The 57,671-nt window shown below is 69.4% G+C and carries 54 protein-coding genes and 1 pseudogene (2 of these 55 only partly in view); 42 read left to right on the top strand and 13 right to left on the bottom strand.

Annotated elements, in window-relative coordinates; genetic code table 11:
* Positions 1-44, bottom strand: partial view of a potassium channel family protein gene (locus tag ACIBW9_RS36520; RefSeq protein WP_398961400.1) — the 5' portion only. Its footprint begins 613 nt before the window's first position; 44 of the gene's 657 nt are visible here — the first part of the coding sequence; it begins with the start codon at positions 42-44; the stop codon falls past the left edge of the window.
* Positions 45-111: 67 nt separating this feature from the next.
* Here ACIBW9_RS36520 and ACIBW9_RS36515 point away from each other — a divergent pair, with 67 nt between their 5' ends.
* Positions 112-672 carry an HIT family protein gene (locus ACIBW9_RS36515; protein ID WP_398961399.1) on the top strand — a complete coding sequence of 187 codons (561 nt, stop codon included), beginning with the start codon at positions 112-114 and terminating at the stop codon, positions 670-672.
* Positions 673-693: 21 nt separating this feature from the next.
* On the opposite strand, the gene ACIBW9_RS36510 is transcribed toward ACIBW9_RS36515, so the two are convergent.
* Positions 694-2,355 (bottom strand): hypothetical protein, encoded by a 1,662-nt coding sequence (locus tag ACIBW9_RS36510; protein WP_398961397.1) that lies wholly within the window; start codon positions 2,353-2,355, stop codon positions 694-696.
* 214 nt (positions 2,356-2,569) lie between these two features.
* Positions 2,570-4,768, bottom strand: a complete 2,199-nt coding sequence (locus tag ACIBW9_RS36505) for an elongation factor G-like protein EF-G2 (protein WP_398961395.1) — start codon at positions 4,766-4,768, stop codon at positions 2,570-2,572.
* A 279-nt stretch (positions 4,769-5,047) separates the two neighbouring features.
* Between ACIBW9_RS36505 and pgsA the strand changes: the two genes are divergently transcribed.
* From pgsA to ACIBW9_RS36430, 15 genes are all read left to right on the top strand, one after another.
* A complete protein-coding gene (pgsA, locus tag ACIBW9_RS36500) occupies positions 5,048-5,728 on the top strand; it encodes a phosphatidylinositol phosphate synthase (protein ID WP_389075201.1) in 681 nt (226 codons plus the stop codon).
* A complete protein-coding gene (locus ACIBW9_RS36495) occupies positions 5,725-6,654 on the top strand; it encodes a phosphatidylinositol mannoside acyltransferase (RefSeq protein WP_398961393.1) in 930 nt (309 codons plus the stop codon). The genes pgsA and ACIBW9_RS36495 overlap by 4 nt, the downstream gene beginning before the upstream one ends.
* Positions 6,651-7,820: a glycosyltransferase family 4 protein gene (locus ACIBW9_RS36490; RefSeq protein WP_398961391.1), complete on the top strand. Its 1,170-nt coding sequence runs from the start codon at positions 6,651-6,653 to the stop codon at positions 7,818-7,820. Before ACIBW9_RS36495 ends, ACIBW9_RS36490 begins: the two co-directional genes overlap by 4 nt.
* 164 nt (positions 7,821-7,984) lie before the next feature.
* Positions 7,985-8,527 (top strand): hypothetical protein, encoded by a 543-nt coding sequence (locus tag ACIBW9_RS36485; protein ID WP_398961389.1) that lies wholly within the window; start codon positions 7,985-7,987, stop codon positions 8,525-8,527.
* A gap of 12 nt (positions 8,528-8,539) precedes the next feature.
* Positions 8,540-8,878 carry a DUF6210 family protein gene (locus ACIBW9_RS36480; RefSeq protein ID WP_398961387.1) on the top strand — a complete coding sequence of 113 codons (339 nt, stop codon included), beginning with the start codon at positions 8,540-8,542 and terminating at the stop codon, positions 8,876-8,878.
* 129 nt (positions 8,879-9,007) lie between these two features.
* A complete protein-coding gene (gene pdxS / locus ACIBW9_RS36475; RefSeq protein WP_398961385.1) occupies positions 9,008-9,919 on the top strand; it encodes a pyridoxal 5'-phosphate synthase lyase subunit PdxS in 912 nt (303 codons plus the stop codon).
* Positions 9,920-9,932: 13 nt separating this feature from the next.
* Positions 9,933-10,532 (top strand): pyridoxal 5'-phosphate synthase glutaminase subunit PdxT, encoded by a 600-nt coding sequence (pdxT, locus tag ACIBW9_RS36470; protein WP_398961383.1) that lies wholly within the window; start codon positions 9,933-9,935, stop codon positions 10,530-10,532.
* A 65-nt stretch (positions 10,533-10,597) separates the two neighbouring features.
* The gene (locus ACIBW9_RS36465; protein ID WP_398961381.1) at positions 10,598-11,350 is read left to right on the top strand and encodes a YebC/PmpR family DNA-binding transcriptional regulator; all 753 of its coding nucleotides are present in this window, start codon (positions 10,598-10,600) and stop codon (positions 11,348-11,350) included.
* Between the two features lie 123 nt (positions 11,351-11,473).
* Positions 11,474-12,013 (top strand): crossover junction endodeoxyribonuclease RuvC, encoded by a 540-nt coding sequence (gene ruvC / locus ACIBW9_RS36460; protein WP_099927474.1) that lies wholly within the window; start codon positions 11,474-11,476, stop codon positions 12,011-12,013.
* Entirely contained in the window at positions 12,010-12,615 is a 606-nt protein-coding gene (gene ruvA, locus ACIBW9_RS36455) for a Holliday junction branch migration protein RuvA (protein ID WP_115909326.1), read from the top strand. Before ruvC ends, ruvA begins: the two co-directional genes overlap by 4 nt.
* Positions 12,616-12,649: 34 nt before the next feature.
* Positions 12,650-13,720 carry a Holliday junction branch migration DNA helicase RuvB gene (gene ruvB / locus ACIBW9_RS36450; RefSeq protein ID WP_115909327.1) on the top strand — a complete coding sequence of 357 codons (1,071 nt, stop codon included), beginning with the start codon at positions 12,650-12,652 and terminating at the stop codon, positions 13,718-13,720.
* A 187-nt stretch (positions 13,721-13,907) separates the two neighbouring features.
* Positions 13,908-14,399, top strand: a complete 492-nt coding sequence (yajC, locus tag ACIBW9_RS36445) for a preprotein translocase subunit YajC (RefSeq protein ID WP_398961433.1) — start codon at positions 13,908-13,910, stop codon at positions 14,397-14,399.
* Positions 14,400-14,533: 134 nt separating this feature from the next.
* Positions 14,534-16,309 (top strand): protein translocase subunit SecD, encoded by a 1,776-nt coding sequence (gene secD / locus ACIBW9_RS36440; protein ID WP_398961378.1) that lies wholly within the window; start codon positions 14,534-14,536, stop codon positions 16,307-16,309.
* Between the two features lies 1 nt (position 16,310).
* Positions 16,311-17,426 carry a protein translocase subunit SecF gene (gene secF, locus ACIBW9_RS36435; protein WP_398961377.1) on the top strand — a complete coding sequence of 372 codons (1,116 nt, stop codon included), beginning with the start codon at positions 16,311-16,313 and terminating at the stop codon, positions 17,424-17,426.
* Positions 17,423-17,962 (top strand): adenine phosphoribosyltransferase, encoded by a 540-nt coding sequence (locus tag ACIBW9_RS36430; protein WP_398961375.1) that lies wholly within the window; start codon positions 17,423-17,425, stop codon positions 17,960-17,962. The genes secF and ACIBW9_RS36430 overlap by 4 nt, the downstream gene beginning before the upstream one ends.
* Positions 17,963-18,068: 106 nt before the next feature.
* Here the strand turns inward: ACIBW9_RS36430 and ACIBW9_RS36425 are convergent, their stop codons facing one another.
* On the bottom strand, positions 18,069-18,395 hold the full coding sequence (locus ACIBW9_RS36425) for a hypothetical protein (RefSeq protein ID WP_398961373.1): 327 nt from the start codon (positions 18,393-18,395) through the stop codon (positions 18,069-18,071).
* Between the two features lie 335 nt (positions 18,396-18,730).
* On the opposite strand from ACIBW9_RS36425, the gene ACIBW9_RS36420 reads away from it, so the two are divergent.
* Complete coding sequence (locus tag ACIBW9_RS36420; protein ID WP_398961371.1) at positions 18,731-21,265, top strand: RelA/SpoT family protein; 2,535 nt, start codon at positions 18,731-18,733, stop codon at positions 21,263-21,265.
* Between the two features lie 72 nt (positions 21,266-21,337).
* Here the strand turns inward: ACIBW9_RS36420 and ACIBW9_RS36415 are convergent, their stop codons facing one another.
* On the bottom strand, positions 21,338-22,567 hold the full coding sequence (locus ACIBW9_RS36415) for a DUF349 domain-containing protein (protein WP_398961369.1): 1,230 nt from the start codon (positions 22,565-22,567) through the stop codon (positions 21,338-21,340).
* 135 nt (positions 22,568-22,702) lie between these two features.
* Complete coding sequence (locus ACIBW9_RS36410) at positions 22,703-23,554, bottom strand: peptidylprolyl isomerase (protein WP_398961367.1); 852 nt, start codon at positions 23,552-23,554, stop codon at positions 22,703-22,705.
* Between the two features lie 170 nt (positions 23,555-23,724).
* Between ACIBW9_RS36410 and ACIBW9_RS36405 the strand changes: the two genes are divergently transcribed.
* Both ACIBW9_RS36405 and hisS read left to right on the top strand, forming a co-directional pair.
* Complete coding sequence (locus ACIBW9_RS36405; RefSeq protein WP_390696763.1) at positions 23,725-24,432, top strand: MBL fold metallo-hydrolase; 708 nt, start codon at positions 23,725-23,727, stop codon at positions 24,430-24,432.
* 11 nt (positions 24,433-24,443) lie between these two features.
* Positions 24,444-25,706, top strand: a complete 1,263-nt coding sequence (gene hisS / locus ACIBW9_RS36400; RefSeq protein WP_398961364.1) for a histidine--tRNA ligase — start codon at positions 24,444-24,446, stop codon at positions 25,704-25,706.
* A 136-nt stretch (positions 25,707-25,842) separates the two neighbouring features.
* On the opposite strand, the gene ACIBW9_RS36395 is transcribed toward hisS, so the two are convergent.
* The 4 genes from ACIBW9_RS36395 to ACIBW9_RS36380 are packed head-to-tail and all read right to left on the bottom strand — an operon-like array spanning position 25,843 to position 29,391.
* A complete protein-coding gene (locus ACIBW9_RS36395) occupies positions 25,843-26,466 on the bottom strand; it encodes a response regulator (protein WP_398961362.1) in 624 nt (207 codons plus the stop codon).
* Positions 26,463-27,686, bottom strand: coding sequence for a sensor histidine kinase (locus ACIBW9_RS36390; protein ID WP_398961431.1), 1,224 nt, complete (start codon positions 27,684-27,686; stop codon positions 26,463-26,465). The genes ACIBW9_RS36395 and ACIBW9_RS36390 overlap by 4 nt, the downstream gene beginning before the upstream one ends.
* Positions 27,683-28,528, bottom strand: coding sequence for an ABC transporter permease (locus ACIBW9_RS36385; protein WP_398961360.1), 846 nt, complete (start codon positions 28,526-28,528; stop codon positions 27,683-27,685). The genes ACIBW9_RS36390 and ACIBW9_RS36385 overlap by 4 nt, the downstream gene beginning before the upstream one ends.
* Positions 28,525-29,391 carry an ABC transporter ATP-binding protein gene (locus ACIBW9_RS36380; RefSeq protein WP_398961358.1) on the bottom strand — a complete coding sequence of 289 codons (867 nt, stop codon included), beginning with the start codon at positions 29,389-29,391 and terminating at the stop codon, positions 28,525-28,527. The genes ACIBW9_RS36385 and ACIBW9_RS36380 overlap by 4 nt, the downstream gene beginning before the upstream one ends.
* A 146-nt stretch (positions 29,392-29,537) precedes the next feature.
* Here ACIBW9_RS36380 and ACIBW9_RS36375 point away from each other — a divergent pair, with 146 nt between their 5' ends.
* The 3 genes from ACIBW9_RS36375 (at position 29,538) to rpsD (ending at position 32,545) form a co-directional block, all read left to right on the top strand.
* On the top strand, positions 29,538-30,200 hold the full coding sequence (locus ACIBW9_RS36375) for a vitamin K epoxide reductase family protein (protein WP_398961356.1): 663 nt from the start codon (positions 29,538-29,540) through the stop codon (positions 30,198-30,200).
* 71 nt (positions 30,201-30,271) lie between these two features.
* Positions 30,272-31,627, top strand: a complete 1,356-nt coding sequence (locus tag ACIBW9_RS36370; RefSeq protein WP_398961354.1) for a replication-associated recombination protein A — start codon at positions 30,272-30,274, stop codon at positions 31,625-31,627.
* Between the two features lie 303 nt (positions 31,628-31,930).
* On the top strand, positions 31,931-32,545 hold the full coding sequence (gene rpsD / locus ACIBW9_RS36365) for a 30S ribosomal protein S4 (RefSeq protein ID WP_015661793.1): 615 nt from the start codon (positions 31,931-31,933) through the stop codon (positions 32,543-32,545).
* Here the strand turns inward: rpsD and ACIBW9_RS36360 are convergent.
* Both ACIBW9_RS36360 and ACIBW9_RS36355 read right to left on the bottom strand, forming a co-directional pair.
* Positions 32,533-32,886, bottom strand: coding sequence for a hypothetical protein (locus ACIBW9_RS36360; protein ID WP_398961435.1), 354 nt, complete (start codon positions 32,884-32,886; stop codon positions 32,533-32,535). The two genes, rpsD and ACIBW9_RS36360, sit on opposite strands and share 13 nt — an antisense overlap.
* 28 nt (positions 32,887-32,914) lie before the next feature.
* Positions 32,915-33,548, bottom strand: a pseudogene (locus ACIBW9_RS36355) (AAA family ATPase); the annotation flags it as partial.
* A gap of 152 nt (positions 33,549-33,700) precedes the next feature.
* On the opposite strand from ACIBW9_RS36355, the gene ACIBW9_RS36350 reads away from it, so the two are divergent.
* The 14 genes from ACIBW9_RS36350 to nusB all read left to right on the top strand — a co-directional run bounded on the left by ACIBW9_RS36350 (position 33,701) and on the right by nusB (position 49,563).
* Positions 33,701-34,156, top strand: a complete 456-nt coding sequence (locus ACIBW9_RS36350; RefSeq protein WP_398961352.1) for a DUF948 domain-containing protein — start codon at positions 33,701-33,703, stop codon at positions 34,154-34,156.
* Positions 34,157-34,164: 8 nt separating this feature from the next.
* A complete protein-coding gene (locus tag ACIBW9_RS36345) occupies positions 34,165-34,527 on the top strand; it encodes a hypothetical protein (protein WP_115909344.1) in 363 nt (120 codons plus the stop codon).
* A complete protein-coding gene (alaS, locus tag ACIBW9_RS36340) occupies positions 34,527-37,199 on the top strand; it encodes an alanine--tRNA ligase (RefSeq protein WP_398961350.1) in 2,673 nt (890 codons plus the stop codon). The genes ACIBW9_RS36345 and alaS overlap by 1 nt, the downstream gene beginning before the upstream one ends.
* Positions 37,200-37,201: 2 nt before the next feature.
* Positions 37,202-37,666, top strand: coding sequence for a Holliday junction resolvase RuvX (ruvX, locus tag ACIBW9_RS36335; RefSeq protein ID WP_398961429.1), 465 nt, complete (start codon positions 37,202-37,204; stop codon positions 37,664-37,666).
* Positions 37,667-37,827: 161 nt separating this feature from the next.
* A complete protein-coding gene (gene iscB / locus ACIBW9_RS36330; RefSeq protein WP_398961348.1) occupies positions 37,828-39,678 on the top strand; it encodes an RNA-guided endonuclease IscB in 1,851 nt (616 codons plus the stop codon).
* The gene (gene mltG, locus ACIBW9_RS36325) at positions 39,671-41,311 is read left to right on the top strand and encodes an endolytic transglycosylase MltG (RefSeq protein WP_398961346.1); all 1,641 of its coding nucleotides are present in this window, start codon (positions 39,671-39,673) and stop codon (positions 41,309-41,311) included. Before iscB ends, mltG begins: the two co-directional genes overlap by 8 nt.
* Positions 41,292-42,131, top strand: coding sequence for a shikimate dehydrogenase (locus ACIBW9_RS36320; protein WP_398961344.1), 840 nt, complete (start codon positions 41,292-41,294; stop codon positions 42,129-42,131). The genes mltG and ACIBW9_RS36320 overlap by 20 nt, the downstream gene beginning before the upstream one ends.
* 955 nt (positions 42,132-43,086) lie before the next feature.
* A complete protein-coding gene (gene aroC / locus ACIBW9_RS36315) occupies positions 43,087-44,271 on the top strand; it encodes a chorismate synthase (protein ID WP_398961342.1) in 1,185 nt (394 codons plus the stop codon).
* Between the two features lie 29 nt (positions 44,272-44,300).
* Positions 44,301-44,822, top strand: coding sequence for a shikimate kinase (locus tag ACIBW9_RS36310; RefSeq protein ID WP_398961427.1), 522 nt, complete (start codon positions 44,301-44,303; stop codon positions 44,820-44,822).
* Positions 44,819-45,910: a 3-dehydroquinate synthase gene (aroB, locus tag ACIBW9_RS36305; RefSeq protein ID WP_398961340.1), complete on the top strand. Its 1,092-nt coding sequence runs from the start codon at positions 44,819-44,821 to the stop codon at positions 45,908-45,910. Before ACIBW9_RS36310 ends, aroB begins: the two co-directional genes overlap by 4 nt.
* 286 nt (positions 45,911-46,196) lie before the next feature.
* A complete protein-coding gene (locus ACIBW9_RS36300; protein WP_398961338.1) occupies positions 46,197-47,063 on the top strand; it encodes a Pro-rich N-terminal domain-containing protein in 867 nt (288 codons plus the stop codon).
* 176 nt (positions 47,064-47,239) lie between these two features.
* Positions 47,240-48,346, top strand: coding sequence for an aminopeptidase P family protein (locus tag ACIBW9_RS36295; protein ID WP_398961337.1), 1,107 nt, complete (start codon positions 47,240-47,242; stop codon positions 48,344-48,346).
* 213 nt (positions 48,347-48,559) lie between these two features.
* On the top strand, positions 48,560-49,126 hold the full coding sequence (gene efp / locus ACIBW9_RS36290) for an elongation factor P (protein WP_208781694.1): 567 nt from the start codon (positions 48,560-48,562) through the stop codon (positions 49,124-49,126).
* Between the two features lie 2 nt (positions 49,127-49,128).
* Positions 49,129-49,563: a transcription antitermination factor NusB gene (gene nusB / locus ACIBW9_RS36285; protein WP_030946863.1), complete on the top strand. Its 435-nt coding sequence runs from the start codon at positions 49,129-49,131 to the stop codon at positions 49,561-49,563.
* A 379-nt stretch (positions 49,564-49,942) separates the two neighbouring features.
* Here the strand turns inward: nusB and bldD are convergent, their stop codons facing one another.
* Positions 49,943-50,443 carry a transcriptional regulator BldD gene (bldD, locus tag ACIBW9_RS36280; RefSeq protein WP_099927449.1) on the bottom strand — a complete coding sequence of 167 codons (501 nt, stop codon included), beginning with the start codon at positions 50,441-50,443 and terminating at the stop codon, positions 49,943-49,945.
* Between the two features lie 253 nt (positions 50,444-50,696).
* On the opposite strand from bldD, the gene pyrR reads away from it, so the two are divergent.
* From pyrR to carB, 6 genes are all read left to right on the top strand, one after another.
* Entirely contained in the window at positions 50,697-51,287 is a 591-nt protein-coding gene (gene pyrR / locus ACIBW9_RS36275; RefSeq protein WP_398961334.1) for a bifunctional pyr operon transcriptional regulator/uracil phosphoribosyltransferase PyrR, read from the top strand.
* Between the two features lie 135 nt (positions 51,288-51,422).
* The gene (locus ACIBW9_RS36270; RefSeq protein WP_398961332.1) at positions 51,423-52,409 is read left to right on the top strand and encodes an aspartate carbamoyltransferase catalytic subunit; all 987 of its coding nucleotides are present in this window, start codon (positions 51,423-51,425) and stop codon (positions 52,407-52,409) included.
* Between the two features lie 5 nt (positions 52,410-52,414).
* Positions 52,415-53,701: a dihydroorotase gene (locus ACIBW9_RS36265; RefSeq protein ID WP_398961330.1), complete on the top strand. Its 1,287-nt coding sequence runs from the start codon at positions 52,415-52,417 to the stop codon at positions 53,699-53,701.
* Positions 53,698-54,267, top strand: coding sequence for a hypothetical protein (locus ACIBW9_RS36260; protein WP_398961329.1), 570 nt, complete (start codon positions 53,698-53,700; stop codon positions 54,265-54,267). Before ACIBW9_RS36265 ends, ACIBW9_RS36260 begins: the two co-directional genes overlap by 4 nt.
* Positions 54,264-55,421: a glutamine-hydrolyzing carbamoyl-phosphate synthase small subunit gene (carA, locus tag ACIBW9_RS36255; protein WP_398961327.1), complete on the top strand. Its 1,158-nt coding sequence runs from the start codon at positions 54,264-54,266 to the stop codon at positions 55,419-55,421. The genes ACIBW9_RS36260 and carA overlap by 4 nt, the downstream gene beginning before the upstream one ends.
* A protein-coding gene (gene carB / locus ACIBW9_RS36250) for a carbamoyl-phosphate synthase large subunit (RefSeq protein ID WP_398961326.1) crosses the window boundary here: on the top strand, positions 55,414-57,671 show its 5' portion. 1,051 nt of this gene lie beyond the right edge of the window; only the first 2,258 of its 3,309 coding nucleotides appear in the window; the start codon lies at positions 55,414-55,416; its stop codon lies beyond the right edge, outside the window. Before carA ends, carB begins: the two co-directional genes overlap by 8 nt.

Here is a 57,671-nt window from a genome sequence, read left to right as displayed (position 1 = left end):
TCCGTGCGCTGCTCCCAGCGGGTGCTGCGACTGTCATCGTCCACCGGCCCAGCTTGGCCCGGCGGGCTTCTGCCGCAACCCCGCCGACACGCCGCGAACGGGCGACGCCATATGCTGCATGGCATGACGAGTGAGCCGGAGCAGCAGTTGGGAGTAGGGGTCCAGGACGCGTTCCAGCGCCTGTGGACGCCCCACCGGATGGCCTACATCCAGGGTGAGAACAAGCCGACCGGCCCCGGTGCCGACGACGGCTGCCCCTTCTGCTCCATCCCGGCCAAGTCCGACGAGGACGGGCTGGTCGTCCGGCGCGGTGAGCAGGTCTACGCCGTGCTCAACCTCTACCCGTACAACGGCGGCCACCTCATGGTCGTCCCCTACCGCCATGTCGCCGACTACACCGACCTCACGGACCCCGAGACCGTCGAGCTGGCCGCGCTCACCAAGCAGGCCATGACGGCCCTGCGCACCGCCTCCGGTGCCCACGGCTTCAACATCGGCATGAACCAGGGCACGGTCGCAGGCGCCGGCATCGCGGCCCACCTCCACCAGCACATCGTCCCGCGCTGGGGCGGCGACACGAACTTCATGCCGGTCGTCGGCCACACGAGGGTGCTGCCGCAGCTGCTGGCGGACACCCGGAAGATGCTGGCGGAGGCCTGGCCCTCGGCGTAAGCCCTACGCGTCGCGCACCTTCTACGCCTCGTACACGTCCGCTTTCTTGGGCGTGGGGTCCTGGATCTGCGTGCTCAGGAACGCCGACCTGGTGCCGAACTTCTCCGTGTCCACGCCGTTCTCCTCGAGGACCCGTATCGCCGCCGCATGCACCACCCGCAGCACCGGCGTGGCGGCGCGCAGCGCGTCGTCGGCCATGAAGCGGTGGCGCCAGGGCTGGTCGGCCCAGGCGTGCCGGAGGCCGAAGGGCTCGGGCAGGGTTATCGTGCCGCCCAGCCAGTTCAGCAGGGGCGGGTACCAGGAGATCGGGGCGCGGACGGCCAGTCGTACGACCTCGTCGGTGGTCACCAGCGGGAGGGTCACCTTCCGGGTCTCCCACGGCTTGAACGACTTCTGGACCTCCTTCGTCGGCGCCTCGGGCTTGCTGGTGAACAGGGAGTTCACGGGACCGAGCGCATGCCCGGTGACCTCGATGCGCAGCGTCTCGTGCAGCACGGTCACCGTGATCATCATGGTGATGACCAGCTGCCCGTCCCACAGGGTCCACTGCACGCCCAGATAGTGCCGGTCGCCCGCGCCGAACTGCTGCTTGTTGCAGATGTCCTGTATCGCGTGGGACTTGACCTGGTACGCGTCCACGTCCGTGCCCTCGGGGCGGGACACCTCCTTCGCGCCCTCGCCGATCGGCGTGACGATCCAGTGCCGCACGGAAGGGGTCGGGAAGCCGCCGGTGTTCAGCGTGTTCCGCTCCAGCATGCGCAGCTGGTCGTGGATCGAGCGGATGACGTCCCAGCTGCGGAAGGGGTGGATCTCCCGGGTCGGGTCGGCGGGCACCAGGTCCTCCGCGAGCTGCCAGCTGCCCCAGCGGGTGCCCATCCCGAGGATGCCCTTCGGACCGGCGTAGAACACGGAGTTGGACTGCTGCTCGGCGCTTAGCTTGGCCAGCGACTGGCGCAGCGCGTCCGCCTTCGTCTCGCCCGGGCTGGTCGGCACCGCCTCGGGCACCTTGGCGCCGATGCTGCTGCCCGCCAGCAGGCTGTCCCAGCGCTCCCGCAGGTCCTTGGCCGTCCGCTCGCAGATCTGCCGGGCCCAGAACCAGCCGACGACCGGCATGATCACCGAGGCCCGCGCGTACCAGGCCCAGAAACCCGTGAACGGCATGCGGATCAGGAAGATCACGGCGAGCGCGCCCACCGCCACCAGCAGTGTGGTGGCCATCGCGCCGGCCCGCTTGTCGTCGCGCTTGGCGACGGTGGTGCGGATCGAGAAGACCAGTAGCCAGACGAGGAGGCCGGGCAGGAACAGCAGGCCGCACAGCACCATCACGATGCTCAGCAGATTGTCCCGGTCCTTGCGGATGTTGTTCGCCGCCAGGCAGTGCTCGACGACGACCGGGGGCTCGGCGCCGAAGGACTGGATGAGCGGCTTGCGGTCGGGGCCCACCATGCGGTCCACCACTGCCCGCGAGAAGGCCTCACCCAGGTTGGGCCGGAATATCCGCGCCCACTTCAGGCCCGGTTTGACGGTGGTCTGATGCCACTCGTTGTCGGCCTTCTTGATGTCCGCGACCGGGTTGTCCCGGTAGGCCGCGGAGGCCAGCGCGAACGTGGCCGTCTGGCCCTCGTTGCCCGTGCGGGGCACCTGAGGGCCGAAGATGTCCCCGTAGCCGCTCTCAACGGTCATTCCCGCCCCCGATCGCCGCCGACGTCGCTTCTGCGGCTTTCCCGACTTCTTTGCTCCGCACACCTGTTGATCAGGTCGTCACGGTGTTCGTCCGACAACTTGATCAGGGCATCAGCGTATCCGCAGGCACTGACATACGTCGGCGGACGGCCGAAGCCGCCCGCCGACGGAGGGGAGCGTTCCACAAAAGCGACTTGGCGGCGCCCGGCGCCAACTACGAGGCGGCGCGCGCCTCTTCACGGATCCTTTCCGCGATCTGCGGGGGCATCGGCTCGTGCCGTGCGTAGGAGCGGTTGAAGCGCGCGGTGCCGTGCGAGAGGGAGCGCAGGTCCACGGCGTACCGGCCGATCTCGATCTCGGGCACCTCGGCCCGGATGAGTGTGCGGTTCCCGGTGGTCTGTTCCGTGCCGAGTACCCGGCCGCGCCGTCCGGACAGGTCGCTCATCACGGCGCCCACGTACTCGTCGCCGACCAGGACGGTCACCTCGGCCACCGGTTCCAGCAGATGGATCTTCACGTCGGCCGCCGCCTCCCGCAGCGCCAGCGCACCGGCCGTCTGGAAGGCCGCGTCCGAGGAGTCCACGGAGTGCGCCTTGCCGTCCACCAGGGTCACCCGGACGTCGATGAGCGGATAGCCCGCGGCAACTCCCTTGGCCGCCTGGACCCTTATGCCCTTCTCGACCGACGGGATGAACTGCCGCGGTACCGCGCCGCCGACGACCTTGTCCACGAACTCGATGCCCGAGCCGCCGGGCAGCGGCTCCACCTCGATCTCACAGATCGCGTACTGCCCGTGTCCCCCGGACTGCTTGACATGGCGACCGCGGCCCGCCGACTTGCCCGCGAACGTCTCCCGCAGGGAGACCTTGTGCGGGATCACGTCGACCTGGACGCCGTAGCGGCTGCGCAGCCGTTCCAGCGCCACGTCCGCGTGCGCCTCGCCCAGACACCACAGCACCACCTGGTGGGTGTCCTGGTTCTGCTCGAGCCGCATGGTCGGGTCCTCGGCGACCAGCCGGGAAAGACCCTGCGAGAGCTTGTCCTCGTCCGCCTTGCTGTGCGCCTGGATGGCGAGCGGCAGCAGCGGGTCGGGCATCTGCCAGGGCTCCATGAGCAGCGGGTCGTCCTTGGCCGAGAGGGTGTCGCCGGTCTCCGCGCGGTTCAGCTTCGCCACACACACCAGATCGCCCGCGATGGCGTGCGTCACGGTGCGCTGCTGCTTGCCGAAGGGGGTGGACAGCGCGCCGATGCGCTCGTCGACGTCGTGGTCCTCGTGCCCGCGGTCCGCGAGCCCGTGCCCGGACACATGCACCGTCTCGTCGGGGCGCAGCGTGCCGGAGAAGACGCGGACCAGCGAGATCCGGCCGACGTAGGGGTCGGAAGTGGTCCGTATGACCTCGGCGACCAGCGGGCCGTCCGTGTCGCAGGCCTTCACCTCGCGCGGCTTGCCGTCGATCGTGGTGACCCCGGGCGTGGGGTGCTCGAACGGAGTCGGGAAACCGCCCGTGATCAACTCCAGCAGCTCGACGGTGCCGAGGCCCTGCCTGGCGCCCTCGGCCGCGGGGGCGGCGGCCAGGACCGGGAAGAAGACCCCGCGTGCGACGGCCCGCTCCAGGTCCTCGACGAGCGTCTTGAAGTCGATCTGCTCGCCGCCCAGATAGCGGTCCATGAGGGTCTCGTCCTCGCTCTCCGAGATGATCCCCTCGATCAGCCGGTTGCGGGCCTCCTCGATGCGCGGCAGCTGGTCCTCGCCCGGCTCCGACTCCTTGCGCTCGCCGGACGAGTAGTCGAAGACCTTCTGCGACAGCAGCCCGGTCAGCCCCGTCACGGGCGCGTGCCCGTCCGGACCCTGCGGGCCGTGCAACGGCAGGTAGAGCGGGAGCACGGCGTCGGGGTCGTCACCGCCGAAGGCCTCCGCGCAGGTCCGCGTCATCTCCTCGAAGTCCGCCCGGGCGGCCTCCAGGTGGGTGATCACGATCGCCCGTGGCATGCCGACGGCCGCGCACTCCTCCCACACCATGCGGGTCGAGCCGTCCACGCCGTCGGAGGCCGAGACGACGAAAAGGGCCGCGTCCGCGGCTCGCAGACCGGCCCGCAGCTCCCCGACGAAGTCGGCGTATCCGGGGGTGTCGAGAAGATTGACCTTGATGCCGTCCCATTCGACCGGCACCAGGGAGAGCTGCACCGAGCGCTGCTGCCGGTGCTCGATCTCGTCGTAGTCGGAGACGGTGCCGCCGTCCTCCACGCGGCCCGCCCGGTTCACTGCTCCCGCGGTGAGCGCGAGAGCTTCCACCAGTGTCGTCTTGCCCGATCCGCTGTGGCCGACCAGCACCACATTCCGTACGGACGCGGGGTGGTCGGCCGCCGTAGCCCTGCCGGCGGCTCCGGGGTGTGCGCTTGCCTTGTCGCCCATGGCCTTGCCTCCCGTGCACGGTGAGGTCACTGTGGGCGCGGGCATGCCGGGCCGCGTGCGGTGGCGGCTCCGATGACGCCCGCGGTCCTTCGAGCTTTCCACTCCCGTCACGGTGCGTCCATACGAACGACGTGATCGCGCCGCCCCCCGGCCCGGGCCGTCCGCCGGATCTCCCCGCAGACGTCCGGGTGCCCGGCAGTCGCACACGCGCGCGCGTGGCTACGATGGGCCAGCCGGAGGCCAGCAGGGGCCGCGGCCACACCGACCGTCGGGAAGGCCATGCTGAACAAGTACGCGCGTGCATTCTTCACGCGTGTCCTCACGCCGTTCGCCGCGTTTCTCATCCGCCGGGGCGTCAGCCCCGACACGGTCACGCTCCTCGGCACCGCCGGCGTGATCGCGGGCGCACTGGTCTTCTACCCCCGAGGTGAGTTCTTCTGGGGCACGGTCGTGATCACGCTGTTCGTGTTCTCCGACCTCGTCGACGGCAACATGGCCCGCCAGCTGGGCCGCACCAGCCGCTGGGGCGCCTTCCTGGACTCCACCCTCGACCGGGTCGCCGACGGTGCGATCTTCGGCGGTTTCGCCCTCTGGTACGCAGGAAGCGGCAACGACAACGTCCTGTGCGCCGTCTCGATCTTCTGCCTGGCCAGCGGCCAGGTGGTGTCGTACACCAAGGCCCGCGGCGAGTCGATCGGGCTGCCGGTCGCCGTCAACGGTCTCGTGGAGCGTGCCGAGCGCCTGGTCATCTCGCTGGTCGCGGCCGGGTTCGCGGGACTGCACAAGTTCGGGGTGCCGGGCATCCAGTACCTGCTGCCGGTCGCCCTGTGGATCGTCGCCGTCGGCAGCCTGGTCACGCTCATCCAGCGGGTGGTCACCGTCCGTCGTGAATCGGCGGAGGCGGAGGCCGCGGCCGCCTCCCCCGAGAACGCGTCACAGGGGAGCGAGGCGGCGAAGTGAGCCTTCGCGATCAGCTGACCGACGCGCTGTACGGCCTCGGCTGGGGCACCGTCAAGAAGCTCCCGGAGCCGGTCGCCGTACGGCTCGGCCGCTCCATCGCCGACCTCGCCTGGAAGCAGCGCGGCAAGGGCGTGCAGCGCCTGGAGAGCAACTACGCGCGCGTGGTGCCCGACGCGGGCCCCGAGCGCCTCGCCGAGCTCTCGCGCGCGGGCATGCGCTCGTACCTGCGCTACTGGATGGAGTCCTTCCGGCTCCCGGCGTGGAGCCCCGAGCGGATAAAGGCCGGCTTCGACCCCAAGGACGTGCACTACCTGACCGAGGGGATCGCCTCCGACCAGGGTGTCATCCTGGCGCTGCCGCACATGGCCAACTGGGATCTCGCCGGCGCCTGGGTCACCACCAAGCTGGAGACGCCGTTCACGACGGTCGCCGAGCGCCTCAAGCCCGAGACGCTCTACGACCGCTTCGTCGCCTACCGCGAGGGCCTCGGCATGGAGGTCCTGCCGCACAGCGGCGGCACCGCCTTCGGCACGCTCGCCCGGCGGCTGCGCGACGGCGGCCTGGTCTGCCTGGTCGCCGAGCGCGACCTGTCGTCCTCGGGCGTCGAGGTCGAGTTCTTCGGCGAGACCACCCGGATGCCGGCCGGACCCGCCCTCCTCGCCCAGCAGACCGGCGCGCTGCTCCTGCCGGTCACGCTCTGGTACGACGACTCGCCCGTGATGCAGGGGCGGGTGCACCCGCCGGTCGAGGTGCCCGAGACAGGTAGCCGGGCCGAAAAGACGTCTGTCATGACACAGGCGCTGGCCGATGCCTTCGCCACCGGGATCGCCGACCATCCGGAGGACTGGCACATGCTCCAGCGCTTGTGGCTCAAGGACCTCGATCCTGCGGGGAAACCCCCGGCTCCCGAGAAGGGCACGTCGTGAGGATCGGCATCGTCTGCCCGTACTCCTGGGACGTGCCGGGCGGCGTCCAGTTCCACATCCGCGACCTCGCCGCGTACTTCATCCGCCTGGGCCACGAGGTGTCGGTCCTTGCTCCCGCCGACGACGACACGCCCCTGCCGCCGTACGTCGTCTCGGCCGGACGGGCGGTCCCGGTGCCGTACAACGGCTCGGTGGCCCGGCTGAACTTCGGCTTCCTGAGCGCCGCCCGGGTCCGACGGTGGCTGCACGACGGCGAGTTCGACGTCGTCCACATCCACGAGCCGACCTCGCCGTCGCTCGGCCTGCTGACCTGCTGGGCGGCGTCCGGTCCGATCGTGGCCACCTTCCACACCTCCAACCCGCGCTCGCGGGCGATGATCGCCGCCTACTCGATCCTCCAGGCGGCCCTGGAGAAGATCAGCGCCCGGATCGCGGTGAGCGAGTACGCCCGCCGCACGCTGGTGGAACACCTCGGCGGCGACGCGGTCGTCATCCCGAACGGCGTCGACGTCGACTTCTTCGCCCGGGCCAAGCCCAAGGCCCGGTGGCAGGGCGACACCATCGGCTTCATCGGCCGCATCGACGAGCCGCGCAAGGGCCTTCCGGTGCTCATGAAGGCGCTGCCCAGGATCCTCGCCGAGCGGCCGCAGACCCGGCTGCTGGTCGCCGGGCGGGGGGACGAGGAGGAGGCGGTCGCCTCGCTGCCCGCGGAACTGCGCCCCCGCGTGGAGTTCCTCGGCATGGTCAGCGACGAGGACAAGGCCCGCTTCCTGCGCAGCGTCGACCTGTACGTGGCGCCGAACACCGGCGGCGAGAGCTTCGGCATCATCCTCGTCGAGGCCATGTCCGCGGGCGCCCCCGTGCTCGCCTCCGACCTGGACGCCTTCGCCCAGGTCCTGGACCAGGGCGCGGCGGGCGAGCTGTTCGCCAACGAGGACTCCGACGCGTTGGCCGAGGCGGCCCTGCGGCTGCTGGGGGACCCGGAGCGGCGGGCCGAGCTGCGGGAGCGGGGGAGCGCCCACGTACGGCGCTTCGACTGGTCGACGGTCGGCGCGGACATCCTGTCGGTGTACGAGACGGTGACGGCGGGAGCGGCCGCGGTCGCGGCGGCGGAGGACGAGCGGGGACCGGGGCTTCGGTCGCGGCTGGGGCTGGCGCGGGACTGAGGGGGCGCTTGCGGGCGCCGGTTGGTCGAGCCGGCCTGTCCGGCGTCTGAGGACGAGGCCTTTCGGACCGAAGCGGGGGTCCGGGGGCGGCAGCCCCCAGGGGCGGTCGCGTCGATGCCCCGCACGTCTTTCGGCCGACCCGGCGGAGCGTAGGGTTGCCGCCCGTGACCGCAACCCTCATCTGGATCCTCGTCGCCCTCCTGGCGATCGGCCTGTACCTGAGCTGGACGGCGGGCCGCCTGGACCGGCTGCACGCCCGTATCGACGCCGCCCGGGCCGCGCTCGACGCACAGCTGCTGCGCAGGGCCTCCGTGGCCCAGGAACTGGCCACCTCCGGTGTCCTCGACCCTGCGGCCTCGATCGTCCTGTACGAGGCGGCGCACGCCGCCCGGCAGGCCGAGGAGGACCAACGGGAGGTCGCCGAGAGCGAGTTGAGCCAGGCGCTGCGGGCCGTCTTCGCGGAGGCGCCCCAGGTGGAGGCGGTCCGCGAGGCACCCGGCGGGGAAGCCGCCGCCCGCGAGCTCACCGAGGCTGTACGCCGCGTCCCGATGGCCCGCCGCTTCCACAACGACGCGGTGGGCGCCGCCCGCCGCCTACGCGAACACCGCAAGGTCCGCTGGTTCCGCCTGGCGGGCCACGCCCCCTTCCCGATGGCCTTCGAGATGGACGACGAACCACCGGCCGCGCTGGCCGACCGCGCGGCCTAGGGACCGCCGGCCATGACCGGCGGCAGACGCCGCGTCTTCCTCGACCTGGAGGGCAAGCGGGAGGGCTATCTGCTGCCGGTGCCGGGGAGCGGCCTCGACGAGGAGCTGAAGGACGTCTTCGCGGGCGAGCCGCAGGGGGCGGGGGCCCAGGGCCTGATCTGGGCTCCGCCGCTGCCGGAGCGGGTGCGGGCCGCGGCGGCACTGCATGTCTGCGGCTCCGCGAACCGGGACGACATCCATCCCGCGCCCCTCGTGCTGGACGAGTCGCGGCTGGCCGAGGCGGACGAGGCGTGGGTGCCGGTTCTGACGGCGGACGGGCCGGGCGTCCTCGTAGGGGAGAACTCCGACTGACGCACCGGTTGCGAGGGTGCCGGAGGAGAAAAGGATCCACCGGCTTCTCATTGGCCCTTGCCGTGGACTGGTCCACTCACGTTTCCTCGGTTCTTGCAGAAGCCCTCTTTCACTTCAGTGAGGTCACCCGTGTCCAGCACGCTCTCCGAAAACCAGGCCCCCGAGACCGGCACCGCGCGCGTGAAGCGCGGAATGGCCGAGCAGCTCAAGGGTGGCGTGATCATGGACGTCGTCACGCCGGAGCAGGCGAAGATCGCCGAGGACGCGGGCGCCGTCGCCGTGATGGCCCTGGAGCGGGTCCCCGCCGACATCCGCAAGGACGGCGGCGTGGCCCGGATGTCCGACCCGGACATGATCGAGGGCATCATCGACGCCGTCTCCATCCCGGTCATGGCCAAGTCCCGCATCGGCCACTTCGTCGAGGCCCAGGTGCTGCAGTCCCTCGGGGTCGACTACATCGACGAGTCCGAGGTCCTCACCCCGGCCGACGAGGTCAACCACTCCGACAAGTGGGCGTTCACCACCCCCTTCGTCTGCGGTGCCACCAACCTGGGCGAGGCCCTGCGCCGCATCGCCGAGGGCGCGGCCATGATCCGCTCCAAGGGAGAGGCCGGCACCGGCAACGTCGTCGAGGCCGTCCGCCACCTGCGCCAGATCAAGAACGAGATCGCCAAGCTGCGCGGCTTCGACAACAACGAGCTGTACGCCGCCGCCAAGGACCTGCGCGCCCCGTACGAACTGGTCAAGGAGGTCGCCGAGCTCGGCAAGCTCCCGGTGGTGCTGTTCTCCGCCGGTGGCGTCGCCACCCCCGCCGACGCCGCGCTGATGCGCCAGCTCGGCGCCGAGGGCGTCTTCGTCGGCTCCGGCATCTTCAAGTCCGGCGACCCCGCCAAGCGCGCCGCCGCCATCGTCAAGGCGACCACCTTCTACGACGACCCCAAGATCATCGCGGACGCTTCCCGCAACCTCGGCGAGGCCATGGTCGGCATCAACTGCGACACCCTCCCCGAGGCCGAGCGCTACGCCAACCGCGGCTGGTAAGGCACCAGATCACATGAACACCCCCGTCATAGGCGTCCTGGCCCTCCAGGGCGACGTACGGGAGCACCTCATCGCCCTGGCCGCGGCCGACGCCGTGGCCAGGCCGGTCAGGCGCCCCGAGGAACTCGCAGAGGTGGACGGCCTGGTCATCCCCGGCGGCGAGTCCACCACCATCTCCAAGCTGGCCGTCCTGTTCGGCGTGATGGAGCCGCTCCGCGCGCGCGTGCGTGACGGAATGCCCGTCTACGGCACCTGCGCGGGCATGATCATGCTCGCCGACAAGATCCTCGACCCGCGCTCCGGGCAGGAGACCGTCGGCGGCATCGACATGATCGTGCGCCGCAACGCCTTCGGACGGCAGAACGAGTCCTTCGAAGCGGCGGTCGACGTCCGGGGCGTCGAGGGCGATCCTGTAGAGGGCGTCTTCATCCGCGCCCCCTGGGTGGAGTCCGTCGGCGCCGAGACCGAGGTGCTCGCCGAGCACGACGGCCACATCGTCGCGGTCCGCCAGGGCAACGCGCTGGCCACGTCGTTCCATCCGGAACTGACCGGCGACCACCGCGTGCACTCCCTGTTCGTCGACATGGTGCGCGCGAACCGGACAGCGGAGTAACACCGGAGTCCTTGTAGGATCTCTGGCGTTCGTTCATAGATGGGTTACGCGAAGGAGACAGGCAGATGTCCGGCCACTCTAAATGGGCCACGACGAAGCACAAGAAGGCCGTGATCGACGCCAAGCGCGGCAAGCTCTTCGCGAAGCTGATCAAGAACATCGAGGTCGCGGCGCGCATGGGCGGCGTCGACCTCGACGGCAACCCGACGCTCTACGACGCCGTCCAGAAGGCCAAGAAGCAGTCGGTGCCGAACAAGAACATCGACTCCGCGATCAAGCGCGGCGGTGGTCTCGAGGCCGGTGGCGCCGACTACGAGACGATCATGTACGAGGGCTACGGTCCGAACGGCGTCGCGGTGCTCATCGAGTGCCTCACCGACAACCGCAACCGCGCCGCCTCCGACGTGCGCGTCGCCATGACCCGCAACGGCGGCAACATGGCCGACCCGGGCTCCGTGTCCTACATGTTCAGCCGCAAGGGCGTCATCATCGTCCCCAAGGGCGAGCTGACCGAGGACGACGTCCTGGGTGCCGTCCTGGACGCGGGTGCCGAGGAGGTCAACGACCTCGGTGAGTCCTTCGAGGTCATCAGCGAGGCCACCGACCTGGTCGCGGTCCGCACCGCCCTCCAGGAGGCCGGGATCGACTACGACTCCGCCGAGTCCAGCTTCGTGCCGTCCGTCCAGGTCGAACTGGACGAGGAGGGCGCCAAGAAGATCTTCAAGCTGATCGACGCGCTCGAGGACAGCGACGACGTGCAGAACGTCTTCGCCAACTTCGACGTCAGCGACGAGGTCATGGAGAAGGTCGACGCGTAACGCTGCCGCGAACGAAGCGGTTTCGGCGGGCCGGTGGGACAACACGTCCCACCGGCCCGCCGCCGTTGTCGGTGGCAGCGGCTAGCCTGGCGTGAAGTCAAAGATCACTGAGGGGAGGGGCGCGTGCGGGTGTTGGGGGTGGACCCTGGGCTCACGCGATGCGGTGTCGGCGTGGTCGAGGGGGTCGCGGGCCGGCCGCTCACCATGGTGGGCGTCGGTGTCGTACGGACGCCCGTGGACGCCGAGTTGGGCCAGCGCCTCGTCGCCATCGAGCAGGGCATCGAGCAGTGGCTGGACGAGCACCGGCCCGAAGTCGTCGCCGTGGAGCGGGTGTTCAGCCAGCACAACGTACGGACCGTCATGGGCACCGCCCAGGCCAGCGCCGTCGCCATGCTGTGCGCCGCCCGCCGCGGCCTCCCCGTCGCCCTGCACACCCCGAGCGAGGTCAAGGCCGCCGTCACCGGCAGCGGCCGTGCGGAAAAGGCCCAGGTAGGCGCCATGGTGACCCGTCTGCTCCGGCTCGACGCACCCCCGAAACCGGCCGACGCGGCCGACGCCCTCGCGCTCGCCATCTGTCACATCTGGCGCGCCCCCGCCCAGAACCGACTCCAGCAGGCGGTCGCCCTGCACGCAGCCAACGCAACGAAAGGCCGTACGGCATGATCGCCTTCGTGAGCGGCACGGTCGCCGCACTCGCCCCCGACGCCGCCGTGGTCGAGGTCGGCGGTGTCGGCATGGCCGTGCAGTGCACGCCGAACACGCTCTCCACGCTCCGTCTCGGCCAGCCGGCCAAGCTCGCCACCTCCCTCGTCGTACGGGAGGACTCGCTGACGCTCTACGGCTTCGTGGACGACGACGAGCGCCAGGTGTTCGAACTGCTGCAGACGGCCAGCGGGGTCGGTCCGCGGCTGGCGCAGGCGATGCTGGCCGTGCACACCCCGGACGCCCTGCGCCGGGCGGTGTCCACGAGCGACGAGAAGGCCCTCATCGCCGTCCCGGGCATCGGCAAGAAGGGCGCCCAGAAGCTGCTGCTCGAGCTCAAGGACCGGCTCGGCGAGCCGATCGGTGCCCCGGCCGTCGGTACGGCGGTCACCTCCGGCTGGCGCGACCAACTGCACGCCGCGCTGATCGGCCTCGGGTACGCCACCCGCGAGGCAGACGAGGCCGTGTCCGCCGTGGCACCGCAGGCCGAGGCGGCCGGGGGCACACCCCAGGTCGGTCAGCTGCTGAAGGCAGCCCTGCAGACCCTCAACCGCGCCCGCTGACCCACCTGCGCCACCCCAGTGAGGAGAGATCTCAGTGAACTGGGACGACCCGACCGACGCCCCCGGCCCCGAGCGGCTGGTGGGCTCCGTCGCCGACCGTGAGGACCAGGCCGTCGAGGCGGCCCTGCGCCCCAAGGACCTGGACGAGTTCATCGGCCAGGAGAAGGTCCGCGAGCAGCTCGACCTGGTGCTGCGCGCCGCACGCGCGCGTGGCGCCACCGCCGACCACGTGCTGCTCTCCGGCGCCCCGGGCCTCGGCAAGACCACCCTGTCGATGATCATCGCGGCCGAGATGGGCGCCCCCATCCGCATCACCTCCGGCCCCGCCATCCAGCACGCCGGCGATCTCGCCGCGATCCTCTCCTCCCTCCAGGAGGGCGAGGTCCTCTTCCTCGACGAGATCCACCGGATGTCGCGGCCCGCCGAGGAGATGCTGTACATGGCGATGGAGGACTTCCGGGTCGACGTCATCGTCGGCAAGGGCCCCGGCGCCACCGCCATCCCGCTCGAACTGCCCCCGTTCACACTGGTCGGCGCCACCACGCGGGCGGGCCTGCTGCCGCCCCCGCTGCGCGACCGCTTCGGCTTCACCGCGCACATGGAGTTCTACGAGCCCGCCGAACTGGAGCGCGTCATCCACCGCTCGGCGAACCTGCTCGACGTCGAGATCCAGGCCGACGGCGCAGCCGAGATCGCCGGCCGCTCCCGCGGCACGCCCCGTATCGCCAACCGGCTGCTGCGCCGGGTGCGCGACTACGCCCAGGTCAAGGCGGACGGGATCATCACGCGGGACATCGCGGCGGCCGCCCTTGCGGTGTACGAGGTCGACGCCCGTGGCCTCGACCGGCTGGACCGCGGTGTGCTGGAGGCCCTGCTCAAGCTGTTCGGCGGCGGGCCCGTCGGCCTGTCCACCCTCGCCGTCGCGGTGGGGGAGGAGCGCGAGACCGTCGAAGAGGTCGCCGAGCCCTTCCTCGTGCGGGAAGGACTGCTCGCGCGCACCCCCCGCGGCCGCGTCGCCACGCCTGCCGCATGGGCGCATCTCGGCCTCACTCCGCCCCGCTCGGCCACTGCGGGAAACGGACAACAGGACCTGTTCGGGACGTGATGCCTTTGTGACGGCGCGGGCATTGGCCCGGTCAGGAACCCAGGTGCCATGCTGAGCGTTGTTCCATGCGCGCGGACTCGCTTAGACTCCGCCGATGCCGCCTTTGTCGGCGGTATACATACCCCCATCCATGAGGCCGCTCTCCATCGCGGTCGTGCGAAGGAAACTCCGTCCCGTGAATATCACCATGCTCCTCCCGTTCATCGTGCTCATCGGGGCCATGTTCCTCATGACCCGCTCGGCCAAGCGCAAGCAGCAGCAGGCCGCCCAGATGCGCAACGAGATGCAGCCCGGCAGCGGCGTCCGCACGATCGGGGGCATGTACGCGACGGTCAAGGAGGTCAACGAGGACACGGTCCTCCTCGACGCCGGCCCGGGCGTCGAGCTCCTCTTCGCGAAGAACGCCATCGGTTCCGTGCTCAGCGACGACGAGTACAACCGCATCGTGCACGGCATCGAACACGACCTGAAGTCCGACTCCGACCTGGTCCCGGACGACGCCTCCTCCCTCACCGAGACCGACGACTCCGCCGACGAAGCTGCCGCCGCCTCCGACGACAAGTCCGTCGACCTCGACAAGAAGGACGCGCCCGAGGAGCCGGCCGACGACACCCCGGCCGCCGAGGCCAAGTCGGACGAAGAGCCGAAGAAGACCGACGGCGACTCCGAGGCGAAGTAGCCACATCCCGGGGCGCGCGGCCGACCTCGCGCGCCCCGGGACATGTGCGTCTCGCACACGGGGATCCCGACACCATGTCATGGCCGACACCGCGCTGACCCGGCGCGGAACGGCCCGAGAGGGAGTACGAGAAGGTGGCAGCACCTAAAAAGGGCCGGAGCGCGAGCGCCCAGAGCAAGCCGGGGCGCTCGCTGGCCCTCATCCTGATCGCCATCGTGGCGCTCACCGGAGGCATGTTCGCCTCCGGAAACACCACTCCGCGTCTCGGTATCGACCTGGCCGGTGGTACGAGCATCACGCTCCGGGCGGTCGCAGAGCCGGGCCAGGAGTCCGCGATCAACAAGACCAACATGGACACCGCGGTCGACATCATGAACAACCGCGTGAATGGTCTTGGTGTCTCGGAGACCGAGGTCCAGACTCAGGGCACGCGGAACATCATCGTCAACATCCCCAGGGGCACGAACTCCAAGGAAGCGCGGGAGCAGGTCGGCACCACTGCCAAGCTGTACTTCCGTCCGGTGCTCACCACCGAGATCTCCGATGGGGCCGCGACGCCCAGCCCGTCGCCGAGCGCCTCCGGCAGCCCCTCGGGGAAGTCCACGGGCAAAGCCGGCGAGAAGGCCACGGGCAAGTCGACCCCGTCCTCCTCCGCGACCCCGTCGGCGACCGCCACCTCGCAGGGCCGCGCCGTCACCGGCGCCCTGAAGGCAGACGCGACGCCGAGTGCCACCACCTCCTCGAGTGCGAAGACCTCCGCCTCCCCGTCCCCGAGCAGCACCGCCTCCGGTAACGCGGCCGCCGGCAAGCTCCAGGCGCAGTACACCGCGCTGAACTGCAAGAACGACAAGGCCCGCGCCAACGCCGGTAAGGGCAGCAAGGCCAGCGACCCGACCGTGGCCTGCGGCAAGAACTCGCAGGGTCAGTGGCAGAAGTACATCCTCGGCCCCGCCGAGGTCGACGGCACCGACGTCAAGAAGGCCGACGCCGTTTTCAACACGCAGTCCGCGGCCGGCTGGACCGTCACCATGGAGTTCACGGGAAAGGGCTCCAAGAAGTTCGGTGACATCACCGGCAAGCTGGCCAAGAACCAGCCCCCGCAGAACCAGTTCGCCATCGTCCTCGACGGCAACGTCGTCTCCGACCCGTCCGTCAACCAGGCGCTCACCGGTGGCAACGCGGAGATCACCGGCAGCTTCAGCCAGCAGGAGGCCCAGAGCCTCGCCAACATGCTGTCGTACGGCGCGCTGCCGCTGTCCTTCAAGGAGGACAGCGTCACCACGGTGACCCCCGCGCTCGGCGGCGAGCAGCTGCACGCCGGTCTGATCGCCGGCGGGATCGGCCTGGCACTGGTCATCGTCTACCTGCTGATCTTCTACCGCGGCCTCTCGGCCGTCGCGATCCCCTCGTTGCTGGTCTCTGCCATCCTTACGTACGTGATCATGGCGCTGCTCGGCCCGACGATCCACTTCGCGCTGAATCTGCCGGCCGTCTGTGGTGCGATCGTCGCGATCGGTATCACAGCCGACTCGTTCATCGTGTTCTTCGAACGGATCCGGGACGAGATCCGCGAGGGCCGCTCGTTGCGCCCCGCCGTCGAGCGGGCGTGGCCGCGTGCCCGGCGCACCATCCTGGTCTCCGACTTCGTGTCGTTCCTCGCCGCCGCGGTGCTGTTCATCGTAACGGTCGGCAAGGTCCAGGGCTTCGCGTTCACGCTCGGTCTGACCACCGTGCTCGACGTGGTCGTCGTCTTCCTGTTCACCAAGCCGCTGATGACGGTCCTCGCCCGCAAGAAGTTCTTCGCGAACGGCCACAGGTGGTCGGGCCTCGACCCGAAGGCACTGGGCGCCAAGCCGCCGCTGCGCCGTACTCGTCGTCCCTCCGCCCCCGTCGACCCGAAGGAGGCGTGAGATGTCGAAACTCGGCAGCCTCGGCGCCCGTCTGCACCGCGGTGAGGTCGGCTACGACTTCGTCGGCAACCGCAAGATCTGGTACGGCATCTCGATCCTGATCACCATCACAGCCATCCTCGGCCTGACGGTGCGCGGCCTGAACATGGGCATCGAATTCCGGGGCGGTGCCGTCTTCACCACCCCGAAGCACATGACCGCCTCGGTCGCTGAGACCGAGGGCTACGGGAAGGACGCCTCCGGTCACGACCCGATCGTCCAGAAGCTCGGCGACGGCAGCCTGCGCATCCAGATCGCCGGCATCGACACCGACAAGTCCGACGCGATCAAGGACAAGCTCGCCAAGGACCTGAAGGTCAACACCGAGAACATCAACGCCGACCTGGTCGGCCCCAGCTGGGGTGACCAGATCGCCAACAAGGCCTGGCAGGGCCTGGCGATCTTCATGGTCCTCGTGGTGATCTACCTGGCGATCGCCTTCGAGTGGCGCATGGCGCTCGCCGCGCTCGTCGCGCTGATCCACGACATCACCATCACGACCGGCATCTACGCACTCGTCGGCTTCGAGGTCACGCCCGGCACGGTGATCGGTCTGCTCACGATCCTCGGTTACTCGCTCTACGACACGGTCGTCGTCTTCGACAGCCTCAAGGAGCAGACGAAGGACATCACCAAGCAGACCCGCTGGACCTACAGCGACATCGCCAACCGCTCGATCAACAGCACGCTGATGCGGTCCATCAACACCACTGTGGTCGCGCTGCTGCCGGTCGCTGGCCTGCTGTTCATCGGTGGCGGCTTCCTCGGCGCCGGCATGCTCAACGACATCTCGCTGTCGCTGTTCGTCGGCCTCGCGGCCGGTGCGTACTCCTCGATCTTCATCGCCACCCCGCTCGTCGCCGACCTCAAGGAGCGCGAGCCGCAGATGAAGGCGCTCAAGAAGCGCGTCCTCGCCAAGCGCGCCCAGGCCGCTGCCGAGGGCGGGCCGCTGCCGGCCGAGACCGCGGACGAGCGCTACGACGACGAGCCGGAGGACGCGCACGCGGTCGTCGGGCCGCGCAACCAGCCAGCGTCGCGCAACCGCGGCCGTGGCCGTCCCTCTGGGAAGCGCCGATGACCGACATCAAGGAGCTGCTGCTCAGCCGCATCCGTGACGTGGCGGACTACCCGGAGCCGGGCGTGATGTTCAAGGACATCACCCCGCTGCTCGCGGACCCGGCGGCCTTCACGGCGCTCACCGACGCGTTCGCCGAGATCGCCGCGAACACGGGCGCCACCAAGGTCGTCGGCCTGGAGGCCCGCGGGTTCATCCTCGGTGCCCCGGTCGCCGTCCGTGCCGGCCTCGGCTTCGTCCCCGTACGCAAGGCGGGCAAGCTCCCCGGAGCGACCCTCGGCCAGACGTACGACCTGGAGTACGGCTCGGCGGAGATCGAGGTGCACGCGGAGGACCTCTCGGTGGGCGACCGCGTCATGGTCGTCGATGACGTCCTGGCCACCGGCGGCACAGCGGAGGCTTCCCTCCAGCTCATCCGCCGGGCGGGCGCCGAGGTCGCGGGTGTCGCCGTCCTCATGGAGCTGGGATTCCTGGGCGGCCGCGCCCGCCTGGAACCGGCTCTCGACGGCGCCCCCCTGGAGGCTGTACTCACGATCTGAGCAGAGTTTCGGGAACGAGTCAGCCCCGAGTGTGACCTTGTTGCACACTCGGGGCTGACTCGTTTTATTTCCTGTGCTGGCTTATGTCATCCGACCGACTGCGAAATCAGGTGCAGTCCTCGATGTTTTGGGATTCGATGGTGCCATTCTCCTTGCGGTGCCCCTTCGCGTCGGCCGCGGCGGTGAGGCGATGCAGGCGGTGCACCGAGCCGTCCCTCCACCAGACGCACAGATCCCTCGTGGTGTTGCACGTGTTGTGGTAGTAGATGGTCGCTGTGGTGGTTCCGTCAGCCCAGGACCAGTTGAAGCATCCAGAGGTGCCCCTGTGCGTTGACATCGGGCTTGCCGTTGCCGCCTGGGCGGGAAGCGCGAAAGCGGCGCTCATTCCCACGGTCAGGGCCACAGCGGCCACTGACTTTCCGAATATCTTCATGCTCTATCCCGTTTCCGTTTTCTTTCGAAGTGGGAAGATGACGAATTTCTTCCACTTCTGGTCGAAGTTGATCTTATGGGGCCTCTGATGCGCGAGTCAACGGCATTAATGAGCTTGACTTCCGGTCGTTTTAAGTGGTGAATGGTCAGAGAAAGGGGAAATTGGGTATATATCTGGTAGGTTCCATGCGCCCCGACGGTGTCGGCAGCAGCCCCGCATGCTTCTCCGGTAGACGACCCTCACATCGGCCTGAACGCGATCCTGCGGCCCAGGATCGCTACCATGGGGTCTCCGGAGCCTGACCGGGGGACCCGGATCGCGCACGAGGAGTCCTCTTGCCAGACGAGGCCCAGCACCTGACCGCCGCCAAGCCCGAGTCCGCCTCGGCAGCCGCGGCCAAGCCCGCGCCGAACGCGCCCCACGCGAAGAACGACACCCGCGGGCCGGTCGAGCACGCCCAGTCCGCGCCCATCGACAAGTCGGCCGAGCAGTCGCGCCCCAAGCCCCCGCCACCCGAGCAGGCCACGCCCTCCCCCGCGGTGCGCCCGAACACCGGCCAGCCCGCCCGCTCCGGCTCCTCCAACCGCGTCCGCGCCCGCCTCGCCCGCCTCGGCGTCCAGCGCTCCAACCCGTACAACCCGGTCCTCGAGCCGCTGCTGCGGATAGTGCGCAGCAACGACCCGAAGATCGAGACGTCGACGCTGCGGCAGATAGAGAAGGCCTACCAGGTCGCCGAGCGCTGGCACCGCGGCCAGAAGCGCAAGAGCGGCGACCCGTACATCACGCATCCGCTCGCCGTGACCACCATCCTGGCCGAGCTGGGGATGGATCCGGCCACGCTGATGGCCGGCCTGCTGCACGACACCGTCGAGGACACCGAGTACGGCCTCGACCAGCTCCGCCGCGACTTCGGCGACTCGGTCGCCCTGCTCGTCGACGGCGTCACCAAGCTGGACAAGGTCAAGTTCGGCGAGGCCGCGCAGGCCGAGACCGTGCGCAAGATGGTCGTCGCCATGGCCAAGGACCCCCGCGTCCTGGTCATCAAGCTCGCCGACCGCCTGCACAACATGCGCACCATGCGCTACCTCAAGCGCGAGAAGCAGGAGAAGAAGGCGCGCGAGACCCTCGAGATCTATGCGCCGCTCGCCCACCGCCTGGGCATGAACACCATCAAGTGGGAACTGGAGGACCTCGCCTTCGCGATCCTCTACCCCAAGATGTACGACGAGATCGTGCGGCTCGTCGCCGAGCGGGCGCCCAAGCGCGACGAGTACCTCGCCATAGTGACCGACGAGGTGCAGCAGGACCTGCGGGCCGCACGCATCAAGGCGACCGTCACCGGACGCCCGAAGCACTACTACAGCGTCTACCAGAAGATGATCGTCCGCGGTCGCGACTTCGCGGAGATCTACGACCTGGTGGGCATCCGTGTCCTCGTCGACACCGTCCGCGACTGCTACGCCGCACTCGGCACCGTGCACGCGCGATGGAACCCGGTCCCCGGCCGGTTCAAGGACTACATCGCGATGCCCAAGTTCAACATGTACCAGTCGCTGCACACGACGGTCATCGGCCCCAACGGCAAGCCCGTCGAGCTGCAGATCCGCACCTTCGACATGCACCGCCGCGCCGAGTACGGCATCGCCGCGCACTGGAAGTACAAGCAGGAGGCCGTCGCCGGCGCCTCCAAGGTGCGCTCGGACGCACCCAAGGGCGGCGGCAAGGACGACCACCTCAACGACATGGCGTGGCTGCGCCAGCTCCTCGACTGGCAGAAGGAGACCGAGGACCCCGGCGAGTTCCTGGAGTCGCTGCGCTTCGACCTGTCGCGCAACGAGGTCTTCGTCTTCACCCCGAAGGGCGACGTCATAGCGCTCCCGGCCGGGGCCACGCCGGTGGACTTCGCGTACGCGGTCCACACCGAGGTCGGCCACCGCACCATAGGAGCACGGGTCAACGGCCGTCTCGTACCGCTGGAATCGACCCTCGACAACGGCGACCTGGTGGAGGTCTTCACCTCCAAGGCGGCAGGCGCGGGCCCCTCCCGCGACTGGCTCGGCTTCGTGAAGTCGCCGCGCGCCCGCAACAAGATCCGGGCGTGGTTCTCCAAGGAGCGCCGCGACGAGGCGATCGAGCAGGGCAAGGACGCCATCGTCCGCGCCATGCGCAAGCAGAACCTGCCGATCCAGCGCATCCTCACCGGCGACTCGCTGGTCACGCTCGCGCACGAGATGCGCTACCCGGACATCTCCGCGCTGTACGCGGCGATCGGCGAGGGGCATGTCTCCGCGCAGAGCGTCGTGCAGAAGCTCGTCTCCGCGCTCGGCGGCGAGGAGGCGGCCACCGAGGAGATCGACGAGGCGGTCCCGCCGTCCCGCAGCCGCAGCCGCAAGCGGCGCTCCAGCGCCGACCCGGGCGTCATCGTCAAGGGCGTCGAGGACGTGTGGGTCAAGCTGGCCCGCTGTTGTACGCCCGTTCCCGGCGACCCCATCATCGGCTTCGTCACACGCGGTAGCGGAGTATCGGTTCACCGCAGCGACTGCGTCAACGTGGAGTCACTGTCCCGTGAGCCCGAGCGCATCCTCGAGGTCGAGTGGGCGCCCACCCAGTCCTCGGTCTTCCTGGTCGCCATCCAGGTCGAGGCCCTGGACCGCTCCCGGCTCCTGTCGGATGTCACCCGCGTCCTGTCCGACCAGCACGTCAACATCCTCTCCGCGGCCGTCCAGACCTCCCGCGACCGCGTGGCCACCTCCCGCTTCACCTTCGAGATGGGCGACCCGAAGCATCTGGGCCACGTCCTGAAGGCGGTGCGTGGCGTGGAGGGCGTCTACGACGTGTACCGCGTGACGTCGGCGCGCAGCAGGTCGTAGAACCAGACGTACGACGAGAAGGGGCCCGTACCTTCCCGGTACGGGCCCCCTTCTTCACGCCACAGGCAGGGGTCAGCCGCCGAACTCCTGCAGGCCCTTCAGCGCCTGGTCCAGGAGCGCCTGGCGGCCCTCCAGCTCGCGCTCGAGCTTGTCGGCCCTGGCGGTGTTGCCCTGGGCGCGGGCCTGCTCGATCTGGCCCTTCAGCTTGTCGACGGCGGCCTGGAGCTGACCGGTCAGACCCTCGGCACGCGCGCGTGCCTCCGGGTTGGTCCGGCGCCACTCGGCCTCCTCGGCCTCCTGGATGGCCCGCTCCACGGCGTGCATCCGGCCCTCGACCTTCGGGCGCGCGTCCCGCGGTACGTGGCCGATGGCCTCCCAGCGCTCGTTGATCGAGCGGAACGCGGCGCGCGCCGCCTTGAGGTCCGTGACCGGGAGGATCTTCTCGGCCTCCTCGGCCAGCTCCTCCTTCAGCTTCAGGTTCTCCGACTGCTCGGCGTCCCGCTCCGCGAAGACCGAGCTGCGGGCGGCGAAGAACACGTCCTGGGCGCCGCGGAAGCGGTTCCACAGGTCGTCCTCGTGCTCGCGCTGGGCGCGGCCCGCGGCCTTCCACTCCGTCATCAGCTCGCGGTAGCGCGCCGCCGTGGGGCCCCAGTCCGTCGAGCCGGACAGCGCCTCGGCCTCGGCGACCAGCCGCTCCTTGGCCTTGCGGGCCTCCTCGCGCTGCGCGTCCAGCGAAGCGAAGTGCGCCTTGCGGCGCTTGGAGAACGCCGACCGGGCGTGCGAGAAGCGGTGCCACAGCTCGTCGTCCGACTTGCGGTCCAGCCGCGGCAGCCCCTTCCAGGTGTCCACCAGCGAGCGCAGCCGCTCACCGGCCGCCCGCCACTGGTCGGACTGCGCCAGCTGCTCCGCCTCGGCGACCAGGGCCTCCTTGGCGCTGCGCGCCTCGTCGGACTGCTTCGCGCGCTGCTGCTTGCGCTCCTCACGGCGCGCCTCGACCGTCGCCACGAGCTTGTCCAGCCGCGTCCGCAGCGCGTCCAGGTCGCCGACCGCGTGGTGCGCGTCGACCTGTTCACGGATGTGGTCGATGGCGGCCTGCGCGTCCTTCGCGGACAGGTCGGTGGTCTTCACTCGCTTCTCGAGGAGGCCGATCTCGACAACCAGGCCCTCGTACTTGCGCTCAAAGTAGGCCAGCGCCTCCTCGGGGGAGCCGGCCTGCCAGGAACCGACGACCTGCTCGCCGTCGGCCGTACGCACGTACACGGTCCCCGTCTCGTCGACGCGGCCCCACGGGTCGCTGCTCACAGCGCCTCCTCCACATGATGCCTGCGAGGGGCCTCAGTGCCCCCGGGCATCGTCCACAGTTTCGTCACGGCCAACATAGGCGACCGGCGGGTTGCCTGTCCGCATCCCGCGCGACCGAAATTTCGCACTTGACGGTCAGGATTTGGTGATCGTCGCCTTGTTGATCACAACGGTCGCATTGGGCGCCGTGTTCTGCGTCGTGGGGTCGGCGGGCTGGGCGCCGGCGGCGGCGATCTTCTTGAGAACCTTCATGCCCGCGGGGGAGATCGTGCCGAACGGGGTGTAGTCGGGCGGCAGCGGACTGTCCTGGTAGACGAGGAAGAACTGGCTGCCGCCGGTGTTGCGGCCCTGCTTCGTCTGCGCGTTGTACTGGTTGGCCATGGCGACCGTGCCCGCCGGGTACACCTGCCCCTTGAGGCTCTTGTCCTTGAGGTTCTCGTCCGGGATCGTGTAGCCGGGACCGCCCATTCCGGTTCCCTGCGGGTCGCCGCACTGCAGCACGTAGATGCCCTGGTCGGTCAGTCGGTGGCACTTGGTGTGGTCCAAGTAGCCCTGGCTGACGAGGAAGTTGAACGAGTTGACGGTGTGCGGCGCCGCCGACGCCTTCAGCGCGATGTCTATGTCACCGCACGTGGTGGCGAGATCCATCGTGTACTTCGCCGACTTGTCGATGGTCATCGCCGGCTCCTTCTTCCAGCTCAGCTTCTTCACCGAGCCCTTGGCCGGCTTCGCGCACGGGTCGGGTGCCTTGCTCGGGGCGGCGCTCGGGGACGTCTGCGAGCTCGCGTTGGCCTTGTCGTCGCTCTTGTCGCCCTTGAAGGCTCCGGTCGTGTAGAGCGCCACACCGGCGATGACGACCACACCGAGCACCGACGCGATCACAGAGTTGCGCATCTTCGCCTTGCGTCGCGCGGCCGTACGCCGCTGCTGCTGGCGCAAGAACTTCTCCCGGGCGAGCTGACGCTTGCGCTGTTCCTGGGTGACCACCGGGTTCTCTCCTCATGCGTCTCGTACGTCGACCGCGGTACGCGTGCGTCTTGTGAGCCGACCGCCTGCGTGTGCCCCGTACCGTATATGGGTTCGCTGAGGAATCGGCAGCGCCGGTAGGCTCTGAGGTCAGCAGCAGCCGCCCGTAATCGACACAACGAAGGACGATCGTGCTCATTGCCGGGTTCCCCGCCGGGGCCTGGGGGACGAACTGTTATCTCGTCGCCCCCGCCGCCGGTGAGGAGTGCGTGATCATCGACCCGGGCCATCAGGCCGCCCAAGGAGTCGAGGAAGCGCTGAAGAAGCATCGGCTCAAGCCCGTCGCGGTCGTCCTCACCCATGGCCACATCGACCATGTGGCCTCGGTCGTCCCGGTGTGCGGCGCGCACGACGTACCGGCCTGGATCCACCCCGAGGACCGCTACATGATGGCGGACCCCGAGAAGGCGCTCGGCCGCTCCATCGGCATGCCGCTCATGGGCGAGCTGACGGTGGGGGAGCCCGACGACGTCAAGGAGCTGACCGACGGTGCGAAGCTGGCACTCGCGGGTCTGGAGTTCTCCGTCGCGCATGCGCCCGGCCATACCAAGGGGTCGGTGACCTTCCAGATGCCGGAGACCACGGAGATCCCTTCCGTGTTCTTCTCCGGGGATCTGCTCTTCGCCGGCTCCATCGGACGCACCGACCTGCCCGGCGGTGACATGGCCGAGATGCTCGACTCGCTGGCCCGCGTGTGCCTGCCGCTCGAGGACTCGACCGTGGTGCTGTCCGGCCACGGCCCCCAGACGACCATCGGCCAGGAGCGCGCCACCAACCCGTATCTGCGGCAGGTGGCCGCCGGCCTCGGGAGCGTGGACGCTCCCCGACGAGGAATGTGACGAGACTTTCCGTGAGCACCTTCAAGGCCCCCAAGGGCACGTACGACCTGATCCCGCCGGACAGCGCCAAGTTCCTGGCGGTCCGCGAGGCGATCGCCGCGCCGCTGCGCAACTCCGGTTACGGCTACATCGAGACCCCCGGCTTCGAGAGCGTGGAGCTCTTCGCGCGCGGTGTCGGCGAGTCCACCGACATCGTGACCAAGGAGATGTACGCCTTCGAGACCAAGGGCGGCGACAGGCTCGCCCTGCGCCCCGAGGGCACTGCCTCCGTGCTGCGCGCCGCGCTGGAGGCCAACCTGCACAAGCTGGGCAACCTGCCCGTCAAGCTCTGGTACTCGGGCTCCTACTACCGCTACGAGCGCCCCCAGAAGGGCCGTTACAGGCACTTCTCCCAGGTCGGTGCCGAGGCGATCGGTGCCGAGGATCCGGCGCTGGACGCCGAGCTGATCATCCTGGCGGACCAGGCGTACCGTTCGCTGGGGCTGAGCAACTTCCGGATCCTGCTCAACAGCCTGGGCGACAAGGAGTGCCGTCCCGTCTACCGGGCCGCGCTGCAGGACTTCCTGCGCGGGCTGGACCTGGACGAGGACACCTTGCGGCGGGCCGAGATCAACCCGCTGCGGGTCCTGGACGACAAGCGGGAGTCCGTCCAGAAGCAGCTCGGCGATGCGCCGCTCCTGCGTGACTACCTGTGCGACGCCTGCAAGGCGTACCACGAGGAGGTCCGTGAGCTGATCACGGCGGCGGGCGTCGCCTTCGAGGACGACCCCAAGCTGGTGCGGGGCCTCGACTACTACACCCGTACCACCTTCGAGTTCGTCCACGACGGTCTGGGCTCCCAGTCCGCGGTGGGCGGCGGCGGCCGTTACGACGGCCTGTCGGAGATGATCGGCGGTCCGGCGCTTCCGTCCGTCGGCTGGGCGCTGGGCGTCGACCGCACGGTTCTCGCCCTGGAGGCGGAGGGCGTCGAGCTCGAACTGCCCTCCACGACGAGCGTGTTCGCGGTGCCGCTGGGCGAGGAGGCGCGTCGTGTGCTGTTCGCCAAGGTCACGGAGTTGCGCAAGGTGGGCATCGCTGCGGACTTCTCGTACGGGGCCAAGGGGCTGAAGGGTGCGATGAAGAACGCCAACCGCAGTGGTGCGCGGTACACCGTTGTTGCCGGGGAGCGGGATCTCGCCGAGGGTGTCGTGCAGCTCAAGGACATGGAGTCCGGTGAGCAGACGGCGGTCGGAGTGAACGAGATCGTGGCGGAGCTGGAAGCCCGGCTGGGCTGACTGAACGGCCGCGTCCTCAAACGCTGGACGGGCTGAGATGGCTGAGCCGAACTCAGCCCCTCCGGCGTCTGAGGAGCGGGGGTCCGGGGGCTGGCCCCCGGGTCGGGACGGGAAGGGGCGGCGGGGGCGAAAAGGATCAGTCGAGCAGACCGAACCGCATGGCGCTCGTCACCGCCGCCGTCCTGTCGTCCACCCCCAGCTTGCCGAAGGCCCGCAGGAGATGGGTCTTCACCGTCGACTCGCCGATGAACAGGCGGCGCCCGATCTCCGCGTTCGTACACCCCTCCGCCACCAGCCGCAGCACAGCGGTCTCCCGCTCCGACAGCCGTGGCCGCTCCGGCCGGGCGCGCAGCTGGTCGACCAGCCGGGCCGCCACCGACGGCGCCAGCACCGTCTCGCCGCGCGCAGCCGCCCGTACCGCCTCCGCCAGTTCCGCCCACGGCATGTCCTTGAGCAGATAGCCCGCCGCCCCGGCCTCCACCGCCCGCAGGATGTCCCGGTCCGTCTCGTACGTCGTCAGGACGATCACCCGGCACGGCAGCCCCGCCTCGCCCATCCGCACGATCGAGTCCACGCCCCCGCCACCCGGCATCCGCAGGTCCATCAGCACGATGTCGGGCCGGAGTTCGGCCGCCAGCGCCTCCGCCTGGGGGCCGCTCGCCGCGTCGGCGACGACCTCCAGGTCCGGCTCGGCGCTGAGCATCGCCCGTAGGCCCTCCCGTACGACGGGGTGGTCGTCGGCCAGGACGATCCGGATCACGACGAGCTCCTCCCCGGCGACACGGGCAGCGACACAGGCAGTGAGACGGGCAGACTGACCGTCACCGTCGTGCCGTCGCCCGGTGCGCTGCGGATCTGCGCCGTCCCGCCGACCTCGCCGGCCCGGGCGCGCGGCCCCGCCAGACCATAGCCGTCGCAGGGGGCGCCGGGGTCGAAGCCGCACCCGTCGTCCCGTACGGACACGGTGAGCGTGTCGTCGGAGTACGCCAGCGCGATGCCCACCGCCGCCGAACTCCCCGCGTGCTTACGGGCGTTGGCCAGGGCCTCCTGGCAGGAGCGCAGGGCCACCACCTCGGGAGCGGCCGGCAGCGGGCGCACAGGGCCCTGCACCTCCAGCGTCGCCCCGTGACGGGCGGCCAGGCGGCGCAGGGCGTCCGGGAGGGAGCTGCCGTCGAGGTCGGCGGGCGCGGCACCGGCGACCAAGGCGCGGGCCTCGGCAAGGTTCTGCCGGGCCGTCTCGTCCATCAGCGCCAGATGGCGGCGGGCCCGCGGGACGTCGTGGTCGAGTTCGGCCTCCACCGCCTGGATCAGCATCAGCAGGCTGGTGAAGCCCTGCGCGAGGGTGTCGTGGATCTCGCGGGCCATCCGCTCCCGCTCGGCCAGGGCGCCGTGGGCGGCCGAGAGGCGGGAGATCTCATGGCGGCTGGCATCGAGTTCGGCGATCAACTCGGCCCGTTCCATGCTCTGTTCGATGATGCGGATGGTCCAGCTGCCGATCACCACGGAGAAGACGAGGGTGACCACGGAGAAGAGGAAGTTGCCGAACAGGTCCTCCCCGCTGGGCCGCCACAGCAGTGCCCAGCCCGCGACCGGCACCAGGTTGATCACGGTGACGGCCACCAGGGACCACCGCGTGTGCAGCGTCATGAAGCACTGCGGGATCAGCGCGAACGCCATCAGCCGCGTCTCGCCCACCAGCACGGCCGACGGCAGGAACAGCGCGATGGCCCCGGCGAGATAGCGCAGCGCCCGGCCCTGTTCCGGAGGGTCCTCCTGGAGCAGCGGGCGCCCCACGACCGCGTACCAGGGCACCAGCGGGACGAGCAGCGCCGCCGCGACCGAACGGACCGGGAACCCCGGGTGGGCCGCGGCGAGCACGAAGGCGAGGGTGGCCGCCCAGGCGACCGCGAAGTAGCCGTCCCAGAGCCGGATCGTCCGGTCCCAGGCGTGCTCCTCACGGGCCGCGCCCGGACGGCTCATCCGTCGCGCCGGGTCTTCCAGCGGAAGGTCAGCAGACACAGCACCAATCCTCCGACGCACCAGGCGGCCAGCACCAGCGCGACCTTCCCGAACTCCCAGCTCCCGGCCTGCTCCAGGACCCGCGCCGAATCCGGCAGGAACACGCCCCGAAGACCCTGGCACAGCCACTTCAGCGGGAACAGGGCACCGATGTTCAGCATCCAGTCCGGGATGGTGTCGATGGAGATGTACACCCCGGAGATGAACTGCAGCACCAGGAAGGGGAGTACGACCACCGAGCTCGCGCTCTTCGCCGACTTGGGCACCGAGCTGATCGCGATGCCGAGCAGTGCGCACCCGGTCAGCCCCAGGACGAAGATCCAGGCGAAGTCGAACCACCGGGACGCGTCCGACGGCAGGTCCACGCCGTACAGGGTGGTGCCGACGAGGAGGAGGATCGCCGTCTCCACGACACCGGTGAACAGAACCAGCCAGATCTTGCCCAGGAAGTACGCCGACGGAGGCATCGGCGTGCCGCGCAGCCGGCGCAACACCTTCTCGTCCCGTTCGACCGCGATCGAGATGCCCAGCGACTGGAAGCTGGTCGACATGATGCCGGAGGCCATCATCGCGGGAACGTAGAGCTGGGAGGCGGTGACGCCGGAGCCGTGGACGTCGTCGTGGAAGATCGACGCGAACAGGAACAGGAACACGACCGGGAACGCGAACGTGAACACCACCTGGTCGCGCTGCCGGAAGAACTGCTTGATCTCCAGCGCGCCCCGGCGCAGGCCCAGCCCCCAGGCTCCCGGCAGCCGCTGGGCGGGCGCCTCGGCCCTGGTCCGTACGGCGGTCGTCGTCATCGCGCGTCCTCCTGCCCGGTCAGCCGGAGGTAGACGTCCTCCAGGGTGGGGCGGGCCACCGTCAGGCCCGGGATCTCCCCGTCGAAGCGGTGCATGAGCTCGGCGACCGTCCTGGTCGGGGTGTCGGTGCGCTCGGTTCGCGTGGCACCGTCCGGCTCGGTCCACTCGACGGTGGCCTCCGTCCCGTACCGCTCCCGCAGGGCGGCGGGCTCGCCCTCGGCGACGACCTGCCCCTTGGCGACCACGGCGAGCCGGTCGGCGAGCGCCTCCGCCTCCTCCAGGTAGTGCGTGGTCAGCAGGATCGTCGTGCCCCCGTCGGACAGCAGCCGGATCAGGTCCCAGAACTGCCGCCGGGCCGCCGGGTCGAAACCGGTCGTCGGCTCGTCCAGGAGCAGCAGCTCGGGGTCGCCGATCACGCCCAGGGCGACGTCGAGACGGCGCCGCTGCCCCCCGGAGAGCGCCTTGATCCGGCTGGTCGCCTTCGCCTCCAGACCCACCAGGCCGATGACCTCCTCCGGGTCGCGCGGCCGCGGGTAGTAGCGGGCGAAGTGCCGTACGGTCTCGCGGACCGTCAACTCGGCGGGCGCCGATTCGTCCTGCCAGACGATCCCGACACGTGACCGCCACGCGCGCGTGCCGGTCGCCGGGTCCGAGCCGAGCACCGACACCTCGCCCGCGTCCCGGCTGCGGTTGCCCTGCAGGATCTCCACCGTGGTGCTCTTGCCTGCGCCGTTGGGCCCCAGCAGGCCGAACACCTCGCCACGCCGAATGCCCAGATCGATGCCGTTCACCGCGGTCACGTCCCCGTACTGCTTGCGCAGCCCCCGTACGTCCACCGCGAGTTCGTTCGCGTGTGCTGTCATGCGGTTCAGCCTCGGCCGGAACCGAACGCTCCGGGACGACCGTGCGTACTTCCTTATGTCCACCGAACGGTGGACAGTGGCATTGGTGCGGCACAATGGCCCCTGCCCGAAGAAGGTCCAACTCTCAAGCAGACGGAATCGGCGTGATGAGCAAGACCACAGTCAAAGACGTCTCCACCGAGCCCGAACCCACCGGGGACCGGGGCCCCGAGGGACCACGCACAGTGGGAGGCAGCCGGGCCTTCGCCCTGCTGCTGATCATCACGGGCGCGGCCGGTCTGCTCGCCGCGTGGGTCATCACGATCGACAAGTTCAAGCTGCTCGAGGCCAAGGTCGAAGGCAAGACGTTCACCCCGGGCTGCAGCCTCAACCCGGTCGTGTCCTGCGGCAGCGTGATGGAGTCCAAGCAGGCCGCCGCCTTCGGCTTCCCCAACCCGATGCTGGGCCTGGTCTGCTACGGCATCGTCATCTGCGTCGGCATGAGCCTGCTGGCCCGCGCCCGCTTCCCGCGCTGGTACTGGCTCACCTTCAACTTCGGCACGCTCTTCGGCGTCGGCTTCTGCACCTGGCTGCAGTTCCAGTCGCTGTACCGCATCAACGCGCTGTGCCTGTGGTGCTCCCTGGCCTGGGTCGCGACGATCACCATGTTCTGGTACGTGACCTCGTTCAACATCCGCAACAGCTTCCTGCCCGCCCCGCGCTGGCTGAAGAGCTTCTTCGGCGAGTTCACCTGGGTGCTGCCCGTGCTGCACGTCGGCATCATCGGCATGCTGGTGCTGACCCGCTGGTGGGACTTCTGGACCAGCTGAGTCCCGGCTTCGAGGCCCCTGGCCTCCCGGGGCCGAGGGGATTGTCAGTGCGGTGATTTAGGGTTTTGGACGTGGAGCCCGACCTGTTCACCGCAGCCGCAGAAGAACGCCAGGAGAAGGACCCGACCGGCAGCCCCCTGGCGGTGCGGATGCGCCCGCGCACCCTCGACGAGGTGGTGGGCCAGCAGCACCTGCTGAAGCCCGGTTCGCCCCTGCGCCGCCTGGTCGGCGAGGGCGCGGGCGGGCCCGCGGGACCGTCCTCGGTGATCCTCTGGGGCCCGCCCGGCACCGGGAAGACCACCCTGGCGTACGTCGTCTCCAAGGCCACCAACAAGCGCTTCGTCGAACTGTCGGCGATCACCGCGGGCGTCAAGGAGGTCCGCGCGGTCATCGACGGCGCCCGCCGGGCCACGGGCGGCTTCGGCAAGGAGACCGTCCTCTTCCTCGACGAGATCCACCGCTTCAGCAAGGCCCAGCAGGACTCCCTCCTCCCGGCGGTCGAGAACCGCTGGGTGACCCTGATCGCGGCGACCACGGAGAACCCGTACTTCTCGGTGATCTCCCCGCTCCTGTCCCGCTCCCTCCTCCTCACCCTCGAACCCCTCACCGACGACGACATTCGGGGGCTGCTCAAGCGGGCGCTGAGCGACGAGCGCGGCCTGAAGGACGCCGTCACCCTCCCCGAGGACACCGAGGACCACCTCCTGCGCATCGCCGGCGGGGACGCCCGCCGCGCCCTGACCGCGCTGGAGGCGGCCGCCGGAGCCGCCCTCGACAAGGGCGAGACGGAGATCTCCCTGACGACCCTGGAGGAGACGGTCGACCGGGCGGCGGTGAAGTACGACCGGGACGGCGACCAGCACTACGACGTGGCCAGCGCCCTCATCAAGTCCATCCGCGGCTCCGACGTGGACGCCGCCCTGCACTACCTGGCCCGCATGATCGAGGCCGGCGAGGACCCCCGCTTCATCGCCCGCCGTCTGATGATCTCCGCCAGCGAGGATATCGGCCTCGCCGACCCGAACGCGCTGCCGATAGCCGTCGCGGCCGCCCAGGCCGTCGCCATGATCGGCTTCCCCGAGGCCGCCCTCACCCTCAGCCACGCCACCATCGCCCTCGCCCTCGCCCCGAAGTCGAACGCGGCGACGACGGCGATCGGCGCAGCCATGGAGGACGTACGCAAGGGACTGGCGGGCCCGGTGCCCCCGCACCTGCGGGACGGGCACTACAAGGGCGCCGCCAAGCTCGGGCACGCGCAGGGGTATGTGTATCCGCACGACCTGCCGGAGGGCATCGCCGAACAGCAGTACGCCCCGGACGCCCTCAAGGACCGCGAGTACTACACCCCGACCAGACACGGAGCCGAGGCCCGGTACGCGGACGCGGTCGAGTGGACCAGACAGCACCTCGGTCGCAAGCGGTCCTGAGCGCCCTGTAGAATCCCTCGAAGTGCTGTGTCCCGTGCAGTCAGAACGGGACGGTCAGCCGGAGCCCGGTCCCCGGACCGGATTCCAGGAGCGTCGCGCACCGTTCGAATGGTGTCGCGGGCAGCCCACCACCACTCGCCGCACGGCGGGACCGGTCGGTGGGCCACTCGCGTGCTGCACGTATGTGCCCAGACCAGGGGAGCGGCTGCCCACCAGGCCCGGCAACGGACCCGGCGGGTTTCCCCGGCTGCGGATGCGACCTCCCTCAACTCTGACAAGCCGAACACTGAGAAATGAGAGATTGTGGCGAACCAGTCCCGCCCCAAGGTCAAGAAGTCGCGTGCCCTCGGCATCGCGCTGACCCCGAAGGCCGTCAAGTACTTCGAGGCCCGCCCCTACCCGCCGGGTGAGCACGGCCGTGGCCGCAAGCAGAACTCGGACTACAAGGTCCGTCTGCTCGAGAAGCAGCGTCTGCGCGCGCAGTACGACGTGTCCGAGCGCCAGCTCGTCCGCGCCTACGAGCGTGCCTCCAAGGTCCAGGGCAAGACCGGTGAGGCCCTGATCATCGAGCTCGAGCGCCGTCTCGACGCCCTGGTCCTGCGTTCGGGCATCGCCCGCACCATCTACCAGGCCCGTCAGATGGTCGTGCACGGCCACATCGAGGTCAACGGCCAGAAGGTCGACAAGCCCTCCTTCCGTGTCCGTCCCGACGACGTCGTGATGGTCCGCGAGCGCAGCCGCGAGAAGACCCTCTTCTCCATCGCCCGTGAGGGCGGCTTCGCCCCCGAGGGCGAGACCCCGCGCTACCTCCAGGTGAACCTCAAGGCCCTGGCGTTCCGCCTGGACCGTGAGCCGAACCGCAAGGAGATCCCGGTGATCTGCGACGAGCAGCTCGTCGTCGAGTACTACGCCCGCTGATCACCAGCAGGCGGTAGCACCACCTCAGCCCGCCGTCTCCCCGCCCTCGTGGGCGCGGGAGGCGGCGGGTTCGTGCATGCCGGCCGCTTCAGGGCCTGTGACACCGCCGCCTCCCGCGCCAGCCGGGCCCCTTGCGCCACGCACTCCTCGTACCGCTCGTCCCCGAGCCGTTCCCGTGCCGTCGCCTCGCACAGCTCGTGCGGGGCGTTGTAGTACGCCGAGCCGAACAGCGGCAGACCGACCGAGCGCCACATCCCGGCCGCCGCGCCCTGCAGCACCGCCGCCTCCGCCGCATCGCCCTGCACCGCCGTGACCAGCGCCAGCAGCTCGACCGCCAGCACCGAACCGAGCAGGTCGTGGAAGCAGTGGGCGCCGGCCAGGCAGCTCGACGGCGAGCGGGATGCCGTCCAGGCGCCGGCACACCTCCCGCACCTCCGGCCCGTCCGCCACCGCCGGACCCTGCTCGGCCGCCCGGCTGGGCAACAGCACGACCGCCTCGTCCTCGCCCAGCGGCGCCAGCGGAAACACCCGCTCGCCCGCCACGCCCAGCGGCCTGCGCCCCACGGCGAGCACCCGCAGCCCGGGCAGCTGCCCGAGCAACTCACCCACCAGACCGGCACACACCTCCGCCAGATGCTCGAACCCGTCCAGTACGAGCAGGAGTTGACGCCCCGCGAGATGCGCGAGCAGCGTCTCGCGCGGCAGCCGTGTGGTGTGGTCGGTCAGCCCCAGCGCCTCCCCGACGGCGTGGTCGACGAACTCCGGATCGCGCACCGGCGCCAGCTCCACCCGACACACCCCGTCACGCGGAGCACACCGCGCCCGCCGCCCGCGCCGCCAGCCGTGACTTGCCGGCCCCGCCCGCACCCGACACCGTCACCAGACGAGCCGCGCCGAGCACCCCCGCCGGCCCGGCGAGTTCGGCCGAGCGTCCCACGAACGCGTCGAGCTCCAGAGGGAGATTGGCGTGCACGGAGCCGGCGCCGAGCTGGTGATCCCGCATGGGCCACGGAGCGTACTGACCCGTATTCAGTCCGTACAATCGCTTCGCGCAACTCGGCGGAGCAGGGACGGTAATCCGGTGCGGAGCCCCGTCCCCGGCGCGATAGGCTCGGCCTACGACTTTTCGATGTTCAGGCATGTTCCAGGGAGCGGGTGCACGTGGTGTCCGGTGGAGAGGTGGCCGGGATCCTGGTGGCCGTCTTCTGGGCGATCCTGGTCTCCTTCCTCGCCGTCGCGCTGGCGAGAGTGGCCCAGACGCTCAAGGCGACCACCAAGCTCGTGGCGGACGTGACCGACCAGGCCGTCCCGCTGCTGGCCGACGCCTCCGCGGCGGTGCGCTCCGCGCAGACCCAGATCGACCGGGTCGACGCGATCGCCACGGACGTCCAGGAGGTCACGTCGAACGCGTCGGCGCTGTCGACCACCGTCGCGTCCACCTTCGGCGGCCCCCTGGTCAAGGTCGCGGCGTTCGGCTACGGCGTCCGCCGGGCTCTGGGCGCCCGCCGGGACGACGTGCCCGCCAAGGAGCCCAGGCGTACCGTGATCGTGGGACGGACCGTCCCGGCTGCGCGGCGGGGCAAGCGAAACCTCCGTGGGAAGAGGGACTGAGACCAGCGATGTTCCGCCGTACGTTCTGGTTCACCACGGGCGTCGCCGCCGGTGTGTGGGCCACCACCAAAGTCAACCGCAAGCTCAAGCAGCTGACCCCCGAGAACCTTGCCGCCTCCGCGGCCAACAAGGCGATCGAGGCCGGTCACCGGCTCAAGGACCGCGCGGTCGGCTTCGCGCTGGACGTCCGGGACAACATGGCCCTGCGCGAGGAGGAGCTGGGGGAGGCCCTCGGCATCAACGCAGCCCCCGAACTCCCCGCGCCCCGGCGGTATCCCGCCATCGAGAACCGCAACAGCCCGAAGTACGTCGAGGGCTCGACGTACCAGACGTACTCGAACAACTCGTACAACCGGAATGAGGACCACTGATGGAGTCGGCCGAGATTCGCCGCCGCTGGCTGAGCTTCTTCGAGGAGCGCGGTCACACCGTCGTCCCTTCGGCGTCGCTCATCGCGGACGACCCGACTCTGCTCCTGGTCCCGGCCGGCATGGTGCCCTTCAAGCCCTACTTCCTGGGTGAGGTCAAGCCGCCCTTCCCGCGCGCCACCAGCGTGCAGAAGTGCGTGCGCACGCCCGACATCGAAGAGGTCGGCAAGACCACCCGCCACGGCACGTTCTTCCAGATGTGCGGCAACTTCTCCTTCGGTGACTACTTCAAGGAAGGCGCCATCAAGTACGCCTGGGAGCTGCTCACCAGCTCCCAGGACAAGGGTGGTTACGGCCTTGAGGCCGACCGTCTGTGGATCACCGTCTACAAGGACGACGACGAGGCCGAGCGCATCTGGCACGAGGTCGTCGGCGTGCCCAAGGAGCGCATCCAGCGCCTGGGCATGAAGGACAACTACTGGTCCATGGGCGTCCCCGGCCCCTGCGGCCCCTGTTCCGAGATCAACTACGACCGCGGCCCCGAGTTCGGCGTCGAGGGCGGCCCCGCCGTCAACGACGAGCGGTACGTGGAGATCTGGAACCTCGTCTTCATGCAGTACGAGCGCGGCGAGGGCATCGGCAAGGACAACTTCGAGATCCTCGGCGAGCTCCCCAGCAAGAACATCGACACGGGCCTCGGCCTGGAGCGACTCGCGATGATTCTGCAGGGCGTGCAGAACATGTACGAGATCGACACCTCCATGGCCGTCATCAACAAGGCCACCGAGCTGACCGGCGTCGCGTACGGCGACGCCCACGACTCGGACGTCTCGCTGCGCGTGGTCACCGACCACATGCGTACGTCCGTCATGCTCATCGGCGACGGCGTCACCCCGGGCAACGAGGGCCGCGGCTACGTGCTGCGCCGCATCATGCGCCGCGCCATCCGCAACATGCGCCTGCTCGGCGCCACCGGCCCGGTCGTCCTCGACCTGATCGACACCGTGATCGGCATGATGGGCCAGCAGTACCCCGAGCTGGTCACCGACCGCGAGCGCATCGAGAAGGTCGCCCTCGCCGAGGAGAACGCCTTCCTCAAGACCCTGAAGGCCGGCACCAACATCCTCGACACCGCCGTCACCGAGACCAAGGCCTCCGGTGGCACGGTCCTCGCCGGCGACAAGGCGTTCCTGCTCCACGACACCTGGGGCTTCCCGATCGACCTCACCCTGGAGATGGCCGCCGAGCAGGGGCTGTCCGTGGACGAGGAGGGCTTCCGCCGCCTGATGAAGGAGCAGCGGGAGCGCGCCAAGGCCGACGCCCAGGCCAAGAAGACCGGCCACGCCGGTGCCGGCGCCTACCGGGAGATCGCCGACAAGACCGGCGAGACCGAGTTCATCGGCTACTCGGACACCGAGGGCGAGTCCACGATCGTCGGCATCCTCGTCGACGGCGCCTCCTCCCCGGCCGCCACCGAGGGCGACGAGGTCGAGATCGTCCTCGACCGCACCCCGTTCTACGCCGAGGGCGGCGGCCAGATCGGCGACACCGGCCGTATCAAGGTCGACACCGGTGCCGTCATCGAGGTCCGCGACTGCCAGAAGCCGGTCCCGGGCGTCTACGTCCACAAGGGTGTCGTCCAGGTCGGCGAGGTGACGGTCGGCGCGAAGGCCCACGCCTCCATCGACGCCCGGCGCCGCACGGCCATCGCTCGCGCCCACTCGGCCACCCACCTCACCCACCAGGCGCTACGTGACGCGCTCGGCCCGACGGCCGCCCAGGCCGGTTCCGAGAACCAGCCGGGCCGCTTCCGCTTCGACTTCGGCTCCCCGTCCGCCGTTCCCACGGCCGTGATGACCGACGTCGAGCAGAAGATCAACGAGGTCCTCGCCCGTGACCTCGACGTCCGCGCCGACATCATGGGCATCGACGAGGCCAAGAAGCAGGGCGCCATCGCCGAGTTCGGCGAGAAGTACGGCGAGCGGGTCCGCGTGGTCACCATCGGCGACTTCTCCAAGGAGCTGTGCGGCGGCACGCACGTCCACAACACCTCCCAGCTGGGCCTGGTGAAGCTGCTCGGCGAGTCGTCGATCGGCTCGGGTGTCCGCCGTATCGAGGCCCTGGTCGGCGTCGACGCCTACAACTTCCTCGCCCGCGAGCACACGGTCGTCGCCCAGCTCCAGGAGCTGATCAAGGGCCGCCCGGAGGAGCTCCCGGAGAAGGTCTCCGCCATGCTCGGCAAGCTGAAGGACGCCGAGAAGGAGATCGAGAAGTTCCGCGCCGAGAAGGTGCTGCAGGCCGCCGCCGGTCTCGTCGAGTCCGCCAAGGACATCCGCGGCATCGCCGTCGTCACCGGCCAGGTCCCGGACGGCACCACCCCCGACGACCTGCGCAAGCTGGTCCTCGACGTCCGCGGCCGCATCCAGGGCGGACGGGCCGCCGTGGTCGCCCTCTTCACGGTCAACAACGGCAAGCCGCTGACCGTCATCGCCACCAACGAGGCCGCCCGCGAGCGCGGTCTCAAGGCCGGTGACCTGGTCCGCACGGCCGCCAAGACCCTCGGCGGCGGCGGTGGCGGCAAGCCGGACGTCGCCCAGGGCGGCGGCCAGCACCCGGCCGCCATCGGTGAGGCCGTGGACGCCGTCGAGCGGCTGGTCACGGACACCGCGAAGTGACGATGCGCAGAGGCCGCAGGCTGGCGATCGACGTCGGGGACGCCCGTATCGGGGTCGCCTCGTGCGACCCCGACGGGATCCTCGCCACCCCGGTGGAGACGGTCCCCGGCCGGGACCTCCCGGCAGCTCATCGACGGCTCAAGCAACTCGTCGAGGAGTACGAGCCGATCGAGGTCGTCGTCGGCCTCCCTCGCTCCCTCAAGGGGGGCGAGGGCCCCGCGGCGGTAAAGGTTCGCGGCTTCGCACAGGAGCTCGCGAAGGGCATCGCCCCCGTCCCGGTCCGGCTCGTGGACGAACGGATGACCACGGTGACGGCCAGTCAGGGACTGCGCGCCTCGGGCGTGAAGTCGAAGAAGGGCCGCTCGGTCATCGACCAGGCAGCCGCTGTGATCATCCTCCAGCAGGCCCTCGAATCCGAACGGGTGTCAGGTAAAGCACCCGGCGAGGGCGTCGAGGATTCCGTCTGAAGCTTGATCGACACGTGTGTCCTGCCCGCTCCGAGCGCAGCGCGTGCGGGCAGGCGAGGAGACGGCGGCGGAAGATTTCTCATCGCTGAAATGAATGTCAACTGATCGCGATACGGTAACGTTCCAGCGAGCGGTGGCGATCGAACAGCTGCCGCACAGCAATGAGGTGGTCAGGCTGCCGAGCCACGGCGGCTCAGGAGTCTCCACCTCGTGGCTCTAGGGGATCGGTCACTCGCTCCCTGGCCCTCCTGGCTGGGACCTCTCGGCCTGATGCGGAGAGGTCCAAGAGTGACCAGCCCGAGTCACCGCGAGAGGAGGTACGACAGGTGACTACGTTTCAGGTGAGTGAGAAGACCCACCAGGCCGTGCTTCCTCAGCGGCCTGCACTGGAATCCACGGCAGCAGACAACTCTGGGAGCAGGGACGAAACGGGCTGTGGACCCTCTTCGCGCAAGCGTGGGGGAGCTGGCCTGGAACATGGGCGAGGGGAGATGCGTGAGGCTGACCTCCGGGCTTACGCACGTCACCCTCAGGCGGCCGCGCAGGCGGGTGCCGAGGGAGTACAGGCTGCTGGTGACGGCAGCGACACAGCGCAGCAAAAGGTGCGTTCTGGTGCTGCCTATGTGGCAGTACTTGACCGACGTGGCGTTCCGCTTATGCCGTGCCACCCTGCGCGCGCACGCAAGCTTCTAGCCAAGGGACGAGCAGTCGTTGTTCGGCACACCCCCTTCGTTATCCGATTGAGGGATCGGGAGGCCAAGGAATCGACCGTGTCCGGTGTGGCCGTGCGAATTGATCCCGGCTCGAAGGGGACAGGTATCGCAGTTACCGCTGACTCGAATTCCGTAGTTGGCGCAACCGGTGCGGAGCGCAAAGTGCGGCGAGGGTTGGTGTCCATCGAGCTTCAGCATCGGGGCGCGCAGATTCAGAAAGCCATGCAGCAGCGAGCCAGCTACAGGCGTGGCCGTCGGGCACGCAATACCCGCTATCGTGCTCCTCGATTTAATAATCGGACCCGCCCAGAAGGATGGCTCGCCCCGTCACTCCAGCACAGAGTGGACACCGTCGAATCTATGGTTCGACGGTTGATGCGGCACCTCCCTGTCGCGGAGATCCACATTGAGCGGGTCTGCTTTGATGTCCATGCCATGAGTGAGGGAAAAGCGCACCTTGAGATCGGTGCGTATCAGCAAGGCACGCTTCATGGATATGAGGTTCGCCAATACTTGCTGGAGAAATGGGGGAGGTCCTGTGCATACTGTGGAGCACAAAACGTTCCCCTGCAGGTAGAGCACGTCGAGTCCAAAGCTCGTGGTGGTTCTGACCGTATCTCAAATCTTGTACTTGCATGTGGTCCATGTAATCAGGCCAAAGCCGCTCGACCTGTGGCAGACTTCTTGAGCCGTAAGCCACGGGTGCTGGAGCGGATTCTGAGGCAGCTCAAGGACCCGTTGCGAGACGCGGCTGCCGTAAACGCGACGCGCTGGCGGTTGTCGGATCGATTGTGCTCAACGGGGCTGCCTGTGCATGCATGGTCTGGTGGACGTACGCAATACAATCGGGTCACGCATGGGCTCGCAAAATCTCATACGCTGGACGCCCTGGCCGTAGGTGCCATCAGGAGTGGGAGAAGCATTGTCCGCTATCCCGAGACGGTCCTCGTAGTCAAGGCGACCGGGCGTGGTACATATGCTCGCACCCGGCCAGACAGTAATGGATTCCCAAGGCTGAGACTTCCTCGCCACAAGCAATGTTTCGGCTATTCCACTGGCGATTTGGTACGCGCGGTTATTCCTGCTGGGAAGTACGCCGGCGTGAAGATTGGTCGAGTCGCTGTGCGGGCCACCGGGCGATTCAATATCCGCTGTGCTCAGGGAACGGTTCAAGGAATTCACTACCGGCACATGCGCCTGTTGCAACGAGCCGATGGCTACGGCTACACCACCAGAAAGGAGGAAGGCGTGTATCTCCTGGACGAACACCACAGGCGCGCCGACCACCCTGATGACTGAGTATGGCCGGGGCCAAGACTCCGAACCGTGGCATCCAGTGGATCCGTACTACGGGGACGACGGATGGGGTAGACAGCAGGCCCATGTGGGCCAGCAGTCCCCCTGCGGCGGCCAGCCGCAGCATTATCCAGAGCAGTCGCAGCAGCAGTACGGCGACTGGGGCGACGACCAACAGGCAGGGTACGGCCAGGCGCAGCAATACCAGCAATACGACCAGCAGTACTACGCGGGTCAGCACCAGCAGTCGTACGATCAAGGCGGTTGGGGCACGGGCATGCATACGCATGTCCAGTACACGGATCCGCAGGACCCATATGCCCAGCAGGGCGCGGCTGCCTACGGTGGTGACCAGTCCGACTACTACGGGACGTCGGACGCATACCCGCCACCGGAGCCGCCAGGCCGTAGGCAGAACGAGCCCGAACTGCCGCAGACCGATTGGGATCCGGGCCCTGACCAGGGCGAACACGCCTTCTTCGCGGGTGGTGACGACGAGGACGACGGCGACGCACCGAAGGGGCGGCGCGGGCGCGGCGACACGAAGGGCAAGAAGAAATGGCGCAACGGCTGCGCCTGCCTAGCCGTAGTCCTCGTCTTCGGCGGCGGTCTGGGGGGAGCCGGGTACCTCGGATACCACTACTACAAGAATCGTTTTGCCGCCGCTCCCGACTACGCCGGGAGCGGCACTGGCGAGATGGTGACCGTGGTGATTCCCAAGGGTGCTCTCGGGTCCGTGATCGGTCAGAGACTCAAAGAGGCTGGAGTCGTCAAAAGCGTCGGCGCCTTCGTTACGGCGCAGCAGCAGAATCCGGACGGCAACAAGATCCAGGCCGGCGCCTACATCCTTAAGAAGCGCATGTCTGCCGCCAGCGCTGTTGCCATGATGCTCGACACCAAGAGCCAGGCCAACGTTATGGTCACCCCGGGCGAGCGGAACGCCGCTGTCTATGCGGCGATCGATGCGAAACTCGGGCTTGCCTCCGGCACCACGAAGAAGATCGCCAAGACCGAGTACAAGACCGTCGGACTGCCCAGCTGGGCCAACAGCGACAGTAAGATCAAGGACCCGCTGGAAGGCTTCCTGTACCCGGCCACGTATCCCGCGGCCAAGGGGATGAAGCCCGAGACCATCCTGAAGGATATGGTCTCTCAGGCGAACCAGGCTTACACCAAGTACGATCTCGTGGCAAAGGCCAAGGCCCTGAAGCTGGACAACCCGCTCCAGGTCATCACGGTCGCGAGCCTCGTCCAGGCCGAGGGCAAGACCAGTGACGATTACCGCAAGATGGCGGAGGTCGTTTACAACCGTCTCAACCGCGCGAACCCCGAGACCTATGGGTTCCTGCAATTCGACTCGACCTTCAACTATCTGAAGAGTAAGAGCAATATCCGCATTAGCGAGGCGGAGATCAATAGAAACAAGGACCCGTACAACACGTACACGAACAAGGGTCTACCGCCCGGTCCGATCGGAAACCCAGGCACTGTCGCATTGCAGGCAACGCTCAATCCGACACACGAGGGCTGGTACTATTTCGTGGCGACCGATGGAGTGAGTAAGACAGAGTTCGCGAAGACGCACGAAGAATTCCAGAAGCTCAAGGACAAGTTCAATGCCAGCTCGGGCAACTGAAGCCCGCCGGGCCGCAGTGCTTGGTTCACCCATCGGCCATTCTCTATCCCCGGCGCTGCACCGCGCAGCGTACGAGGAATTGGGACTCACGCACTGGTCGTATGACCGATTCGAAGTGGACGAGGCAGCACTACCTGGATTCGTCGAGAACCTCGGACCGGAGTGGGCCGGGCTGTCGTTGACTATGCCGCTGAAGCGCGCCGTAATCCCGCTGCTCGACGTGATCAGTGAAACGGCGGCCGCTGTCGAGGCGGTCAATACAGTCGTTTTCACCGATGATGGGCGCCGCTTCGGCGACAACACTGACATCCCTGGCATGGTCGCCGCTCTGCGAGAACGTGGCATTGGGGAGGTCGACTCTGCGGCGATCCTAGGCGCTGGCGCCACCGCCTCCTCCGCGCTGGCCGCGCTAGCTCGGGTCTGCACTGGCGCGGTCGCGGTCTACGTCCGCAGCGAGGCTCGCGCTGCGGAGATGCGGCAATGGGGGGAGCGGCTCAAGGTCGAGGTGCGCACGCGGGACTGGGCGGACGCCGCAGAGGCGCTGCTTGCCCCGCTCGTCGTCGCCACCACCCCGGCGGGGACGACCGACGTGCTCTCTTCCTCCGTACCCGAGCGGCCTGCCACCCTCTTCGACGTGCTCTACGACCCCTGGCCAACGGCACTCGCAGACCGCTGGTCGGCGCGCGGTGGTGCTGTCGTGAGTGGCCTTGACCTGCTAGTGCATCAGGCGCTGCTGCAGGTCGAAGAGATGACAGGTCGCTCGGTCTCGACTTCCGTTCTCCGGGAGGCGGCGAACATTGCTATCGCCGAACGGCGGTAAGTCTCATGGCTGTCAGGTGGGAAGAGAGGCACGTAGGACTTCGATGTTGTCTTGTGTGTTGGGATCCTGATGTGAGAACGCCGGGGTGCCGTAACCGACCTATGAGGATTCGTAATTTCGTCAACCGCAGCGATTCCGTGCCCCGTTACGGCCCTCTCCGCCTATACTGGGACGGAGAGAGCCGTCGTCATCGCCGGGCCGATCGCCCTCTTCTGGAGGGCTACGCGTGGCCGTTCCAACTGCCACAGTTGGATTCGTTGCCGTCCTTCACGATGCATACCTGCACGGTGACCTCCGTACCCTCCCTCAGGTCTCCTGTCGCGTACCCCGTCTTGTATGGTGCGCTGTGTCCCTGGGTCGACACTTTGCGATAATTAAGGCTAGAAGCGTTCGGGGTCCAGGATTCGCCTGTGATGCCCCAGCCGTCCGCATAGGAATCAACGGCGTATAGCCTGTCACCATCCGCCTCCCAGTAAGCCGCACCTGCGTAGTGGCCATTGTTGTAGACCGCGACACCGACACTACCCCCGCCGTCGTCAATAACCCTGTACGTGAACTGATCGGCGGCCGACGCTGTACCGACTCCGGCCAGGAGAGTCCCTGTTGTCATCAAGGCGGCAGCTGCGAGCCATGATCCAATCCGGCGTGTAATGTGCATTGACCGACCTCTCGAACGTTTGAGTGAATTATCTGGATCATAGCCTGCTTGACTGGAGCATGCCACATGTATGGATCACCATCACGTGGTGCTGCGAGCGCGTGATGTATCGACCGAAGGGTTGTTCGGCTGGTAGGCCTCGGATGTCCGTTGGGTGGACGGCCAATTAGATCTCCAGTCGGACGTGGGAGGATCGGGGGTGGCGGGCCAGGGCCGCGCACCTGGTCGCGCCGTCGCCGTACGCGAGGACGCGCGTACGCAGGGCAGTACCAGGGCGCGAGCAACTGAGGAGCACCGTTGAGCAGGTTGCGCTGGCTGACCGCGGGGGAGTCCCACGGTCCCGCACTCGTGGCGACGCTGGAGGGTCTTCCCGCCGGTGTGCCGATCACCACGGAGATGGTGGCGGACCACCTGGCCCGGCGCCGGCTCGGTTATGGACGCGGTGCGCGCATGAAGTTCGAGCGCGACGAGGTCACCTTCCTCGGCGGTGTGCGGCACGGCCTCACTCTCGGTTCCCCGGTCGCGATCATGGTGGGCAACACCGAGTGGCCCAAGTGGGAGCAGGTCATGGCGGCCGATCCCGTCGACCCGGAGATTCTGGCGGGCCTGGCCCGCAATGCCCCGCTGACCCGTCCCCGTCCCGGCCACGCGGACCTCGCGGGCATGCAGAAGTACGGTTTCGACGAGGCCCGGCCGATCCTGGAGCGCGCCTCGGCGCGGGAGACGGCGGCCCGGGTGGCGCTGGGCGCGGTGGCCCGGTCGTACCTGAAGGAGACGGCCGGCATCGAGATCGTCAGCCATGTGGTCGAGCTGTGCTCCGTGAAGGCCCCGCAGGGTGTGTACCCGACCCCGGCCGATGTCGAGAAGCTCGACGCGGATCCGCTGCGCTGCCTGGACGCGGATGCGTCGAAGGCGATGGTGGCGGAGGTGGACCAGGCGCACAAGGACGGCGACACCCTCGGCGGTGTGGTCGAGATCCTCGCTTACGGCGTCCCCGTCGGTCTGGGCTCGCATGTGCACTGGGACCGCAAGCTGGACGCCCGGCTGGCCGGCGCGCTCATGGGCATCCAGGCGATCAAGGGAGTGGAGATCGGCGACGGGTTCGAGCTGGCCCGGGTGCCGGGCTCGAAGGCGCACGACGAGATCGTGGGCACGCCGGAGGGCATCAAGCGGACCTCCGGCCGCTCGGGTGGCACGGAGGGCGGTCTGAGCACCGGGGAGCTGTTGCGGGTGCGCGCCGCGATGAAGCCGATCGCGACCGTGCCGCGCGCTCTGCAGACCATCGACGTGACCACGGGTGAGGCGACGCAGGCGCATCACCAGCGCTCGGACGTGTCGGCGGTGCCTGCGGCCGGTATCGTCGCGGAGGCGATGGTGGCGCTGGTGCTGGCGGATGCGGTGGCGGAGAAGTTCGGCGGTGACTCGGTCACCGAGACCCGCCGCAACGTGCAGTCCTACCTCGACAACCTGGCCATCCGGTGAGTGCTGTGCAGGTGGTGCTGGTCGGTCCGATGGGGGTGGGCAAGTCCACCGTCGGCAGGTTGCTGGCCGACCGGCTCGGCGTGGCCTACCGGGACACCGACGACGACATCGTGGCCGAGCAGGGCCGTTCGATCGCGGAGATCTTCGTCGACGAGGGCGAACCGGCCTTCCGGGCGATCGAGAAGGCCGCCGTGCGCAAGGCGCTGGCCGAGCACGACGGCGTCCTCGCGCTGGGCGGCGGCTCCATCCTTGACGCCGCCACCCGCGCCTTGCTGGCCGGACAGCGGGTCGTCTACCTCTCGATGGACGTCGAAGAGGCCGTCAAGCGCACCGGGCTGAACGCGGCCCGTCCGCTGCTCGCGGTCAACCCGCGCAAGCAGTGGCGCGAGCTGATGGAGGCACGGCGGTCGCTGTACGAGGAGGTGGCCACGGCAGTCGTGGCCACCGACGGCCGTACGCCCGAAGAGGTCACCCAAGTAGCCCTGGACGCACTGGAGTTGACTGCATTTTCCGGGGACGACCCCCGGACCCCCGGCCGGAGGACGCGATGACTAGCCAAGTTACGAGGATCCAGGTCGGTGGGAGCGCGGGCAGCGACCCCTACGAGGTTCTGGTGGGCCGTCAGCTCCTGGGCGAGCTCGGCGGGTTGATCGGTGACAAGGCCAAGCGGGTCGCCGTCGTCCACCCCGAGGCGCTCGCCGAGACCGGTGACGCGCTCCGCGCGGACCTGGCCGGTCAGGGCTTCGAGGCCGTCGCCATCCAGGTGCCGAACGCGGAGGAGGCCAAGACCGCCGAGGTCGCCGCCTACTGCTGGAAGGCGCTCGGCCAGTCCGGGTTCACCCGTACCGACGTCATCGTCGGCGTGGGCGGCGGTGCCACCACGGACCTCGCCGGGTTCGTGGCCGCCACCTGGCTGCGCGGGGTGCGCTGGATCGCGATCCCCACCACCGTGCTGGCCATGGTGGACGCCGCGGTCGGCGGCAAGACCGGCATCAACACCGCCGAGGGCAAGAACCTCGTCGGCGCCTTCCACCCGCCCGCCGGTGTGCTGTGCGACCTGGCGGCCCTGGACTCCCTGCCGGTCAACGACTACGTCTCCGGGCTCGCCGAGATCATCAAGGCCGGCTTCATCGCCGACCCCGCCATCCTGGAGCTGATCGAGGCCGACCCGCAGGCCGCGCGGACCCCGGCAGGCCCGCACACCGCCGAGCTCATCGAGCGCTCCATCAGGGTCAAGGCCGAGGTCGTCTCGTCCGACCTGAAGGAGGCGGGCCTCAGGGAGATCCTCAACTACGGGCACACCCTGGGCCACGCCATCGAGAAGAACGAGCGATACAAGTGGCGGCACGGCGCCGCGGTCTCCGTCGGCATGCACTTCGCCGCCGAACTCGGCCGTCTGGCAGGGCGGTTGGACGATGCCACGGCCGACCGCCACCGCACGATCCTCGAGTCCGTCGGCCTCCCCCTCCACTACCGCTACGACCAGTGGCCCAAGCTGCTGGAGACGATGAAGGTCGACAAGAAGTCCCGCGGCGACCTGCTGCGTTTCATCGTGCTGGACGGCCTGGCCAAGCCGACCGTCCTGGAAAGCCCCGACCCGGCCGTCCTGCTGGCCGCGTACGGCGAAGTGGGCGAGTAAGTCCGGCGGAGTGTCATCCGTCCGATTCGCCTTACGGACATGGGCACTTCGGGCCGCCCCCGGCCGTTCACCAAACGGCGGCCGGGGCAGGTACCGTTCGGTAGGGAGCGGGCCTCGGGCCCCGCTGCCAGCGCCAATTGCCTGAGGCGAGCGAGCCGAAGGGACGCGCCGGTGTCGAGAGGTCGAGCGCACGGAGGCCCGAAGGGCTGAGCACGTTCGGGCTCCCGGGACCGGCAGCGCCCCGGACGTGAAGCGAGCCCAAAAGAACGAGACGGAGTGGCACCGGATGCAGCACGCAGTGGGTTCTCCGCTGCCGCCGCCCCATCAGCCGGGGCACGGACCGGCCGGAGGCTGGTCGCCGGCCGCACACCAGCCGGGTCCGCAGCAGGCGGGCCCGCACCAGGGCTCCGCCCCCGTGCCCCCGCCGCCCCCGGCACCGGGCTACCCGCAGGCGCCCTCGCCCCCGGTCCCGCCCGCACCGCAGCACGCCCCGGGCCCACCGGCCCCGGACACCACCGGCCATGTCCCGCTGCCACCGGGCGGCCCCGTCGCCATGCCCAGCGCGCCGCCCGCCACCACCGCGCCCGACCCCGCCGCCACGACCCTCGCCGTGCTGCTCATCGGCCCCGCGGGCGCCGGCAAGACGAGCGTCGCCAAGTACTGGGCGGACCACCGCCGGGTCCCCACCGCCCACATCAGCCTCGACGACGTACGCGAGTGGGTCCGTTCCGGCTTCGCGGACCCCCAGTCGGGGTGGAACGACCACTCGGAGGCGCAGTACCGCCTGGCCCGCCGCACCTGCGGATTCGCCGCCCGGAACTTCCTGGCCAACGGCATCTCCTGCATCCTCGACGACGCCGTCTTCCCCGACCGCCCGGTCGTGGGCCTCGGCGGCTGGAAGCGCCATGTGGGCCCCGGCCTCCTCCCGGTGGTGCTGCTCCCCGGCCTGGAGATCGTCCTGGAACGCAACGCGGAACGCTCCGGCAACCGCCGCCTCACCGACGAGGAGGTCGCCCGCATCCACGGCCGCATGGCGGGCTGGTACGGCTCGGGCCTCCCGATCATCGACAACAGCCAACTGGACGTACCGCAGACGGCACGGGTCCTGGACGACGTACTGGCGCGATCGATTGCCAGCCCCCCGAACTGGTAACCGCAGGGGACTGGAGGGCCTTGAGGGGCGCGGGGCTGTATCGATATGCGGCTCCGCCGCGTAGGCGCGAGAAACCCCACCTGCCCGCACCCGGCAAACGAGACCCAGTCGCACCCCCCGTCCCCCAATCGGCACCCCAACCGGCACAAATCCCCCACCGCTCCTACGCTCATCTCATGTCAGAGGTGTACGCAGTCCGCCGAGCCAGGCTGAAAGACCGCTGCAAGGCGGCAGGCGGCCAGGCCGCGCTGATCTCCCGCCCCGCCAATGTCCGCTACCTCGCGGGCGCCGCACCACGGGGCGCCGTCCTGCTCCTGGGCAGGACCGAGGACCTGCTGCTGTGCGCCGGCCCGCCGGACGGCCGTCCCGCCGAGGGCCGGCCGGACGAGGCGTTGCGCGTGCAGACCCTGCCCGGAAGCGCGGGCGATCCCGCCGTGGCCGCCGCCGACCTCGCCGAGGCCCAGCGGGCCGACACCCTCGCCGTGGAGGAACACCACCTCACGGTGGCCCGGCACCGGGAGATCCGCTCGGTCGTCCCACGCCTGCGCCTGACCGACCTCGGCGGGGCCGTGGAACAGCTCAGGGTCGTCAAGGACGAGGAGGAGATCTCCTGCCTCCGCATCGGCGCCGAGATCGCCGATCAGGCCCTCGGTGAACTCCTGGAGTCCATCCTCGTCGGCCGCACGGAACGGCATCTCGCCCTCGAACTCGAGCGGCGTCTGGTCGACCACGGCGCCGACGGGCCCGCCTTCCCGACCTCCGTCGCCACCGGCCCCAACGCCGGCAGACCCGCCCACCGGCCCACCGACCGCCGTGTCGAGGAGGGCGACTTCCTCTCCGTCTGTCTGGGCGCCGCCTACCGCGGCTACCGCTGCGAGATCGGCCGCACCTTCGTCATCGGCACCTCTCCCGCGGACTGGCAGATCGAGCTGTACGACCTCGTCTTCGCGGCTCAGCGCGCCGGACGGGAGTCGCTGGTGCCCGGCGCGGCCTGCCGCGATGTGGACCGCGCCGCACGTCAGGTGCTGGACTCCGCGGGGTACGCGCAGGGGCTCCCGGCCCTGACGGGGCACGGCGTGGGGCTCGAAATCGACGAGGACCCGCAGCTGGCCCCCGCGGCCATGGGTAAACTGGACGCTTGCGTGCCGGTCACCGTCGAACCGGGGGTCCACCTCCCGGGCCGGGGCGGTGTCCGGATCGATGACACGCTCGTCGTCCGCCCCGAGGCGGACGGCGGACCCGAGCTACTCACCATCACGACCAAGGAGCTGCTCGCACTCTAGCGACCCCAGGGAAGACCAGGCACGTCCCCACGACGCCCGGCACGCACTCCCGCTGCACCGGCCGGAGGCCCAAGTAGCTCCGCTACGAGGACCTCCACCCGGCACACCGAGAGCACGCACCGAACGACGCGGGAACGCACCCGGCCTTCCCTGGCGCCGCCGGCAGGTGCGTGCGCCGGGGTCGTCCACGTCAGTCCAGGAGATTCCGCAACCGTGGCTTCCACGAACGACCTCAAGAACGGCCTGGTGCTCAAGCTCGAAGGCGGCCAGCTGTGGTCCGTCGTCGAGTTCCAGCACGTCAAGCCCGGCAAGGGCCCGGCCTTCGTGCGCACCAAGCTGAAGAACGTGCTCTCCGGCAAGGTCGTCGACAAGACGTTCAACGCCGGCGTCAAGGTCGAGACGGCCACTGTCGACAAGCGCGACATGCAGTTCTCGTACATGGACGGCGAGTACTTCGTCTTCATGGACATGGAGACCTACGACCAGCTCATGGTCGACCGCAAGGCTGTCGGCGACGCCGCCAACTTCCTCGTCGAGGGCTTCACGGCCACCGTCGCGCAGCACGAGGGCGAGGTGCTCTTCGTCGAGCTCCCGGCCGCCGTCGAGCTCGTCGTCCAGGAGACCGAGCCGGGCCTGCAGGGCGACCGCTCCACCGGCGGCACCAAGCCCGCCACGCTGGAGACCGGCCACCAGATCCAGGTCCCGCTCTTCATCACCACCGGTGAGAAGATCAAGGTCGACACCCGTACGAGCGACTACCTCGGCCGGGTGAACAGCTAACCGTGGCTGCCCGCAACACGGCCCGCAAGCGCGCCTTCCAGATCCTCTTCGAGGGCGACCAGCGCGGCGCCGACGTCCTGACGGTCCTCGCGGACTGGATCCGGCTGTCCCGTGACGACACCCGGCAGCCGCCGGTGAGCGAGTACACGATGCAGCTGGTCGAGGGCTACGCGAAGCACGCGAAGCGCATCGACGAGCTGATCGCGCAGTACTCGGTCGGCTGGACACTCGACCGGATGCCGGTCGTGGACCGCAACGTCCTGCGTCTCGGCGCCTACGAGCTGATCTGGGCCGACGAGATCCCGGACGCCGTCGTGCTGGACGAGATGGTGCAGCTGGCGAAGGAGTTCTCCACGGACGAGTCGCCCGCGTTCGTCAACGGCCTGCTGGGCCGGCTCAAGGAGCTGAAGCCCTCACTGCGCCGGGACGAGGCGTAACGACCTGGGGTCGCACCCCAGGTCGTCAGAGGCAGGCATCGCCAGGGGGCCCGCAGCGTGACTGCTGCGGGCCCCCTGGCGTTCCCGTACCCGCGTGGTCCTCGGAGGCCGCAGAAAGCCGCCGGGGGGGGGGGGGGGGGGGGGGGGGGGGGGGGCGCCGCGGCGCCGCGGCGGGGGGGGGGGGGGGGGGGGGGGGGGGGGCCGCCGGCCCCGCCCCCCCGCGCCCCCCCCGCGGCGCCCGCGCCCCCCCCCGCCGCGCCGCCCCCCCCCGGGGGGGCGGGGGGGGGGGGGGCCGGGGGCGCCGCCCCGCCCCCCCCCCCCCCCCCCCCCCCCCCCCCCCCCCCCCCCCCACGTTTCTGCTCAGTGCGGTCAGGCCATGTCAGGCGTCCTCGTGGGCGACCGCGCGGCGCGCGTCCGCGTCCAGCACGCCCCAGCTGATCAGCTGCTCGGTGAGGACCGAGGGGGACTGGTCGTAGATGACGGCGAGTGTGCGCAGGTCGTCCTGGCGGATCGACAGCACCTTGCCGTTGTAGTCACCGCGCTGCGACTGGATCGTCGCCGCATAGCGCTGCAGCGGGCCCGCCTTCTCGGCCGGCACGGTCGCCAGCCGCTCCAGGTCCAGGACCAGCTTCGGCGGCGGCTCGGCGGCGCCGCCCGGGGTGGTGCCCGGCAGGAGCTCCTGCACCGGGACCCCATAGAAATCCGCCAGCTCGGCGAGGCGCTGTACGGTCACGGCACGGTCGCCGCGCTCGTACGAACCGACCACGACCGCCTTCCAGCGTCCCTGGCTCTTCTCCTCGACACCGTGGAGGGAAAGGCCCTGCTGGGTGCGGATGGCCCGGAGCTTGGCCCCGAGCTGTTTGGCGTATTCGCTGGACATATAGCTCCCCGGACACTGTGTCGACGCGACTGCAGAGGTTCCGAGCCGCGCGTCTGGTAACTCACTGTGAGGTTACGCAGCGTGACTCTTCTGCGTCAAGCCGAATGGTCCACACCGACTCTTCCGTGGCCGCAGTGGCCGATTACGCCATGGGGGTGATCAGGGGCGCCGCCCGGTCCTGCTACCGTGGATGGCGCAAATCCGACGTCCTTTAAGGTCCGTCCCGTGAGGCGGAGAAGGAGGTCCGTTTCGTATGGACAAGCACGACACATCCGGGAATCCGGCGTCCGATGCGCGGCCGGTTCTCGAAGGCCCCGACATCGCGCGGGTGTTGACCCGCATCGCCCACGAGATCGTCGAGCGCGCCAAGGGCGCCGACGACGTGGTGCTCCTCGGCATTCCGACCCGAGGGGTCTTCCTCGCCCAGCGGCTCGCCGCCAAGCTCGAGGAGATCACCGACCGGAAGATCCCGGTCGGTTCGCTCGACATCACCATGTACCGCGACGACCTGCGCATGCATCCCCCGCGTGCGCTGGCCCGCACCGAGATCCCCGGTGACGGCATCGACGGTCGCCTGGTCGTCCTCGTCGACGACGTGCTCTTCTCCGGCCGCACCATCCGCGCGGCCCTCGACGCCCTGAACGACATCGGGCGCCCGCGCGCGGTGCAGCTCGCCGTCCTCGTCGACCGCGGTCACCGCGAACTGCCCATCCGCGCCGACTACGTCGGCAAGAACCTCCCCACGTCGCTGCGGGAGACGGTCAAGGTCCAGCTCGCCGAGGAGGACGGTCGCGACACCGTGCTGCTCGGTGCGAAGCCGGCCGCCCCGGGCGAGCAGCAGTAGCACGCGCGCGTACGTCACCGCCGTACGCCTGTTCCGTGCGCTTCACGCGAGCCCGTCTGCCCGGCTGTGCTCTCTGGGGGACACCCCAGACCCCCGGCCTCCCGAAAACCTGAACTGCCTTACGGAGCCTGACAGATGCAGCGTCATCTCATCTCGGCCGCCGACCTCACCCGCGACGACGCCGTCCTGATCCTCGACACCGCCGAGGAGATGGCCCGGGTCGCCGACCGGCCGATCAAGAAACTTCCGACCCTGCGCGGCCGTACCGTGGTGAACCTCTTCTTCGAGGACTCCACGCGCACGCGCATCTCCTTCGAAGCCGCCGAGAAGCGCCTGTCCGCGGACGTCATCAACTTCACCGCCAAGGGGTCGAGCGTCTCCAAGGGCGAGTCCCTCAAGGACACCGCCCAGACCCTGGAGGCCATGGGCGTCGACGCCGTGGTCATCCGGCACGGCGCCTCCGGGGCCCCCTACCGCCTCGCCAACTCCGGCTGGATCGACGCGGCCGTCATCAACGCCGGCGACGGCACCCACCAGCACCCCACCCAGGCCCTGCTCGACGCGTTCACCATGCGCCGCCGCCTGCTCGGGCGGGACGCCGGGATAGGGCAGGACCTGTCCGGCAAGCGGATCACGATCGTCGGCGACGTACTGCACAGCCGGGTCGCCCGCTCCAACGTCGACCTGCTGCACACACTGGGCGCCGAGGTCACCCTCGTCGCGCCGCCCACCCTGGTGCCGGTCGGCGTCGAGACCTGGCCCTGCGAGGTGTCCTACGACCTCGACTCCACCCTCACCAAGTCCGACGCGGTGATGATGCTGCGCGTGCAGCGCGAGCGCATGAACGCCGCGTTCTTCCCCACCGAGCGCGAGTACTCGCGGCGCTACGGCCTCGACGGCGACCGCATGGCGCGGATGCCCGAGCACGCCATCGTGATGCACCCCGGCCCGATGGTCCGCGGCATGGAGATCACCGCCGAGGTCGCCGACTCCGAGCGCTGCACCGTCGTCGAGCAGGTCGCAAACGGAGTCTCCATCCGGATGGCCGTTCTGTATCTGCTGCTCGGTGGGAACGAACCCGCCGTCACCCACACCCGCCCCGCCGGTTCCGAGGAGAAGTAGGACCCATGAGCAAGATCCTGATCCGTGGTGCCAAGGTGCTCGGCGGCGAGCCGCAGGACGTGCTGATCGACGGCGCGACGATCGCCGAGGTGGGCGTCGGTCTCAGTGACGAGGGCGCCGAGGTCGTCGAAGCGGCCGGCAAGGTGCTCCTGCCGGGCCTCGTCGACCTGCACACCCATCTGCGCGAGCCCGGCCGCGAGGACTCCGAGACCGTGCTGACCGGCACGCGCGCGGCGGCGAGCGGCGGCTACACGGCCGTGTTCGCCATGGCCAACACCTTCCCGGTCGCCGACACCGCCGGCGTCGTCGAGCAGGTCTACCGGCTCGGCCAGGAGCACGGCTACTGCGACGTACAGCCCATCGGCGCCGTCACCGTCGGCCTGGAGGGCAAGAAGCTCGCCGAGCTGGGCGCCATGTACGAGTCGGCCGCCGGTGTCACCGTCTTCTCCGACGACGGCAAGTGCGTCGACGACGCCGTGATCATGCGCCGCGCGCTGGAGTACGTGAAGGCTTTCGGCGGGGTCGTCGCCCAGCACGCGCAGGAGCCCAGGCTGACCGAGGGCGCCCAGATGAACGAGGGCATCGTCTCCGCCGAGCTGGGCCTCGGCGGCTGGCCCGCGGTGGCCGAAGAATCGATCATCGCCCGGGATGTCCTGCTCGCCGAGCACGTCGGCTCCCGCGTCCACATCTGCCACTTGTCGACCGCGGGGTCCGTCGAGATCGTCCGCTGGGCCAAGTCCCGCGGCATCGACGTCACCGCCGAGGTCACCCCGCACCACCTGCTCCTCACCGACGAGCTGGTGCGGACGTACAACCCGGTCTACAAGGTGAACCCGCCGCTGCGCACCGAGCGCGACGTCCTCGCCCTGCGCGAGGCGCTCGCCGACGGCACGATCGACATCGTGGCCACCGACCACGCCCCGCACCCGCACGAGGACAAGGACTGCGAGTGGGCCGCCGCCGCCATGGGGATGGTCGGCCTGGAGACCGCGTTGTCAGTGGTGCAGGAGACCATGGTGGAGACCGGGCTGATCAGCTGGGCCGAGGTCGCCGACCGCATGTCCTTCAAGCCCGCCCGGATCGGGCAGGCCAAGGGACACGGGCGTCCCGTCTCGGCTGGTGAGCCCGCCAACCTCACGCTCGTCGACACGGAATACCGTGGGTCCGTGGACCCCGCGGGCTTCGCCTCGCGCAGCCGCAACACTCCGTACGAGGGGCGTGAGCTGCCGGGCCGTGTCACGCACACGTGGCTCCGGGGCAAGGCCACGCTCGTCGACGGGAAGCTCACGTGACACCTGTAATCCTGCTCGCAGCCGAGAAGAAGTCGGCCGAGGTCACCGACTGGGCCGCCCGGGTCGGCTGGCTCGTCGGGCTCGCCCTCTTCATCGCGCTCGTCTACTGGCTGATGCGCGAGGGCTGGAAGTGGCGCGGCACGCTCCAGGGTGACCTGCCTGAGCTGCCCAGCGCGCCGGACGAGCCCGGCGAGGCGAGACTGACTGTGTTGTCGATGAGTGGCCGCTACCACGGCTCCACCACCGCCGGGCAGTGGCTCGACCGCATCGTCGCGCACGGCCTCGGCACCCGCAGCCGGGTCGAGCTCACGCTGACGGACGCGGGACTGGATGTCGTACGCCCCGGTGCGAGCGATTTCTTCGTCCCGGTCGCGCAGCTGCGTGAGGCCCGGCTCGACAAGGGCATCGCCGGCAAGGTGCTGACCGAGGGCGGACTGCTCGTGGTGACCTGGGCGCACGGCGACCGGCTGATCGACTCCGGGTTCCGCTCCGACCGTGCGGCCGAGCACAGCGAGTGGGTCGAGACCCTGAACCACATGATCAACAAGACGGAAGGCGCACGATGACAACCTCCACCAGGGGAGCCGCCAAGGTTCCCGCCGTACTCGTCCTGGAGGACGGCCGGATCTTCCGCGGTCGCGCCTACGGGGCCGTGGGGGTGACCTTCGGCGAGGCGGTCTTCTCGACCGGCATGACCGGCTACCAGGAGACCCTGACCGACCCCTCGTACCACCGCCAGGTCGTCGTGATGACCGCCCCGCACGTCGGCAACACCGGCGTCAACGACGAGGACCCGGAGAGCAAGCAGATCTGGGTCGCCGGATATGTCGTGCGCGACCCCGCGCGCGTGCCGTCCAACTGGCGCTCCCGCCGCTCGCTGGACGAGGAGCTGCGCCACCAGGGCGTCGTCGGGATCTCCGGCATCGACACGCGCGCGCTCACGCGTCATCTGCGCGAGCGCGGCGCCATGCGCGTGGGCATCTTCTCCGGCAACGCGCTGCCCGACGAGGGCACCATGCTCGCCGAGGTCCGCCAGGCCCCCGAGATGAAGGGCGCCGACCTCTCCGCGGAGGTCGCCACCAAGGAGGCCTACGTCGTCCCGGCGATCGGTGAGAAGAAGTTCACCGTCGCCGCCATCGACCTCGGCATCAAGGGCATGACCCCGCACCGCATGGCCGAGCGCGGCATCGAGGTGCACGTGCTGCCCGCCACGGCGACCGTCGAGGACGTGTACGCCGTCAACCCCGACGGTGTGTTCTTCTCCAACGGTCCCGGTGACCCGGCCACCGCCGACCACGCCGTCTCCGTCATGCAGGGCGTGCTGGAGCGCAGGACCCCGCTGTTCGGCATCTGTTTCGGCAACCAGATCCTGGGCCGCGCGCTCGGTTTCGGCACGTACAAGCTCAAGTACGGCCACCGCGGCATCAACCAGCCGGTGCAGGACCGCACCACCGGCAAGGTCGAGGTCACCGCCCACAACCACGGCTTCGCCGTCGACGCCCCGCTCGACAAGGTCTCCGACACCCCCTACGGCCGCGCCGAGGTCTCCCACGTCTGCCTCAACGACAACGTGGTGGAGGGCCTGCAGCTCCTCGACCAGCCGGCCTTCAGCGTCCAGTACCACCCCGAAGCGGCAGCGGGCCCGCACGACGCCGCCTACCTGTTCGACCGCTTCACGTCTTTGATGAGCACAGTCTCGATGGAGGGCCAGCGTGCCTAAGCGCACCGATATCCAGTCCGTCCTGGTCATCGGCTCCGGCCCGATCGTCATCGGCCAGGCCGCCGAGTTCGACTACTCCGGCACCCAGGCGTGCCGCATCCTGCGCGCCGAAGGCCTGCGGGTCATCCTCGTCAACTCCAACCCGGCGACGATCATGACCGACCCGGAGATCGCCGACGCCACCTACGTCGAGCCGATCACCCCGGACTTCGTCGAGAAGATCATCGCCAAGGAGCGCCCCGACGCGCTCCTGCCCACCCTGGGCGGCCAGACGGCCCTCAACACGGCCATCTCGCTGCACGAGGCGGGGACCCTCGACAAGTACGGCGTCGAGCTGATCGGCGCCAATGTCGAGGCCATCAACAAGGGCGAGGACCGCGACCTCTTCAAGGAGGTCGTCGAGGCCGTCCGCCAGAAGATCGGCCACGGCGAGTCCGCCCGCTCGGTCATCTGCCACTCCATGGACGACGTCCTCAAGGGTGTCGAGACGCTCGGCGGCTACCCGGTCGTCGTCCGCCCGTCCTTCACCATGGGCGGCGCCGGCTCCGGTTTCGCGCACGACGAGGAGGAGCTGCGCCGCATCGCAGGCCAGGGCCTCACGCTCTCGCCGACCACCGAGGTGCTCCTGGAGGAATCCATCCTCGGCTGGAAGGAGTACGAGCTGGAGCTGATGCGCGACAAGAACGACAACGTCGTGGTCGTCTGCTCCATCGAGAACTTCGACCCCATGGGCGTGCACACCGGTGACTCGATCACCGTCGCGCCCGCGATGACGCTGACCGACCGCGAGTACCAGATCCTGCGCGACATCGGCATCGCGGTCATCCGCGAGGTCGGCGTCGACACCGGCGGCTGCAACATCCAGTTCGCGGTGAACCCCGAGGACGGCCGGGTCATCGTCATCGAGATGAACCCGCGCGTGTCGCGGTCCTCGGCGCTCGCCTCCAAGGCGACCGGCTTCCCGATCGCCAAGATCGCCGCCAAGCTGGCCGTCGGCTACACCCTCGACGAGATCCCGAACGACATCACCCAGGAGACGCCGGCCTCCTTCGAGCCGACGCTCGACTATGTGGTCGTGAAGGCCCCGCGGTTCGCCTTCGAGAAGTTCCCGCAGGCCGACTCCACGCTGACGACGACCATGAAGTCGGTGGGCGAGGCCATGGCCATCGGCCGCAACTTCACCGAGGCCTTCCAGAAGGCGCTCCGCTCACTGGAGAAGAAGGGCAGCCAGTTCACCTTCGTCGGCGAGCCCGGCGACAAGGCGCGGCTGCTCGAAGAGGCCGTCCGCCCGACCGACGGCCGTATCAACACCGTCATGCAGGCCATCCGCGCCGGTGCCACCCAGGAGGAGGTCTTCGAGTACACGAAGATCGACCCCTGGTTCGTCGACCAGCTCTTCCTCATCAAGGAGATCGCGGACGAGCTCGCCGAGGCGCCCGAGCTGACCCGCGAGCTGCTGGCCGAGGCCAAGCGACACGGCTTCTCCGACCAGCAGGTCGCTGAGATCCGCGGTCTGCGCGAGGACGTCGTGCGCGAGGTCCGGCACGCGCTGGGCATCCGCCCGGTCTACAAGACGGTCGACACCTGCGCCGCCGAGTTCGCCGCGAAGACGCCGTACTTCTACTCCTCCTACGACGAGGAGACCGAGGTCGCGCCCCGCGAGAAGCCCGCGGTCATCATCCTGGGCTCCGGCCCCAACCGCATCGGCCAGGGCATCGAGTTCGACTACTCCTGCGTCCACGCCTCCTTCGCGCTGAGCGACGCGGGCTACGAGACGGTGATGGTCAACTGCAACCCGGAGACCGTCTCCACGGACTACGACACCTCCGACCGCCTGTACTTCGAGCCGCTGACGCTGGAAGACGTGCTGGAGATCGTCCACGCCGAGCAGCAGGCCGGCCCGGTGGCGGGCGTGGTCGTCCAGCTCGGCGGCCAGACCCCGCTGGGCCTCTCGCAGGCGCTGAAGGACAACGGCGTGCCGATCGTGGGCACCTCGCCGGAGGCGATCCACGCCGCCGAGGACCGCGGCGCCTTCGGCCGCGTGCTCGCGGAAGCCGGCCTCCCGGCTCCCAAGCACGGCACCGCCACCACCTTCGCCGAGGCCAAGGCCATCGCCGACGAGATCGGCTACCCGGTCCTGGTGCGGCCCTCGTACGTCCTCGGCGGACGCGGCATGGAGATCGTCTACGACGAGACCCGGCTCGCGACCTACATCGCCGAGTCGACCGAGATCAGCCCCTCCCGGCCCGT

Source organism: Streptomyces sp. NPDC049541, from assembly GCF_044465725.1.
Classification (GTDB): Bacteria; Actinomycetota; Actinomycetes; order Streptomycetales; family Streptomycetaceae; genus Streptomyces.
Note: the sequence above shows the minus strand (reverse complement) of the source record. Positions and strands in the feature narration are given on the sequence as shown.

Bases quoted from the DNA above. Each gene is read 5' to 3' on its own strand.
- ACIBW9_RS36515 (WP_398961399.1), top strand. From the start codon at position 112: ATGCTGCATGGCATGACGAGTGAGCCGGAGCAGCAGTTGGGAGTAGGG.
- ACIBW9_RS36510 (WP_398961397.1), bottom strand. From the start codon at position 2,355: ATGACCGTTGAGAGCGGCTACGGGGACATCTTCGGCCCTCAGGTGCCC.
- ACIBW9_RS36505 (WP_398961395.1), bottom strand. From the start codon at position 4,768: ATGGGCGACAAGGCAAGCGCACACCCCGGAGCCGCCGGCAGGGCTACG.
- pgsA (WP_389075201.1), top strand. From the start codon at position 5,048: ATGCTGAACAAGTACGCGCGTGCATTCTTCACGCGTGTCCTCACGCCG.
- ACIBW9_RS36480 (WP_398961387.1), top strand. From the start codon at position 8,540: ATGACCGGCGGCAGACGCCGCGTCTTCCTCGACCTGGAGGGCAAGCGG.
- pdxT (WP_398961383.1), top strand. From the start codon at position 9,933: ATGAACACCCCCGTCATAGGCGTCCTGGCCCTCCAGGGCGACGTACGG.
- ACIBW9_RS36465 (WP_398961381.1), top strand. From the start codon at position 10,598: ATGTCCGGCCACTCTAAATGGGCCACGACGAAGCACAAGAAGGCCGTG.
- ruvA (WP_115909326.1), top strand. From the start codon at position 12,010: ATGATCGCCTTCGTGAGCGGCACGGTCGCCGCACTCGCCCCCGACGCC.
- yajC (WP_398961433.1), top strand. From the start codon at position 13,908: ATGCTCCTCCCGTTCATCGTGCTCATCGGGGCCATGTTCCTCATGACC.
- secF (WP_398961377.1), top strand. From the start codon at position 16,311: ATGTCGAAACTCGGCAGCCTCGGCGCCCGTCTGCACCGCGGTGAGGTC.
- ACIBW9_RS36430 (WP_398961375.1), top strand. From the start codon at position 17,423: ATGACCGACATCAAGGAGCTGCTGCTCAGCCGCATCCGTGACGTGGCG.
- ACIBW9_RS36425 (WP_398961373.1), bottom strand. From the start codon at position 18,395: ATGAAGATATTCGGAAAGTCAGTGGCCGCTGTGGCCCTGACCGTGGGA.
- ACIBW9_RS36390 (WP_398961431.1), bottom strand. From the start codon at position 27,686: ATGAGCCGTCCGGGCGCGGCCCGTGAGGAGCACGCCTGGGACCGGACG.
- ACIBW9_RS36385 (WP_398961360.1), bottom strand. From the start codon at position 28,528: ATGACGACGACCGCCGTACGGACCAGGGCCGAGGCGCCCGCCCAGCGG.
- ACIBW9_RS36380 (WP_398961358.1), bottom strand. From the start codon at position 29,391: ATGACAGCACACGCGAACGAACTCGCGGTGGACGTACGGGGGCTGCGC.
- ACIBW9_RS36375 (WP_398961356.1), top strand. From the start codon at position 29,538: ATGAGCAAGACCACAGTCAAAGACGTCTCCACCGAGCCCGAACCCACC.
- ACIBW9_RS36345 (WP_115909344.1), top strand. From the start codon at position 34,165: ATGTTCCGCCGTACGTTCTGGTTCACCACGGGCGTCGCCGCCGGTGTG.
- alaS (WP_398961350.1), top strand. From the start codon at position 34,527: ATGGAGTCGGCCGAGATTCGCCGCCGCTGGCTGAGCTTCTTCGAGGAG.
- ruvX (WP_398961429.1), top strand. From the start codon at position 37,202: ATGCGCAGAGGCCGCAGGCTGGCGATCGACGTCGGGGACGCCCGTATC.
- iscB (WP_398961348.1), top strand. From the start codon at position 37,828: ATGAGGTGGTCAGGCTGCCGAGCCACGGCGGCTCAGGAGTCTCCACCT.
- mltG (WP_398961346.1), top strand. From the start codon at position 39,671: ATGACTGAGTATGGCCGGGGCCAAGACTCCGAACCGTGGCATCCAGTG.
- ACIBW9_RS36320 (WP_398961344.1), top strand. From the start codon at position 41,292: ATGCCAGCTCGGGCAACTGAAGCCCGCCGGGCCGCAGTGCTTGGTTCA.
- ACIBW9_RS36310 (WP_398961427.1), top strand. From the start codon at position 44,301: ATGGGGGTGGGCAAGTCCACCGTCGGCAGGTTGCTGGCCGACCGGCTC.
- aroB (WP_398961340.1), top strand. From the start codon at position 44,819: ATGACTAGCCAAGTTACGAGGATCCAGGTCGGTGGGAGCGCGGGCAGC.
- ACIBW9_RS36300 (WP_398961338.1), top strand. From the start codon at position 46,197: ATGCAGCACGCAGTGGGTTCTCCGCTGCCGCCGCCCCATCAGCCGGGG.
- ACIBW9_RS36295 (WP_398961337.1), top strand. From the start codon at position 47,240: ATGTCAGAGGTGTACGCAGTCCGCCGAGCCAGGCTGAAAGACCGCTGC.
- bldD (WP_099927449.1), bottom strand. From the start codon at position 50,443: ATGTCCAGCGAATACGCCAAACAGCTCGGGGCCAAGCTCCGGGCCATC.
- pyrR (WP_398961334.1), top strand. From the start codon at position 50,697: ATGGACAAGCACGACACATCCGGGAATCCGGCGTCCGATGCGCGGCCG.
- ACIBW9_RS36270 (WP_398961332.1), top strand. From the start codon at position 51,423: ATGCAGCGTCATCTCATCTCGGCCGCCGACCTCACCCGCGACGACGCC.
- ACIBW9_RS36265 (WP_398961330.1), top strand. From the start codon at position 52,415: ATGAGCAAGATCCTGATCCGTGGTGCCAAGGTGCTCGGCGGCGAGCCG.
- carA (WP_398961327.1), top strand. From the start codon at position 54,264: ATGACAACCTCCACCAGGGGAGCCGCCAAGGTTCCCGCCGTACTCGTC.